Source organism: Dermacoccus sp. UBA1591 (genome assembly GCF_002322065.1).
Taxonomy (GTDB): Bacteria; Actinomycetota; Actinomycetes; order Actinomycetales; family Dermatophilaceae; genus Dermacoccus; species Dermacoccus nishinomiyaensis.
In genome coordinates this window covers 16,802-57,575 of the sequence record NZ_DCNR01000055.1, presented here as the reverse complement: position 1 = coordinate 57,575, position 40,774 = coordinate 16,802, and the positions used below count along the sequence as shown (strand labels likewise).

Sequence of the window (40,774 nt, the reverse complement as noted above, 5' to 3'; positions counted from 1 at the left end):
CCGTCGAGCAGGAAGCCGTTCGCGGCGTCCTTCTCGTCGAGGCGGTTCTTGACGATCTCGTTCGTGATCTCGTCCGTGACGTACCCACCGGAGGCCAGGATGTCCTTGACCTTGAGGCCGAGCTCGGTCTCGTTCTTGATGTTGGCGCGGAAGATATCGCCGGTCGAGATGTGCGGGATGCCCCGGCTTTCGGCCAGACGCTCCGCCTGCGTTCCCTTGCCTGCCCCGGGGGGTCCGAGAATGATGAGTCGCATTACCGCAAGAACCCTTCGTAGTTGTGCTGTTGCAGCTTGGAGTCGACCTGCTTGACGGTCTCCAGACCCACGCCGACGAGGATGAGGATGGACGCGCCACCGAACGGAACGTTCTGGTTCGCGTCGAAGAGCGCCAGCGCGATCAGGGGTAGCAGCGCGAGGAACGCGATGTAGATCGCGCCGACGGTGGTGATGCGCGTCAGGACGTAGTTGAGGTACTTGGCCGTCGCGGAGCCGGCGCGAACGCCCGGAATGAAGCTGCCGGCCTGCTTGAGGTTGTCCGCCACCTCGTCGGGCTGGTAGGTGATCGACACGTAGAAGAACGTGAAGAACAGGATCAGGACCGTGTAGATCGCCATGTAGACGGGGTGGTCGCCGCGCGCCAGGTAGGTGTTGATCCACTGCGCCCACCCGGGCGGATTCGTCTTGTTCGCCGCGAACTGCGAAACCATGACGGGCAGGGAGAGCAACGACGTCGCGAAGATGATCGGGATGACGTTCGCCATGTTGACCTTCAGCGGGATGTACGTCGTCGTCCCGCCGTAAGAACGACGTCCGACCATGCGCTTCGCGTATTGGACGGGGATGCGTCGCTGGCTGTTCTCCACGAAAACGACGGCCGTCGTCACGGCCAAGCACATGATGACCACGGCGATGAAACGCCCCCAGCCCTGGTTGTGGATCGCCCACAGACTCTGGGGCACGCGAGCGGCAACGGCGGTCAGGATGAGCAGCGACATACCGTTGCCGATACCCCGTTCCGTCACCTGCTCACCGAGCCACATGATGAGGCCGGTGCCGGCCGTCAGGGTCAGAATCATGAGCAGGACGGTCAGGATCGAGTCGTCCGTCATGATCGTCGAACACGTGGTCGGGCTACCACCGAGAATCGTCCACGGGCTACGAGCGGCGGTGATGAGCGTCGAACTCTGCAGGAGCGCTAGCGCGATCGCGAGATAGCGGGTGTACTGCGTCATCTTCGCCTGCCCGCTCTGGCCCTCCTTCTTGAGGGTCTCGAAACGCGGGATGACGACCGTCAACAACTGAATGATGATCGACGCGGTGATGTAGGGCATGATGCCGAGCGCGAAGATCGACAGCTGGAGCAGCGCGCCACCTGAGAACAGGTTCGCGAGCCCGAGGAGGCTGTTCGAACCACCGGCCGCGGCCTGACACTTGGCCACGAGATCGAAACTGATCCCCGGCGTCGGAATGTGCGAACCGAGCCGGAACAACGCCATGATGGCCAGCGTGAACAGGATCTTGTTGCGCAGTTCGGGCGTCCGGAAGGCGCGTCCAAAACTGGTCAGCACAAAAACCTCCTGAGCCGTGACGCGTCACGGCTGAATACGTAAAGGGCTTGCCGGGTGGCCCCGACGACGGCGTCGCACCCGACGCGGGCGACCACCGTCAACGAATAGACGATACCCTCCCCCGCGTCCCGACGACGAAAGAACCCCGCCGGGAGCACCACATCGTGGCACCCCGGCGGGGTCCTGTCTCAGACGCGTCACTCAGCGGTGACGGAACCGCCTGCGGCCTCGATCTTGTCCTTGGCCGTGGCCGAGAATTTCTGCGCCGTGACGTTCACCTTGACGGTGATGTCGCCAGTGCCGAGCACCTTGACGGGCTGGCCCTTGCGGACGGCACCCTTCTCCACGAGCGCCGCGACGTCGACGTCGCCGCCCTCGGGGAACAAGGTGGAGATCTTGTCCAGGTTCACGACCTGGTACTCGACCTTGAACGGGTTCTTGAAGCCGCGGAGCTTGGGCAGACGCATGTGCAGCGGCGTCTGACCACCCTCGAAGCGAGCGGGAACCTGGTAGCGAGCCTTCGTACCCTTGGTACCACGACCCGCGGTCTTGCCCTTGGAGCCCTCACCGCGACCCACACGGGTCTTCGCGGTCTTGGCACCCGGGGCGGGACGCAGGTTGTGGATCTTCAGGGCCGACCCGTTGGCCTTGGTGTCAGGCATTTTCAGTCAACCTCCTCGACGGTCACGAGGTGCGCGACCGCGCGGACCATGCCCCGAAACTCGGGGCGGTCCTCCTTGACGACCGTGTGGCCGATGCGCTTGAGGCCCAGCGAACGCAGGGTCTCACGGTGCTGCGGCTTGCCACCGATCTCGGAACGGATCTGGGTCACCTTGAGCTGAGCCATCACGCACCTGCCTTCTCGGCCATCGCGTGCTGCATCGCAGCGGGGACGACGTCGTCGATCGGCAGGCCACGGCGAGCGGCCACGGCCTCCGGACGCTCGAGACCCTGGAGGGCCGCGACCGTCGCGTGGACGATGTTGATCGAGTTGTCGGAGCCCAGGGACTTCGACAGCACGTCGTGGATGCCCGCGCACTCGAGGACGGCGCGCACCGGACCACCGGCGATGACACCGGTACCGGGCGATGCCGGCTTCAGCAGGACGACGCCCGCCGCAGCCTCACCCTGAACGGGGTGCGGGATCGTGCCCTGGATGCGGGGGACGCGGAAGAAGTTCTTCTTCGCCTCCTCGACACCCTTGGCGATGGCCGCGGGAACTTCCTTGGCCTTGCCGTAGCCGACACCGACGGTGCCGTCACCGTCACCGACGACGACGAGGGCGGTGAAGCTGAAGCGACGACCACCCTTGACGACCTTGGCGACACGGTTGATGGTGACGACGTTCTCGACGTACTGGTTGCGCTCTTCCTCGCGACCGCGGCCGCGGCCGCCGTCACGACGACCGCCATCGCGGCGGTTGTCACGCTGGTTGTTGTCGCGCTCGCCGCCCGTCTGGGCGGTACCGGCGCCTCGACGCTGGGGTCCAGCCATCAGACATTCCTCTTCTCGGCGTTGTTCTGGTTGGTCATCACAGGCTCAGGCCACCTTCGCGGGCGCCGTCGGCGATCGCGGCGACGCGGCCGGCGTAGCGGTTGCCGCCACGGTCGAACACGACTGCCTCGATGCCCTGGGCCTTCGCACGCTCGGCCACGAGTTCGCCGACCTTGCGGGCCTTGGCGGACTTGTTACCCTCGAACGTGCGCAGGTCGGCTTCCATGGTGGACGCGGACGCGACGGTCTTGCCGACCGTGTCGTCGACGACCTGGACGAAGACGTGACGGCTGGAACGCGAGACGACCAGGCGCGGGCGAACCGCGGTCCCCGTGACCTTCTTGCGCAGGCGCAGGTGACGACGGCCGCGAGCTGCGGACTTGCTCGTCGAACGCTTGACGATCTTTGCCATGGCTTACTTACCAGCCTTTCCGACCTTGCGGCGGATGTGCTCGCCTTCGTAGCGGACACCCTTCGCCTTGTACGGGTCGGGCTTGCGCAGCTTGCGGATGTTGGCCGAGACCTCACCGACGAGCTGCTTGTCGATACCGGAGACCGAGAAGCGGGTCGGGTTCTCGACGACGAACGTGATGCCCTCGGGGGCCTTCACGAGGATCGGGTGCGAGTAGCCGAGCGCGAACTCGAGGTCGCTGCCCTTCGCCGTGACGCGGTAACCCGTGCCGTGGATCTCGAGCTTCTTGGTGTAGCCGTCGGTGACACCGACGACCATGTTGTTGATCAGGCTCCGCGTCAGTCCGTGACGGGCGCGAGCGTCGCGCTCGTCGTTGGGTCGCGTCACCTCGACGGATCCGTCCTCGCCCTTGGCGACGGTGATCGGCGCGGGAACCGTCAGGTCAAGGCTGCCCTTGGGGCCCTTAACCGTGACGTCCTGGCCGTCGATGGTCACCTCGACACCGGACGGGACAGGAACCGGGAGACGTCCAATACGTGACATCTGTTTCTCCTCCTAATTCCTGATTACCAGACGTAGGCGAGGACTTCCCCGCCAACACCCTTGGCCGCCGCCTGCTTGTCGGTGAGCAGACCGGAGGACGTGGAAAGAATGGCAATGCCGAGGCCACCGAGAACCTTGGGGAGGTTGGTGGACTTGGCGTAGACGCGAAGGCCGGGCTTCGAGACGCGGCGCACTCCGGCGATGGAGCGCTCACGGTTCGGGCCGTACTTCAGGTTGATCGTGAGCGTCTGGCCGACGCGGGCTTCTTCGACGGTCCAGCCGGCGATGTAACCCTCGCGTTCGAGAATCTCAGCGATGTGGGACTTCAGCTTCGAGAACGGCATGGACGTCGAGTCGTGGTGCGCCGAGTTGGCGTTCCGGACTCGCGTCAACATGTCCGCGATCGGGTCGGTCATGGTCATTGGGCTTCTCCGCCCTTCCTCACCGGGGTTTCAACCCGCGTGTGTTGGGTCGACCTACGGTGTAGAACGAACTAATGAAAGTGGTGGGTTCTTACCAGCTGGACTTGGTCACGCCCGGCAGTTCGCCGGCGTGTGCCATCTCGCGCAAGCAGATGCGGCACAGGCCGAACTTGCGGTAGACCGAGTGCGGGCGGCCGCAGCGCTGGCAGCGCGTGTAGCCACGAACCTTGAACTTCGGCTTGGCGTTCGCCTTGTTGATCAGTGCGGTCTTCGCCATCGTCACTTCTCCTTGAACGGGAATCCGAGGGCGCGCAGCAGGGCGCGGCCTTCGTCGTCGTTCGCGGCGGTTGTCACGACGGTGATGTCCATGCCGCGGACGCGGTCGATCTTGTCCTGGTCGATCTCGTGGAACATCGACTGCTCGTTCAGACCGAACGTGTAGTTGCCGTTGCCGTCGAACTGCTTCGGCGACAGGCCGCGGAAGTCGCGGATACGCGGCAGCGCAACCGAAACGAGGCGGTCGAGGAACTCCCACATGCGGTCGCCGCGCAGCGTGACGTGCGCGCCGATCGGCATGCCCTCACGCAGCTTGAACTGGGCGATCGACTTGCGTGCCTTGGTGACAGCCGGCTTCTGGCCGGTGATGGCCTCGAGGTCGCGGATGGCGCCCTCAATCAGCTTGCTGTCCTTCGCGGCGTCGCCGACACCCATGTTGACGACGACCTTGACGACACCCGGAACCTGCATCGCGTTGGCGAAGTTGAACTCGCCCTGCAGCTGGCCCTTGATCTCGTCCTGGTAGCGCGTCTTCAGACGCGGGGTGGTCTTCGTGGTCTCAGACATCACAGGTCCTTACCGGAACGCACGGACACGCGGGTACGCACGGTCTTGGTCTTGCCGTCGCGCTCGACCTGCTCGACGCGGGTGCGCACACGGGTGGGCTTGTTCGTCTCCGGGTCGACGAGGGCCACGTTCGAGACGTGGATCGGCGCCTCGACGACCGTGAGGCCGCCGGTGCCGGCACCGGGCTGACCGGCCTTGACGTGCTTCGTGACGCGGTTGATGCCCTCGACGAGGACGCGCTGCGTCTCCGGGAACACGGCGATGACCTTGCCCTGCTTGCCCTTGTCGCCGCCGTTCTTCTCGGAACGGCCGCTGATGACCTGGACGAGGTCGTTCTTCTTGATCTTCATCTTGGCCACCATGGTTCAGAGCACCTCCGGGGCAAGCGAAATGATCTTCATGAACTTCTTGTCGCGCAGTTCACGGCCGACGGGGCCGAAGATGCGCGTACCACGCGGGTCGCCGTCACCCTTGAGGATGACTGCCGCGTTCTCGTCGAAGCGGATGTAGGAGCCGTCTGCACGACGGCGCTCCTTCTTGGTGCGAACGATGACGGCCTTGACGACGTCACCCTTCTTGACATTGCCACCGGGGATGGCGTCCTTGACGGTGGCCACGATGGTGTCACCGATGCCGGCGTACCGGCGGCCAGAACCGCCGAGCACGCGGATGCACAGGATCTCCTTGGCACCGGTGTTGTCGGCGACACGAAGTCGCGACTCCTGCTGAATCACAGTTTCTACTCCTGTCGTCTCACTGGTTCTCGCCCGATCTGAGCGAGCCTTGCGGAACGTTTAATGGTCTCACACCGATCGGCGCACGCGAAAACCGGGAGAGTCCCCCGCGCCGGTGGGGCGACGACGAGATCGCCGCCCCACCGATGACGGGCGTGGACTTCCCGGCTACGCGCGTGCCTCGCGGCTTACTTGGCGCGCTCGAGGATCTCGACGACGCGCCAACGCTTCGTTGCCGAGAGCGGGCGGGTCTCCATGATGAGAACGCGGTCGCCGATGCCGGCGCTGTTGTTCTCGTCGTGGGCCTTCACCTTGCTGCTGCGGCGCATGACCTTGCCGTACAGGGCATGCTTGACGCGGTCCTCGACCTCGACGACGACGGTCTTGTCCATCTTGTCGCTGACGACGTAACCCTGACGCGTCTTGCGGTAGTTGCGCTCTGCCTGCTCGGTCACAGCGGTCTCCTGCTTGTCAGTCATGGTCAGCCAACCTTCTCATCACGGCCGATGTTGAGCTCGCGCTCACGCATCTCCGTGTAGATGCGCGCGATGTCCGTGCGAACGGAACGCAGACGGGCCGAGCTCTCGAGCTGGCCGGTGGCCGACTGGAAGCGCAGGTTGAAGAGTTCCTTCTTCGCCTCTGCGAGCTTCTGCGTCAGCACCTCGTCCGTCATCTCGCGCAGTGCCTTCGGCTGCAGGTCTTCCGAACCCTTGGCCATCAGATGTCACCACCTTCACGCGCGACGAAGCGGCACTTCATCGGCAGCTTGTGCATCGCGAGACGCATGGCCTCGCGCGCAACCTCTTCGGACACACCGTTGACCTCGAACATGACGCGGCCCGGCTTGACGTTGGCGACCCACCACTCCGGCGAACCCTTACCGGAACCCATGCGGGTCTCGGCGGGCTTCTTCGTCAGCGGACGGTCCGGGTAGATGTTGATCCACACCTTTCCGCCACGCTTCATGTAGCGGGTCATCGCGATACGAGCGGACTCGATCTGACGGTTCGTGACGTAAGCCGGCTCGAGAGCCTGGATGCCGTAGTCACCGAACGTGACCTGCGTGCCGCCCTTGGCGGTGCCGCTGCGCTTCGGGTGGTGCTGCTTGCGGTGCTTCACTCGACGGGGAATGAGCATCAGGCTTCGCCTCCCTCAGTCTTGGCGGGCTCGGTGACCTCGGTCGTCGTCTCGCTGGTGACAGCGGTCTGCTCGGCGCGCTGGCCACGACCGCGCCCGCGCTCACCACGGTCGCCGCGCGGGCCGTCGTTGCGGCGGCCACGGGCCGGACGCTGCGGGGCGGCGGCCTGCTCACGAGCGAGCTCCTTGGCCGTCAGGTCGCCCTTGTAGATCCAGACCTTGACACCGATGCGGCCGAACGTCGTACGCGCCTCGTAGAAGCCGTAGTCGATGTTGGCGCGCAGCGTGTGCAGCGGCACACGACCTTCGCGGTAGAACTCCGAGCGCGACATCTCGGCGCCGCCGAGACGACCGGAGCACTGGACACGGATGCCCTTGGCGCCGGCGCGCTGCGCGGACATGATGCCCTTGCGCATCGCACGACGGAAGGACACGCGCGCCGAGAGCTGCTCGGCGATGCCCTGCGCGACGAGCTGAGCGTCGGCCTCGGGGTTCTTGACCTCGAGGATGTTCAGCTGAACCTGCTTGCCCGTGAGCTTCTCCAGGCGCGAGCGGAGGCGGTCGGCCTCGGCGCCGCGGCGGCCGATGACGATGCCCGGACGCGCCGTGTGGATGTCGACGCGAACACGGTCACGCGTGCGCTCGATGTCGACGCGTGCGATACCGGCGCGCTCCATGCCCTCGGACAGGAGCTTGCGGATCGCGACGTCTTCCTTGACGTAGTCGCTGTAGCGCTGGCCCGGCTTCGTCGAGTCGGCGAACCAGCGGCTCTTGTGCTCGGTCGTGATGCCGAGGCGGAAACCGTTCGGGTTGATCTTCTGACCCATCAGCGGTTACCTCCCTTCGAGTCGCGCTCGCCCACAACGATGGTGATGTGGCTCGTGCGCTTGAGGATGCGGCTCGCGCGGCCCTGGGCACGCGGGCGGAATCGCTTCATGGTCGGACCTTCGTCGACGAACGCGGTCGTGACGACCAGTGCGTTCTCGTCGAAGGGTGCGGAGTTCTTGTCCGCCGTGAAACGCGCGTTCGCAATGGCGCTGTTGAGCGTCTTGAGAACGGGCTCGCTGGCAGTCTGCGGAGCAAACTGCAGCAGAGCGATCGCGTCAGCGGCCTGCTTGCCACGGATCATGTCCACGACGCGGCGGGCCTTCATCGGCGTCACGCGGACGTGCCGCGCCTGCGCCTTGGCTTCCATCGCTGTCCCTTTACTTTCGTTCGTCATGTTGGGTTACCCCGCCGCGTCAGCGACGGCGACCCTTCTTGTCGTCCTTGTCGTGACCCTTGAAGGTACGAGTGGGAGCGAACTCACCCAACTTGTGGCCGACCATGCTCTCGGTCACGAAGACCGGAACGTGCTTGCGACCGTCGTGGACGGCCAGGGTGTGGCCGAGCATGTCCGGGGTGATCATCGAGCGGCGCGACCACGTCTTGATGACGCTCTGCGTGCCGGCTTCGTTCTGGGCATCGACCTTCTTCGCGAGGTGCTCGTCGACGAAGGGGCCCTTCTTGAGGCTACGAGGCATTTCGAAAGGCTCCTATCAGCGCTTCTTGCCAGTACGACGGCGACGCACGATGAGCTTGTCGCTGTCCTTGTTCGGGCGGCGGGTGCGGCCTTCCTTCTGGCCCCACGGGCTCACCGGGTTACGACCACCGGAGGTCTTGCCCTCACCACCACCGTGCGGGTGGTCCACCGGGTTCATCGCGACACCACGGACGGTCGGGCGCTTGCCCTTCCAGCGCATGCGGCCGGCCTTGCCCCAGTTGATGTTGCTCTGCTCGGCGTTGCCCACCTCACCGATCGTCGCGCGGCAGCGGACGTCGACGTTGCGGATCTCACCGGAGGGCATGCGCAGCTGGGCGTAGGGGCCGTCCTTCGCGACGAGCTGTACGCGAACACCCGCGGAACGGGCGATCTTCGCGCCGCCACCGGGGCGCAGCTCGACACAGTGGATGACGGTACCGACGGGGATGTTACGCATCGGCAGGTTGTTGCCGGGCTTGATGTCGGCCTCGGGACCGTTCTCGATGCGGTCGCCCTGCTTCAGCTTGTTCGGCGCGATGATGTAGCGCTTCTCGCCGTCGGCGTAGTGCAGCAGCGCGATGCGGGCGGTGCGGTTGGGGTCGTACTCGATGTGAGCGACCTTGGCCGGGATGCCGTCCTTGTCCGCGCGGCGGAAGTCGATCACACGGTAGGCGCGCTTGTGGCCACCACCGATGTGACGGGTCGTGATACGGCCGGAGGCGTTGCGGCCACCGGTCTTGGTCAGGGGGCGCACCAGCGACTTCTCGGGCGTGGAGCGAGTGATCTCGACGAAGTCGGCCACACTCGAGCCACGACGACCGGGGGTCGTGGGCTTGTACTTGCGAATAGCCATGGGTCTAAGTCGTCCTCAGTCTTGGATTGATTCGGCGATCGTCATCGAGGGTCAGGAGGCCTGACCGAAGATGTCGATGTTGCCTTCCGTGAGCGAGACGATGGCGCGCTTGGTGTCCTTGCGCTTGCCCATGCCGAAACGCGTACGGCGCGTCTTGCCCTTGCGGTTCAGCGTGTGCACCGATGCGACCTTGACGTCGAAGATCTGCTCGATGGCGATCTTGATCTCCGTCTTGTTCGCACGCGGGTCCACGATGAACGTGTACTTGCCCTCGTCGAGGAGTGCGTAGGACTTCTCCGAGACGACGGGCTGGATGATGACGTCGCGGGGGTCCTTGTTCAGGGTGCTCACTTGGTGTCCTCCGACTTCTGGCCGCCGGCGACGAATGCGTCGAACGCAGCCTTCGTGAACGCGATGTCGTCGGCGCACAGCACGTCGTACGTGTTGAGCTGGTCGCTCCAGAGCACGTGGACGTTCGGCAGGTTGCGAACGCTGAGCTCGGAGACCGAGTCCATGCGGTCGATGACGACGAGGAGGTTCTTGCGGTCCGAGAGCGTGCCCAGGAACTTCGCGGCAGCCTTCGTCGACGGCGCCTCACCGGCGACGACGGACTCGAGAACGTGGATGCGCTCGAAACGGGCGCGGTCCGAGAGGGCTCCGCGCAGGGCGGCGGCCTTCATCTTCTTGGGCGTGCGCTGGCTGTAGTCGCGCGGCTGCGGGCCGTGGACGGTGCCACCGCCCGCGAACTGCGGCGCGCGGGTCGAACCCTGACGGGCGCGACCGGTGCCCTTCTGGCGGTACGGCTTGCGCCCACCACCACGGACCTCGCCGCGGGTCTTGGTCTTGTGCGTGCCCTGACGAGCTGCGGCCAGCTGCGCCACCACGACCTGGTGGATCAGCGGGACGTTGGTGGCGACATCGAAGATGTCGGCCGGCAGTTCGACAGAACCGGACGTCTTGCCCTCGGGGCTCAGGATGTCAACGGTAGTCATGCTCAGGCTCCCTTGATGGCCGTGCGCACGAGAACGACAGCGCCCGCGGGGCCGGGAACGGCACCCTTGATGAGCAGCAGGCCCTTCTCAGCGTCCACGGCGTGGATCTGGAGGTTCTGGGTCGTCTGGCGAACGCCACCCATGCGACCGGCCATGCGCATGCCCTTGAAGACTCGACCCGGGGTGGCGCAGCCACCGATCGAACCCGGCTTGCGGTGGTTGCGGTGCGCACCGTGCGAGGCCGAGACACCGGCGAAGCCGTGACGCTTCATGACACCGGCGAAACCCTTGCCCTTGGTGCGGCCGACGACGTCGACCTTCTGGCCGGCCTCGAAAGCCTCTGCCGTCAGCTCCTGGCCGAGCGAGTACTCGCCGGCGTCGGAGGTGCGCAGTTCGGCCAGGTGGCGGCGCGGCGTGACGCCGGCCTTCTCGAAGTGGCCGGTCAGCGGCTTCGTGACCTTGCGCGGGTCGATCTGGCCGTAGCCGATCTGAACCGCGTTGTAGCCGTCGACGCCTTCGCTGCGCAACTGCGTGACGACGCACGGGCCGACGGCGACGACGGTGACGGGGATGAGGCGGTTGTCGGCGTCCCAGACCTGGGTCATGCCGAGCTTCTCGCCGAGGAGGCCCTTCACGGGGCGCTCAGTGGTTGCAGTCATGAGTCAAACCCTCGCTTACAGCTTGATCTCGATGTTGACGTCGGCCGGGAGGTCGAGTCGCATGAGCGAGTCCACCGCCTTCGGCGTCGGGTCAACGATGTCGATGAGGCGCTTGTGCGTACGCATCTCGAAGTGCTCGCGGCTGTCCTTGTACTTGTGCGGCGACCGGATGACGCAGAAGACGTTCTTCTCCGTCGGCAGCGGCACCGGTCCAACGACCGTTGCGCCTGCACGGGTCACCGTGTCGACAATCTTGCGCGCCGAGCTGTCGATGACCTCGTGGTCATACGACTTCAGTCGGATGCGGATCTTCTGTCCCGCCATTCGCGTGAGTCTCTCTTCTCGCCGATCATGTTCGTGTCCGGCTCCCCCACCCACGCGCTCGGGCGTGTCGCGCGCCCTCCGGGCGCGATCTTCCGGCAGGAAGATCTGGAGGCTTTTCAGCCGGTGCTTGCGCTTCCCTGGACGCACGCCGTTCCATGAGAACGTGTGCACTTCGTGAGGGAAGTGCGAACAAGTGCGTTTCAGAGGCGGCAGTGCAGGTACGGACCTTCACCACGCGTCAAGCAACTTGTCCATAGTGCCAGATCGCCCCCGCCGCCTCCAAATCGGGGCGTCGGGGGCGCTGATGGCGAGGGCATAGTGCGGCGGTCGCGGCGTCTCAATCCCGCGCGTGCTCGAGCGCCGCGATGAGGACGCACAGGGCCACGCCCGCCATGGCCTCCTCGACCTCGGCCAGGGGCGGCAGGCTGGGCGCGAGCCGGATGTTCTCGTCCAACGGGTCCTTGCCGTACGGGAACGAGGCGCCTGCCGGTGTCAGGGCGATGCCCGCCTCCTTGGCGAGTTCGACGACGCGGCTCGCGGTGCCGGGCACGACGTCGAGGTTGACGAAGTAGCCGCCCTCCGGCTTGTTCCAGCGTGCGACCCCGTACTCACCCAGCCGCTCGCTGAGGGCTGCGTCGACGGCAGCGAACTTGGGCGCCATGATGGCGGCGTGCTTGCGCATGTGCTCGCGCACCCCCTCTGCGTCGCCGAAGAACTGCGCGTGGGCCAACTGGTTCACCTTGTCCGGGCCGATGGAGCCGTGCCCGAGGTTCGCCAAGTACCAGCCGACCGTCTCGCGCGAGCCGGCCAGGAACGCGACGCCGGCACCGGCGAAGGTGATCTTCGACGTGGAGGCGAACATGATCGGGCGATCGGGATGGCCCGACGCCTGGGCCAGGCTCACGATGTCGGCCGACTTCGCCTCGTTCATGCTGAGATGGTGCACGGCGTACGCGTTGTCCCAAAAAATGCGGAAATCAGGCGCGGCGGCCGGCATCGCCGCCAGCTTCGCCGCGACCTCCTGCGAGCAGATCGCGCCGGTGGGGTTGGCGTATGTCGGCACGATCCACATGCCCTTGATGCTCGGGTCGTGCGCGACGAGGTGGGCGCACTCGTCCGCGTCGGGCCCGTCCTCACGCATCGGCACGTTGATCATCTCGATGCCGAGGCTCTCGAGCAGCCCGAAGTGGCGGTCGTACCCGGGCACGGGTGCGAGGAACTTGACGCTTCCCTCCTGTGACCACGGGCGCGGCGAGCCGAGGCCGCCTCGCAGCAGGTGATAGACGAGAACGTCGTGCATCATCGTCAGGCTCGAGTTGTTGCCCGCAACGATCTGATCGACGTCGACCCCGAGCAGGTCGGCGAAGATGCTTCGGATCTCCACGAGACCGGGCAACCCCCCGTAGTTGCGGACGTCGACCCCTGACTCGTCCTTCGTCCCCTCGGGCAACGACAGTAGCGCGTTCGACAGGTCGAGCTGCGCTGACGACGGCTTGCCGCGCGTGAGATCGAGACTCAGCCCGCGCGCACGTAACTGTTCGTAGTCGGCCTGGACGCGCTTCAACAGCTCATCACGCTCGGCGCGGGTGAGGTCGGCGAGTGACACGATGTCTCCTAGGTGCTGCGGTCGGTCTTGTCATCATCCTTTCACGGCGGGCGCGTCCCCCACGGGGCCGGCGCGCTCTGGTGGTCCACATCGCGGGCTTCGTCGAACGGCCCGCTCATGAGGGCCACGGAACCGCTCGGTCGCCGGTGCCGTCACAGCCATGAACGCGTTCGAGACCACGAACGGACCCGAGGCAGAGGAGAGCACGATGAAGACCCCCCGCATGGCAGCAGCGGCCCTGACGTTCGCCGCCGCGCTGTCCCTCACGGCATGTCAGGACGAGCAGGCCGCGACCACCAAGGGCTCGGCCTCGTCCCCGACGTCGTCTGCGTCCACGGCAACGGAGTCCTCCCCCACATCGTCGTCGTCGAGTGCCGCCGAGACTTCACCCTCTTCGGCACCGCCGTCCGCCTCCGCCGGCAGTGACGCTGCGGCCGCCGGCCCCACCGGCGCCCGTCCCAAGGCACCCGAGAAGGTGACGCCGCCCGCGGGCTCCGTGATGACGAACGCGAGCGTCGTCATGGCGGGCGGATACAAATCCGAACCGAGTTCCCAGTACGCGAAGCTGTACAGCGTCTGGAAGATCGATGGCACCGGCCCCGGCGTCGCCACGATCCAGTACGAGATGCTGGACGGCGACAACAAGGTGCTCGCGACGGCTGAGAGCTCCATCAACGTGGGCAAGGGCCGCCAGATGACCAAGGTCGACAACGGCCTGAGCAAGGCGCCCGCCGGCAGCGTCAAGGTGCGCATGCGCATCACCAAGGTGGAGCCCAACCCGCACGCAGACGACATCGCGGTTTCCGATGTCAAGGTCATTCCGGACGGGTACGAAGGTTTTCGACCCCGCATCACCGGCAAATATGCGGCCGGCCCCGAGTCGCAGGTCTATGGCTTCAGCGCGGTGTGCTACGAGCGCGCGAGCGGACGTGTCGTCGTCGGCAACGGCATGGCCGACGACGGTGGCGCGAAGAGCGGTACCTTCACCCTCGATCTCGGCGCCGCCCCAAGCCACTGGCACCCCACGCAGTGCTTCGTCGGCCAGAGCGGCAGTGGTGCTTGACACCCGTCGCAGCGCACCATCGGGAACGCAGGAGGGCCCGAGCACCTCACGGTGCTCGGGCCCTTCTTCGATGATGTCACTCCCTCACGGGAGCGAGATCACTTGATGATCTTGGTGACGCGACCGGCGCCGACCGTACGACCACCCTCACGGATGGCGAACTTGAGGCCTTCCTCCATGGCGATGGGCTGGATGAGCTCCACCGTCATGTCGGTGTTGTCGCCGGGCATGACCATCTCGGTGCCCTCGGGCAGGTGCACGACACCCGTGACGTCCGTCGTACGGAAGTAGAACTGCGGACGGTAGTTGTCGTAGAACGGCGTGTGACGGCCACCTTCGTCCTTCGACAGGATGTAGACCTGAGCCTCGAAGTCCGTGTGCGGGGTGATCGAACCCGGCTTCACGACGACCTGGCCACGCTCGACGTCCTCGCGCTTGATGCCGCGAAGGAGCAGACCGACGTTCTCACCCGCGCGACCCTCGTCGAGCAGCTTGCGGAACATCTCGATGCCCGTGACGGTCGTCTTGGCAGCCGGACCCTCGTGGATACCGACGATCTCGACGTCCTCGTTGACGTTCAGGACACCGCGCTCGATGCGACCGGTGACGACGGTGCCACGACCGGTGATCGTGAAGACGTCCTCGACGGGCATGAGGAAAGGCTTGTCGATGTCGCGCTCCGGCTCCGGGATCGACTCGTCGACAGCGTTCATGAGGTTCATGAGCTTGTCGCCCCACTCGGCGTCGCCCTCGAGCGCCTTGAGCGCCGAGACCTGGACGACGGGCAGGTCGTCACCCGGGAAGTCGTAGGAGGACAGCAGTTCGCGGACCTCCATCTCGACGAGCTCCATGATCTCTTCGTCGTCGACCATGTCAGCCTTGTTCAGCGCGACGACGATGTAGGGAACGCCGACCTGGCGAGCCAGGAGGACGTGCTCCTTCGTCTGCGGCATCGGACCGTCGGTCGCGGCGACGACGAGGATGGCGCCGTCCATCTGCGCCGCACCCGTGATCATGTTCTTCACGTAGTCAGCGTGACCGGGGCAGTCGACGTGAGCGTAGTGACGCTGCTCCGTCTGGTACTCGATGTGCGCGATCGAGATGGTGATGCCGCGCTGCTTCTCCTCGGGCGCCTTGTCGATCTCGTCGAACGGCGTGAAGGGGTTGAGCTCGGGGTACTTGTCGTGCAGAACCTTGGAGATTGCTGCCGTCAGCGTCGTCTTGCCGTGGTCGATGTGACCAATGGTGCCGATGTTGACGTGCGGCTTGTTCCGCTCGAACTTTGCCTTCGCCACTTGGGTCCTCCTCAGGACTTGTGTTGGTCAAACGCTGTGTCGCCTTCGGGTGAAGGCGCCGGGACGCGTCTGTTGGTTACAGGTGGTGTACGGGTCAATCGACGGGGATGAACCCGTTCACTCGCCCCGGATCTTCTTGATGATCTCGTCCGCGACGCTCCGGGGAACCTCGCTGTACGAGTCGAACTGCATCGTGTAGTTGGCACGACCCTGCGTCTTGGAACGGAGGTCGCCAACGTACCCGAACATCTCCGACAACGGAACCAGGCCGCGAACGACCTTGGCGCCACTGACGTCCTCCATGGCCTGGATCTGGCCACGGCGGGAGTTGATGTCACCGATCACGTCACCCATGTACTCCTCGGGCGTACGGACCTCGACAGCCATCATCGGCTCGAGGAGCACGGGGTCGGCCTTGCGGACGGCCTCCTTGAGCGCCATGGAACCGGCAATCTTGAACGCCATCTCCGAGGAGTCGACGTCGTGGTAGGCACCGTCGACGAGGATCGCCTTGATGCCGACCAGCGGGTAGCCCGCGAGGACACCCTGCTGCATCGCATCCTGGATGCCGTTGTCGACCGACGGGATGTACTCGCGCGGCACGCGACCACCGACGACGGCGTTCTCGAACTCGTAGAGCTCGCCCTCGGCCGTGTCCAGGGGCTCGAAGGTGATCTGGACCTTCGCGAACTGGCCCGAACCACCGGTCTGCTTCTTGTGCGTGTAGTCGTACTTCGGGACGGCCTTGCGGATCGTCTCGCGGTAGGCGACCTGCGGCGCACCGACGTTTGCCTCGACCTTGAACTCGCGCTTCATGCGGTCGACCAGGATGTCGAGGTGGAGCTCGCCCATGCCTCGGATGATGGTCTGACCGGTCTCCTCATCGAGCTCGACCTGGAAGGTCGGGTCTTCCTGAGCCAGCTTCTGGATGGCCGTGGAGAGCTTCTCCTGGTCACCCTTCGTCTTGGGCTCGATGGCCACGGAGATGACGGGCTCCGGGAACGTCATCGACTCGAGAACGATCTGCTCGTTCACGTCGGACAGCGTGTCACCGGTGGTGGTCTCCTTGAGACCGATCGCCGCGTAGATGTGACCGGCCTGTGCTTCCTCGACCGGGTTCTCCTTGTTGGCGTGCATCTGGAAGAGCTTGCCGACGCGCTCCTTCTTGCCCTTCGTCGAGTTGACGACGGCCGAGCCGGCGGAGATCTTGCCCGAGTAGACGCGGATGAAGGTCAGCGAACCGAAGAACGGGTGCGCGGCGACCTTGAACGCCAGGGCCGAGAACGGCTCGTCGAGAGCCGGCTTGCGCGTGATCTCGGTCTCCTCGTCGCCCGGCTTGTGGCCGATCATCGGGGGGACGTCGAGCGGGCTCGGCAGGTAGTCGACGACGGCGTCGAGCATCGGCTGGACACCGCGGTTCTTGAAGGCCGAACCACACATGACCGGGTACAGCTCGGAGTTGACCGTGAGCTTGCGGATGCCGGCCTTGAGCTCAGCCGTCGTGAGCTCCTCGCCACCGAGGTACTTCTCCATGAGGTCGTCGTCCGACTCGGCGACGCGCTCGACGAGCGCGTTGCGGTACTCATCGGCCTTGGCCTGCAGGTCGGCCGGGATCTCCTGGATCTCGTACTTGGCGCCCATGGTGACGTCACCCTTGGCGTCACCGGGCCACACGAGCGCCCGCATCTCGACGAGGTCGACGACACCGATGAAGTCGTTCTCCGCACCGATGGGGAGCTGGAGGACGAGGGGCTCGGCGCCCAGACGGTCCTTGATGGTCTGCACGGTGAAGTAGAAGTCCGCGCCCATCTTGTCCATCTTGTTGACGAAGCACATGCGCGGAACGTCGTACTTGTCCGCCTGACGCCAGACCGTCTCGGACTGGGGCTCGACGCCCTCCTTGCCGTCGAAGACGGCGACGGCGCCGTCGAGCACGCGCAGGGAACGCTCGACCTCGACGGTGAAGTCGACGTGGCCCGGCGTGTCGATGATGTTGATCTGGGTGCCGTTCCAGAACGACGTCACAGCAGCGGACGTGATCGTGATGCCACGCTCCTTCTCCTGCTCCATCCAGTCGGTCGTCGACGCACCGTCGTGCGTCTCACCGATCTTGTGGTTGACGCCGGTGTAGAACAGGATCCGCTCGGTCACCGTCGTCTTGCCGGCGTCGATGTGCGCCATGATGCCGATGTTGCGGACCTTCTTGAGGTCAGTCAGCACGTCCTGTGCCACGGTGTCTCTTCTCGTTCGAAGTTCAGTGTGAGTAGCTGGAGCGAGCCGGGACGGCGGCCCGAACCCATCCTACGGAGAGGACGGGCCGCCGACCCAACCGCGATCACCAGCGGTAGTGCGCGAAGGCCTTGTTCGACTCGGCCATCTTGTGCGTATCCTCGCGGCGCTTGACCGCGGCACCCAGACCGTTGCTGGCGTCCAGGATCTCGTTCATCAGACGCTCGGTCATCGTCTTCTCGCGACGCTGACGCGAGTAGCCGACGAGCCAGCGCAGCGACAGCGTCGTCGCGCGGCCCGGCTTGACCTCGATCGGCACCTGGTAGGTCGCACCACCGACGCGGCGGGACTTGACCTCGAGGGCCGGCTTGATGTTGTCGAGAGCGCGCTTCAGCGTCACGACCGGGTCGGTACCCGTCTTCTCACGGCAACCTTCGAGGGCGTCGTACACGATGCGCTCGGCGATGGACTTCTTGCCGTCGAGCAGGATCTTGTTGACGAGCTGCGTGACGAGCGGCGAACCGTAGACCGGGTCGACGACGAGGGGGCGCTTAGGAGCAGGACCCTTACGAGGCATTACTTCTTCTCCTTCTTGGCGCCGTAGCGGCTACGAGCCTGGTTGCGGCCCTTGACACCCTGGGTGTCGAGCGCGCCGCGGATGATCTTGTAGCGCACACCGGGAAGGTCCTTCACACGGCCACCACGCACGAGCACGATCGAGTGCTCCTGCAGGTTGTGGCCGACGCCCGGGATGTAAGCCGTGACCTCGATGCCAGAGGTGAGCTTCACACGGGCGACCTTGCGCAGAGCCGAGTTCGGCTTCTTCGGGGTCGTGGTGTAGACGCGGGTGCACACACCGCGTCGCTGGGGGCTGCCCTTGAGAGCCGGAGTCGAGGCCTTCGTGGCCTTGTCCTGGCGACCCTTGCGGACGAGCTGGTTGATCGTAGGCAACCTAGTTCTCCGAACGTGTCGTATCTGTTCTGCCTGCAGGATGAATCGCAGGCTCCTTGGTCTCGTCGCGGATCGTGCGCCGAAGGGCGCAACAGGCGCGACCCCTCCCCTGCACTTTCGTCGCGGGGCGCATGCACGACGTTCGAGACGCCGTGCCCGACCCATCGCGGCGACTGCCCGGCGAGGGTGTGATCATGAGTGGAGTCCGGACAGACTCCTGCCATGCACCCGAGTAGTTTACCGACTCTCCCGGGCCCCGGCCAAATCGCGGGAGCATGCACGTTCCGACCGCAACGCGACACGCCGACGAACCTGAGGAGACCGCGAGGGGCACCCCCTGCCTGTGCAGGAGATGCCCCTCGCGGCGTGGATCTGCGTCGATCAGCTGTCGAAGCCGAGCGTCGCGTCGTCCAGTCGGACGGCCTCGCCCGAGCCCGGGCCAAAGACCGGGTAGTCGTACGGCTGGTAGTCCGGCAGCGCGTACATCGCGGCCTTCGCCTCCTCCGTCGGCTCCACCTTGACGTTGCGGTAACGGCTGAGGCCGGTACCCGCCGGGATGAGCTTTCCGAGGATGACGTTCTCCTTGAGGCCGAGCAGCGGGTCGCTCTTCACGTTCATGGCGGCCTCGGTGAGGACGCGCGTCGTTTCCTGGAACGATGCCGCCGACAGCCACGACTCGGTGGCTAGCGAAGCCTTCGTGATGCCCATGAGCTCGCTACGACCCGACGCCGGACGTCCGCCCTCGGCGATCGCCTTGCGCGAGGCGTCCTCGAAGCGCGCGCGGTCGGCCAGCTCACCCGGGAGCAGGTCGGTGTCACCCGCCTCGATGATCGTCACGCGGCGCAGCATCTGACGCACGATGACCTCGATGTGCTTGTCGTGGATCGACACACCCTGCTGGCGGTACACGCCCTGGACCTCGTCGACGAGGTGCTTCTGCACCTCACGCGGGCCGAGGATGCGCAGCACCTGCTTCGGGTCGATCGCACCCTGCACGAGCAGCGTGCCGACCTCGACGCGCTGGCCGTCCTCGACGAGCAGGCGCGCACGCTTGCTCACCGGGTAGGCGTGCGGCTCCGAGCCGTCGTCCGGGATGAGGTTGATGCGACGAGCCTTGTCGGTCTCCTCGATCTCGATCTTTCCGGATGCCTCCGCGATCGGGGCGACACCCTTCGGCGTGCGAGCCTCGAAGAGCTCGACGACTCGGGGCAGACCCTGCGTGATGTCGTCACCCGCGGCACCGCCGGTGTGGAAGGTACGCATCGTCAGCTGCGTGCCCGGCTCACCGATCGACTGCGCCGCGATGATGCCGACAGCCTCGCCGATGTCGACGAGCTTGCCGGTCGCGAGCGAACGGCCGTAGCACTTCGCACACGTCCCGACGCGCGACTCACAGGTGAGGACCGAGCGGACCTTGACCTCTTCGATGCCGGCGTCGATCAGCTTGCTGAGCGCGACGTCACCGAGGTCGTCGCCGGCCTGCAGGAACGTCTCGCCGTCGATCTCGACCGTCTGCGCCACGTTGCGGGCGTAGACCGAGCTCTCGACGTCCTCGTGCTCGACCAGCTGGCCGTCAGAGTTGCGCTGCGCGATCGGCAGGACGAGACCGCGCTTCGTGCCGCAGTCCTCCTCGCGGATGATGACGTCCTGCGAGACGTCGACGAGACGACGCGTCAGGTAACCCGAGTCGGCCGTACGCAGAGCGGTGTCGGCCAGACCCTTTCGTGCACCGTGGGTCGAGATGAAGAACTCCAGCACCGACAGGCCCTCACGGAAGTTGGCCTTGATCGGACGCGGGATGATCTCGCCCTTCGGGTTGGCCATGAGGCCTCGCATACCCGCGAGCTGGCGCAGCTGGAACCAGTTACCACGGGCACCCGAGTTGACCATGCGGTAGATCGGGTTGTCCTTCGGGAAGTTGTTCTCCATCTGCTTGGAGACCTCGTTCGCCGCCTGCGTCCAGATCTCGATGAGCTCCTGACGGCGCTCGTCGTCCGTGATGAGACCACGGTCGAACTGCAGCTGCACCTTCGCGGCCTTGGCGTCGTAGCTCTCGAGGATCTCGTCCTTGTTCGAGGGCATGACGACGTCCGAGATGGCGACGGTCGTGCCCGAGCGCGTGGCCCAGTGGAAACCGGTCTCCTTCAGCGCATCGAGCGACGCCGCGACCTGGACCTTCGAGTAACGCTCCGCAAGGTCGTTGACGATGGCCGAGAGGACCTTCTTGTCGACGGGCTTGTTGATGTACTCGTAGTCCTCCGGCAGCGTGCCGTTGAAGATCGCGCGACCCAGGGTCGTACGGATCCGCAGCTCGGAGACGAAGCCGTTCTGGTCCGCCTCGACGCCGTCGGGCAGCACCGTGCCGGCCGTCGGGACGAAGTCGCGAAGACGCACCGAGATCGGCGTGCCGATCTTGATCTCGCCCGCGTCGAAGGCCATGCGGGCCTCGGCGACGGTCGAGAACGCGCGGATTTCCTCGTCCTTCATCTCGTCGGCGTCGAGCACCTCGGAGGTGAGGTGGAACAGACCGATGATCATGTCCTGCGTCGGCATCGTCACGGGACGACCGTCGGCGGGCTTGAGGATGTTGTTGCTCGAGAGCATGAGGATGCGGGCCTCGGCCTGCGCCTCGGAGCTGAGCGGCACGTGGACGGCCATCTGGTCACCGTCGAAGTCGGCGTTGAACGCCGAGCAGACGAGCGGGTGGATCTGGACGGCCTTGCCCTCGACGAGCTGCGGCTCGAACGCCTGGATGCCCAGACGGTGCAGCGTCGGCGCGCGGTTGAGCAGCACGGGGTGCTCACGGATGACCTCTTCGAGGACGTCCCACACGACCGGGCGGGCACGCTCGACCATGCGCTTCGCCGACTTGATGTTCTGCGCGTGCTCGAGGTCGACGAGGCGCTTCATGACGAACGGCTTGAACAGCTCGAGCGCCATCTGCTTGGGCAGACCGCACTGGTGCAGCTTGAGCGTCGGACCGACGACGATGACCGAACGACCCGAGTAGTCGACTCGCTTGCCGAGCAGGTTCTGACGGAAACGACCCTGCTTGCCCTTGAGCATGTCGGACAGCGACTTGAGCGGGCGGTTGCCCGGACCGGTCACCGGTCGACCACGACGGCCGTTGTCGAACAGCGCGTCGACGGCCTCCTGAAGCATGCGCTTCTCGTTGTTGACGATGATCTCCGGCGCACCGAGGTCGAGCAGACGCTTGAGTCGGTTGTTGCGGTTGATCACACGGCGGTACAGGTCGTTGAGGTCGGACGTCGCGAAACGGCCACCGTCGAGCTGCACCATCGGGCGCAGGTCCGGCGGGATGACCGGGACGCAGTCGAGAACCATGCCGGCCGGCTTGTTCTCGGTCTGCTGGAAGGCCGTGACGACGCGCAGACGCTTGAGCGCACGCGTCTTCTTCTGGCCCTTGCCCGTCGCGATGATCTCGCGCAGCAGCTCCGCCTCGGCGTCGAGGTCGAAGTTCTCGAGACGCTTCTGCAGCGCCGCAGCGCCCATGCCGCCCTCGAAGTACAGACCGAAACGGTCACGCATCTCGCGGTAGAGGATCTCGTCGCCCTCGAGGTCCTGGACCTTGAGGTTCTTGAAACGATCCCAGACCTGCTCGAGGCGCTCGATCTGCTGATCCGCGCGCTTGCGGATCTGCGTCATCTCGCGCTCGGCCGACTCGCGGACCTTGCGGCGGGCGTCAGCCTTGGCGCCCTCCTTCTCGAGCTCGGCGAGGTCGGCCTCGAGCTTCGTCGAACGCGTGTTGATGTCCGCGTCGCGACGGTTCTCGAGTTCCTTCTTCTCGACCTCGATCTGGTTCTCGAGCGACGGCAGGTCGGCGTGACGCTGCTCCTCGTCGACCGAGGTGATCATGTAGGCCGCGAAGTAGATGACCTTCTCGAGGTCCTTCGGCGCGAGGTCCAGCAGGTAGCCCAGACGGCTCGGGACACCCTTGAAGTACCAGATGTGCGTGACCGGCGCGGCGAGCTCGATGTGGCCCATGCGCTCGCGACGAACCGCCGAGCGCGTGACCTCGACGCCGCAGCGCTCACAGATGATGCCCTTGAAACGGACGCGCTTGTACTTGCCGCAGTAGCACTCCCAGTCGCGCGTCGGGCCGAAGATCTTCTCGCAGAAGAGTCCGTCCTTCTCGGGCTTGAGGGTGCGGTAGTTGATGGTTTCGGGCTTCTTGACCTCGCCGTGCGACCACTCGCGGATGTCGTCCGCGGTCGCGAGGCCGATGCGAAGCTCGTCGAAGAAGTTGACGTCCAGCACGTTGCTGATTCCTTCTCTCGCCTAAATCTGAAAAGTCTGATCGTTGCTGTTGTGGTTGTCCGGTCGGCTCGTTCGAGCCGCGGACCTACGTCTGCGCCGGCTGATCCGACACGCGGTGGGCCGGGCGATCATCTCGATCGACCCACCGCGTGTCGGGCGCCGTGATCAGACTTCCTCGACGCTGCTCGGCTCGCGGCGCGACAGGTCGATGCCCAGCTCCTCCGCGGCCCGGAACACTTCCTGCTCCGAGTCGCGCAGGTCGATGGCGGTGCCGTCACTGCTCAGGACCTCGACGTTGAGGCAGAGCGACTGCATCTCCTTGATGAGGACCTTGAACGACTCCGGGATGCCCGGCTCGGGGATGTTCTCGCCCTTGACGATGGCCTCGTACACCTTGACGCGGCCCGTCACGTCGTCCGACTTGATCGTCAGCAACTCCTGCAGGGCGTATGCGGCGCCGTAGGCCTCGAGGGCCCACACCTCCATCTCACCGAAGCGCTGACCACCGAACTGCGCCTTACCACCGAGCGGCTGCTGCGTGATCATCGAGTACGGACCCGTCGAACGCGCGTGGATCTTCTCGTCGACGAGGTGGTGCAGCTTCAGGATGTACATGTACCCGACGGAGACCGGCTCCGGGAACGGCTCACCCGAGCGGCCGTCGAACAGCTGCGCCTTGCCGGAGTCGCCGATGAGGCGCACGCCGTCGCGCGTCGTGTTCGTCGACTCGAGCAGGCCACGGATCTCCGTCTCGCGCGCACCGTCGAACACGGGCGTCGCAATACGGGTGTTCGGGCCAGTCTCACGGGCATCGGCCGGGATCTTGGCCGCCCACTCCGGGTCACCCTCGATCTTCCAACCACGCGAGGCGGCCCAGCCCATGTGCAGCTCGAGCACCTGACCGGGGTTCATTCGCGAGGGAACACCGAGCGGGTTGAGCACGACGTCGACCGGCGTGCCGTCCTCGAGGAACGGCATGTCCTCGACCGGCAGGATCTTCGAGATGACGCCCTTGTTGCCGTGACGGCCGGCGAGCTTGTCACCGTCGGTGATCTTGCGCTTGTTCGCCACGTAGACACGCACGAGCTGGTTGACGCCCGGGGGCAACTCGTCGCCCTCGTCACGGTCGAAGACCTTGACGCCGATGACCGTGCCGGTCTCACCGTGCGGAACCTTCATCGACGTGTCGCGGACCTCGCGGGCCTTCTCACCGAAGATGGCGCGCAGCAGGCGCTCCTCCGGCGTCAGCTCGGTCTCACCCTTGGGCGTGACCTTGCCGACGAGCAGGTCGCCGTCACGAACCTCGGCGCCGACGCGGATGATACCGCGCTCGTCGAGGTCGGCCAGCACCTCGTCGGAGACGTTCGGGATGTCCCGCGTGATCTCCTCCGGGCCCAGCTTCGTGTCGCGGGCGTCGATCTCGTGCTCCTCGATGTGGATCGAGGAGAGCGTGTCGTCCTGCACGAGGCGCTGCGACAGGATGATCGCGTCCTCGTAGTTGTAGCCCTCCCACGGCATGAACGCCACGAGCAGGTTCTTGCCGAGCGACATCTCGCCGCCGTCGGTGGCGGGGCCGTCAGCGATGACGGCGCCCTCCTCGAGGCGCTCACCCTCGTTGACCACGACACGCTGGTTGTAGCAGGTGCCCTGGTTCGAGCGCGTGAACTTCGCGATGCGGTACGTCGAGTACGTCGCGTCGTCGTTGGCGACCGTGACGAGGTCGGCGGAGACCTCCTGCACGACACCCGCCTTCGTGGCTCGCACGACGTCACCCGAGTCGAGTGCCGCACGGTACTCGATGCCGGTACCGACGAGCGGAGCCTCCGAACGAACGAGCGGCACCGCCTGACGCTGCATGTTGGCACCCATGAGGGCGCGGTTGGCGTCGTCGTGCTCGAGGAACGGGATGAGTGCGGTCGCGGCCGACACCATCTGACGCGCCGAGACGTCCATGTAGTCGACGTCCTCGATCGCGACGTCGCTCGCCTCTCCGCCCTTGGTGCGCGCCATGACGCGGTCCTCGGCGAAGTGGTTGTCCGGCGTCAGCGGCGCGTTCGCCTGCGCGATGACGAACGTGTCCTCCTCGTCCGCCGACAAGTAGTCGACGTCGTCGGTGACCTGGCCGTCGACGACCTTGCGGTACGGCGTCTCGACGAAACCGAACGGGTTGATGCGACCGAACGACGCGAGCGAACCGATGAGACCGATGTTCGGGCCTTCCGGCGTCTCGATCGGGCACATGCGGCCGTAGTGCGACGGGTGGACGTCACGGACCTCCATGCCTGCGCGGTCCCGCGAGAGACCACCGGGGCCCAGCGCCGACAGACGACGCTTGTGCGTCAGACCGGCGAGCGGGTTGTTCTGGTCCATGAACTGCGACAGCTGCGACGTTCCGAAGAACTCCTTGATCGACGCCACCACGGGGCGGATGTTGATCAGGGTCTGCGGCGTGATGGCCTCGACGTCCTGCGTCGTCATGCGCTCACGAACCACGCGCTCCATGCGGGACAGGCCCGTGCGAACCTGGTTCTGGATGAGCTCACCGACGTTGCGCAGGCGGCGGTTGCCGAAGTGGTCGATGTCGTCGATCTCGACGCGGACGTCGATCTCTTCGCCGTGACGCGTGCCCTTCATCGTCTCCTCGCCGGCGTGCAGCGCGACGATGTACTTGATGGTGGCGACGATGTCGTCGATGCCGAGCGTCGAGTCTTCGAGCCCGCCGTCGACGCCCAGCTTCTTGTTGACCTTGTAGCGGCCGACCTTCGCGAGATCGTAGCGCTTGCCATTGAAGTACAGGTTGTCGAGCAGCTGCTGGGCAGCCTCACGCGTCGGCGGTTCGCCCGGGCGCAGCTTGCGGTAGATCTCGAGCAGCGCGGCGTCCTGGTCGGCCGTGTGGTCCTTCTCCAGGGTGGCGCGCATCGACTCGTACTGGCCGAACTCCTCGAGGATCTGAGCCTCGGTCCAGCCCAGCGCCTTGAGCAGCACCGTCACGGACTGCTTGCGCTTGCGGTCGACGCGGACACCGACCATGTCGCGCTTGTCGATCTCGAACTCGAGCCACGCACCACGGCTGGGGATGACCTTCGCCGTGTAGATCTCCTTGTCGGAGGTCTTGTCGATGGAGCGCTCGAAGTAGACGCCCGGCGAACGGACGAGCTGCGAGACGACGACGCGCTCGGTGCCGTTGATGACGAACGTGCCGCGGTCCGTCATGAGCGGGAAGTCGCCCATGAAGACCGTCTGGCTCTTGATCTCGCCCGTCTCGGCGTTCATGAACTCAGCCGTGACGAACAGCGGAGCCGCGTACGTCATGTCGCGCTCCTTGCACTCCTCGATGGAGTACTTGACGTCCTCGAATCGGTGGTCGCGGAAGCTCAGCGACATCGAGCCGGAGAAGTCTTCGATCGGCGAGATCTCCTCGAAGATCTCCTCCAGACCGGAGCGCTCGGGCACGTCGACACGGCCCTCCGACTTGGCGGCGGCCACGCGGGCCTGCCACTTCTCGTTGCCGAGAAGCCAGTCGAAGCTCTCGGTCTGCAGCGCGAGCAGATCCGGGATTTCGAGGGGCTCACGAATTTTGGCGAAGGTGAGACGGCCGGAGGCAGTCTTCGCCGAGGACAGAGTCTGGGTCGCGGTGCGCGAGGCAGCCAAGGAGGGTCCCTTCCAGAGGCCTTACAGATCGGCAGTGCGCGCCACCTGCCGTACGGGTCCTCCCCCCTCGACGCTCCTCGGACGGCCGGCGTCATGATGTCGCGACCAAGCAGAGCGGGCAGCTCTTCGTGGTGGCGTCTTGACGCGGAATCCGGATCGGGTGTCGGGGGCAGGCGCAGACAGGGCAGCGCAAAATAGCAGGATAGTACCCAGAGAAGAAGGATGCAAGCCGACGAACTCGGAACCCGAGTCTGTCGCACCGCGCGCCCATCCTGACGAGCCCGGGTGGACCGCATCGACCGCTATGATCCGGCGCCTCCCCCGGCGCCGTCTTGACCCCACGAGAATGACGCAGGGCGGGCGCACAGTCAAGCAGCGACGCGCCGGTCGCCCGTCACCCCGCCAGGTGCGACCAGCGCGTCTCGAGCTCACGCCACGGGCCGGCGTCCGCAACCCTGCCCGCCTCCAGGACGACGACGCGGTCGGCCCGGGCGAGAGCCGAACGCTTCGACGTCGCCCCGACGACGGCGCTGCCACGCGCACGCAACGCGTCCCACAGCTCGAGCTCGGTGCGCGCGTCGAGCGCGCTCGAGACGTCGTCGGCCAGGAGCAGTTCGGCCTCCGTCGACAGGGCTCGCGCGAGCGCCAGCCGCTGAACCTGCCCACCGGACAGGCGCACCCCGCGGTGGCCGACGAGACTGTCCCGGCCGCCCGCGTTGTCGATGTCGGGGGTGAGACGCGCAGCGTCGACGGAAGTGTCGAACTCGCGCTCGTGACCGAGGAGCACGTTCTCGGCGAAGGAGCCGGAGAGCACTCGGGGCGTCTGGGCGACGTAGGCGACCTGGCCGGGGCGGAGGAAGAGCTCTGGCTCGCTCACCTCTCGTCCGTTCCACGTGAGCGAGCCGGTGTGGTGCACGAGCCCCGCGAGTGCCGCCAGCAGGCTCGACTTGCCGGAGCCCACGGCGCCCAGGAGCAGCACGAGCTCGCCCTGCCCGACGGTGAGATCCACGCCTTCGACGCCGACCGTCCCGTCATCGTGCAGGGCGGCGAGGTCGCGCAACGCCAGTTCGCGCAAGGGCTCCCTCGGCGTCTCAGGTACCTGAGGTGCCGCACCGGAGGGCAGGTCGAGGCCAGCCGGGAGGTCGACGAGATCGGCCCCGCCGGCGAGTTCGCTCGTCGCCCTGAGCCAGGCCCGCGTTCCGGGCGCCTCGGTGACGACCGACCCGGCGACCCGGCCGAACCAGTCGAAGTTGGACGCCGCGTTGACGACGAGCAGCGCCGTCGCAAGGCCCCAGGTGCCGTACAGCGCCCCCGCCCAGGCTGCCACGATGCCTGCCTGCACCATGAGCGTCGGGACGCCGTCGAGCACGGCGGCGACTCGGTGCTCGCGCACCGCGGCCTCGACGCGCGTGCGGTCGACGGCGGCGAGGTGTTCGCGGATGCGCCCGGTGCGACCCGCGAGCTTGATGGTGCGCGCTGCTTCGAGCGAGGAGACGAGGGCGCGACCGAACTGGGCACGGGACGCCGACGCCCGCGCGGCGGAGCGGCCCGCCACGCGCCGTCCGAGGGCGGAGGCCAGCGCCGAGCCGACCATGATGACGAGCAGGACGAGACCCGCGAGCCAGGTGCCACCGAGCACAGCGGTGAGAACGACGATGACGAAACCGTTGGTGAAGTCGATCCACCGGTCGGCATAGCGGACGAAGCGATCCGAATCCATCGCGCGCGCGACGACCTCGCCGGGAGGCGTGCGCGGCAGCCGGTGCTGCCCCGTCTGTCCGATGAGCACGCGCATGCGCACCCGCAGGGAGATCTCGATCCACCACCGCGGGTAACGGATGACGGCCACCGCGAGCGAGACCGGGCCGAGCATCACGCACACCGCGACCGCTGCGGCCCAACCCCATGCGGGGGTGCCGTCCGCCAGGGCCTGCACGGTGTGACCCCAAGCCCAGCCCGTGACGCTGCCGATGGCACCGAAGATGGAGAACGCGAGGAACGCGAAGATGGCCACGACGCCCCACTCGGGCCGCACCTTCAGCGCGTTGATGATCGCGCGTGCGAGGGACGAACCCTCGGGGATGTCGCGCGTGACGGGCGCCGCGCCCGTGCGTCGCGCGTGCGCGACGTGCGGGGCCTCGTGGTCCGGGGCGGGGACGGCGGACGCGCCGGCGGCTTCGGTGAGGTCGCGGAAGTAACCGGGTGTCTCGAGCAGTTCGTCACGGCGACCGAACTGCACGAGGCGCCCGCGCTCCATGACGCCGATGAAGTCGGCCCGCTCGATGGTGCCGAGACGATGCGCGATGAGGATGCCGGTGCGCCCCTCGAGCAACCGTGCAGAGGCCGCGACGACGCGGGCCTCCGTCACCGGATCCATGCGGGCGGTCGCCTCGTCGAGCACGATGACGCGCACGTCGCGTGCGAGCAGACGGGCGAACGCCAGCAGCTGCTCCTCGCCGGCCGACAGGCTCACGCCACCCGGGCCGAGCACCGTGTCGAGGCCGTCGGGCAGGGTCGAGACCCACGGGCCGAGACCGAGCGTCTCGACGACGTCCTCGATCTGAGCGCGCGGCAGCGGCTCGAAGACGGTGATGTTCTCCGCCAGCGTGCCGGCGAGGATCTCGGTGCGCTGCGTGACGACACCGACGCCCCCGCGCAGCGCCTCCAGGTCGAGGTCGCGCACGTCGACGCCGCCGAGGAAGAGCGAACCGGGCGGCGGCTCGACGGCGCGCGAGACGAGGGAGGCCAACGTCGACTTGCCGGATCCGGTGCGTCCCACCAGGGCGAGAGTCGACCCGGCCGGCACGTGCAGGTCGACGTCCTGCAGCGCGAACGTGCCGGTGCCGTAGCTGAAGTCGAGGTGACGTACGTCGAGATCCAGCGGGCCCTCCGGCAGCGCTCGTCCGCCCTCGGGTTCGGCCGGAACGGCCAGGAGGGCGCGCAGGCGCACGATGGCGCCGAGGCCCGCCTGCATGTCCGGGAACTGCTCGGCGACCCGGGCCAGCATGCCGACGAACGTGCTCGTGACGAGGAACATCGTGACGAGATCACCGACCGACATCGACGTGCGCGAGGCGAGCGCGACACCGGCGAGCACGACGAGGACGAGCAGCAGGTGCAGCGACAGGCCGGTGCGCAGCAGCAGCTTGACCTCGAGGCGCACGACGGCCAGGAACCGCTCGTGCACGCGCGCCGACAGCTTGGCGAGGCGCGCGACCACGAACGGCTGGCCGAGGCTCGTGCGGATGTCGTCGCGGCCCGCGACGCCCTCCTCGAAGATGGCGGCGTGCTCCGTCCAGGCGGCCTCCTCGAGAACCTTGCCCGCCGCGATCGGGGCGAGCAAGGAACGCATGAGCACCCACGTCAGCGCCGCGAAGAGCGGGAAGAGCACCCAGGCCGGCCACCACGTGATACCTGCGACGATCCACATCGGCACCATGGCGAGCGTCATCCGCAGCACCATCCAGATCTGCTGACGCAGCAGGTTCGAGATCTCGTGGGTGTCGTCGTCGACACGGTCGAGGATCTCACCGCCCGCCTGCTCCGACAGGGCCTCGAGCGGTTGCGCGAGCACCGCGTCGACGAGGTCGCGACGCAGCTGCCCGGCGGCACGATCGACCATACCCGCCCACAGGAAGCGCCCCGCGGTGTCGACGAGCGCCCCACCGAGGACGGTGACGGCCAGCAGCGTCACGAGGCGAGCGCTCGTGTGCTCGGCCAGCCGGCCCGCGATGACGGACGCCGCCGTCGTCGCCAACGCTGTGACGGCCGCGAGGATGACGGCGGCCCACGTACTGGGGACGGCGATGCGTCGCCATCCGATCTGGCGGGATGGCGAGGCGTGCGGCGCGGGTGGTGTCGTCATGGCACGTCACAGGCTACGGGTGAACACCGACAACCGCACTCGAATATCGCGCGCGTCATCGGCGGCACCGGCCTCGGCAGGGTTCCTCTGGCGCGACGCCAGGTCTGCGGGCATGCGAAAGCGGGCCGCACCGTGATGGTGCGACCCGCTTCGACGCGATGTCTCGCGATCAGTGCCCAGGCAGTGCCCGGGCAGAGATCACTTGACCTCGACGGTGGCGCCGGCGCCTTCGAGGGCTTCCTTGGCCTTGTCGGCAGCGTCCTTGGCGACACCTTCGAGAACCGGCTTCGGGGCGCCGTCGACGAGGTCCTTGGCCTCCTTGAGACCGAGGGACGTGAGGGCGCGCACCTCCTTGATGACCTGGATCTTCTTGTCACCGGCCGAGGCCAGGATGACGTCGAACTCGGACTTCTCCTCGGCAGCGCCGGCGTCGCCGCCGCCTGCAGCCGGAGCAGCCGCGGCAGCAACCGGGGCAGCAGCGGTGACGTTGAAGGTGTCTTCGAAGAGCGTCACGAACTCGGAGAGCTCGATGAGCGTCATTTCCTTGAAAGCCTCGAGGAGCTCGTCGTTGGAGAGCTTCGCCATGATGGGCGTCCTTTCTGTTCTGTCGGACCCGGACCGATGTGGTCGTGGGATCCGTGCCGTGAGTGGCGTTGTGGTGGGTTTGCGCTGATGCCGGTCAGGACCGGATCAGGCCTCGTCGCCACCCTCGGCGACGTCTGCGGTGGCCGCTTCGGCAGCCGGGGCTGCGTCGGTGGCCGGTCCCTCGGTCTCGACCTTGGCACGCAGGGCGTCGACGGTGCGAGCAGCCTGCGACAGCGGGGCCGCGAAGAGGTAGACAGCCTGGCTGAGCGAGGCCTGGAGGCCCCCGGCCAGCTTGGCGAGCAGGGTCTCGCGGGACTCGAGGTCCGCGAGCTTGTTGATCTCCTCGGCCGACATGGCCTTGCCATCAAGGACGCCGCCCTTGATGACGAGGAGAGGGTTGGCCTTGGCGAAGTCACGCAGCTTCTTCGCCGTCTCCACCGGGTCACCGGTGACGAAGGCGATAGCGGACGGGCCCTGGAGCTGGCCGTCGAAAGCCGTCACGCCGGCTTCGGCAGCCGCACGGGCGGTCAGCGTGTTCTTCACCACGGCGTAGGTGGCGTGCTCACGAATGGAGTTACGCAGATCGGTGATCTGCGCCACGGTGAGACCGCGGTACTCCGTCAGCACGGCAGCATCCGAGTTGCGGAAGTTGTCCGCAAGCTCGGCAATGGCTGCATCCTTAGCGGCGGTAGCCATGCGCGCCTCCTTCGGTGGTGAGTGCCAGTCGCTCGGGCGACACGAAAAAAGAGCCTCGGCGCAGGCGCGCTGAGGCTCTGAAAACATGCTGACGAACAGCACGATCATCGACTGAAGCTCACCTGCGCCGGACGCTCACAGACGTGAGGCCTTCGGTCACATCCACCCAGAGGCAGAGTGCAACAACCGGCGGTCATTGGTTCTCCCAATCTACCGGGCGGGCGGCGAGCGGCCAAATCGGTGCGATCGACGCCGGTGGGCACTGGTGCACAGGCCGCGGAAACCTGACGAAAAACTTACCGTCGCGATCGGGTGCGACACGCGCCGCGCTGGTGAGACTCGAGAAGTGGCCGGTGACGCACCGGGCGCTGCCTCACCGCCGACCGAAGGACCAAGCATGCCCGACGCACCCACCCCCGCAGCTGCTCTACCCGACGATGGCGCGACCGCACGTCGTGGACTTGCCGGGCGCCATCTCGCGCCACGTGGGGTCGCCGTGATCGCCCTGGCCGCGGCCGTGACGACGGCGGTGAGTGGGTGCGGCGACGACTCGACGGCCGATGCCTCGACGAGCACCATCGCCCCCTCCGACATGAGCCGCATCGCGGCCGGCAACACGCCGCGTTCCAGTTCGACTGACCCTTCTACGTCGTTGCGCAGCGCCGCCTCGTCTGCGCCCGCGACCTCGCGGAGTGCTTCGGTCGCGTCGAGCGCACCCGGGACGACATCCAAGGCCGGCGCCGCCGCAGTCGTCATCCCCGACGCCGCCAAGGCCCACACCAAAGACGGCGCCAAGGCCTTCGTGAAGTTCTACTGGGAAACCCTCGATGTGCTAGCCGCCAAGCCTCAGCCGGATGCGTTGCGTTACCTTTCGCAGCCGAGCTGTGCCACGTGCCAGCTCCAGATCACTGGCCTCTCGGACTTGCTGCGGGAAGGTGCCCACATCGAAACCAATCAGCGTCGCCTTGACCATTGGGCCGTGCGTGCCGACTCGGTGGAAGACTCCGTCGTGGTGACGTTCCGGCAATCCGACCGTGGCAACTTCAAGGTGGGCGCCGACGGCTCCCGAAAGCAGTTCGCACCGAACAACCTCGGCGTCGCAGCCCGGGCCGACTGGACCGCCGGAGGCTGGAGGATCGGAGCTGCTGGTGCTGACAAGTCCTGATGACCGCGCGCAGCACCAGCGAACAACAAGCTCAGCATTATTAGCCGCGTGCCTCGCCGCCACGGCCATCTTGGGTTCCGCGACCACAGCCTCTGCTGATCCGCGCTGCCCGGATCCCACAGCGTGCGTGATTGATGACGGCGTCATCATCCACGTGACGAATCCCGGCGTGCCGACGAAACCGACCCCCGGCCGCCCCGGCGTCGGGTGGACCCCGCCTCCTCCGCGCGACACCACGAACTACCCCGGCACCCAGCCTGGCCGGCCCCACACAGAGAACGGACCCAACACCGGCGACATCGCCGCGTACTACGACGCGGACAGCGCGTCAGTCCACGCACGCCCCGCTGACACGCCGTGCGCGACGGGCGAGGGGCAGACCCCGAAGCTGTCGTGCGTCAACTACACCCCCGCGCCACCTGCACCCACGATGACCACCCCCGCATCAGGAACCGCCACAGCGCCAGCAGCCCCGGCCGCGCCCACCTACACCGCCGAGCAAGCAGCCACCCAGGCCTGGACGACTCAGACCTTCACGAAGGCCACCGTCGCCATCCAGCCCACCGGCAACACCACCCTCACCGGCTTGCCCACCTACTTCCACGCCACCTACGGCCCCGACGGGCTCGCCCCCGGTGAGACGACCACCGTCACCCTGCTCGGACACACCATCACCCTGCGCCCCACCGACGTCACCTACACCTACCACTACGGCGACACCGCCACCTACGGCCCCACCACCGACGCGGGCGGGCCCTACCCCACCGGCAATGTCACTCACACCTACCCCACCAAGGGCACCGTCACCACCCGCATCGACACCACCCTCAGCGGCCAGTACCAGGAGAACAACGGCCCCTGGCGCACCATCCCCGGCGCCACGACGATCACGGGACAGCCTCAACGGCTCACCATCGCCACCCTCCAATCACGCCTCCACCACTGACCACCGCACCCAGGGAACACACCCGCCGCCCGACCGCTCGCACCCACCCGCCAGCTGCACCACGAATGCGCGACTGCGCGCACGTTCCCCGTGTGGGTGCACAAGTCCCCAGCAGAGTCGCTGCACCAACTGTTCACCCACTGGCCACGATGACGCACCCTGCGCGCCGCGGCCCGCCGCCTACTGTCAGCTCGTCCTGTTGCTGAACCAACGAAAGCCCCTCATGCCACTGCTTCCCCAGCGCCCCACCGCCATCGTCACCGTCGCCGCAGCCGTCGCGGGGCTGACGTCGTTCTCGCTGTCCACCGCAGGTTCGGCGCAGGCTGCGTCGACCACCGTCACGATCAGCGAGGTGTTCGGCGGAGGCGGCAACAGCGGCGCACCGCTGCGCAGCGACTTCGTCGAGCTCTACAACACCTCGAGCGCGCCCGTCGACCTCACCGGCTGGAGCGTCCAGTACTGGTCCGCGTCGGGCACGAGCGCCCAGAAGACTCCGCTCAGCGGCCAGGTCGCACCGGGACACCACTTCCTCGTCAAGGAAGCCGACGGCGCGAACGCGTCCGCGCCCGCCCTGGAGAATCCTGACGTGACGGGCACGATCGCGATGTCGGGCACCGCGGGCCGCGTCGCCATCGTCGACCCGAACGGCGCCACCGTCGACCTCGTCGGCTGGGGCGGGGCGAGCGTCGCGGAGGGTTCCCCTGCCCCCGCGACGACGAACTCGACATCCGTCTTCCGCAAGAGCGAGTGCACCGACACCGACGACAACGCTGTCGACTTCACCGTCGGCACCCCGACGCCGACGTCGTCGGCGGCCGGCGCGACGGCCTGCACCCCGCAGGCGCCGCACGAGCCGTCGACGGTGACGATCCAGCAGATCCAGGGTTCCTCGCACCTCTCGCCGCTCAGGGACGAGCGCGTCAGCAAGGTCAGCGGTGTCGTCACCGCCATCAATGCCACCGGGTTCTGGATGCAGGCCCCGAGCGACGACGACGACGCGACGAGCGACGCCGTCTTCGTCTACACCAAGACCGCGCCCACCGCCGTCGTCGGTGACGCCGTCAGCGTCGACGCCACCGTCTCCGAATTCCGACCGGGCGGCGCCTCGGGCAACGACAACCTGACGACGACGCAGCTGACGAGCCCCGTCGTCACCGTCACCGCGTCCGGGCAAGCGCTGCCGGCGCCTGCCGTCCTCGGCAAGGACCGCATCGCCCCACAGCAGAACGTCGAGTCGGGCGACCCGAAGAACGTCGAATCGGCAGCGGCCACCTTCGACCCGACGAAGAACGCGATCGACTTCGACGAGTCGCTCGAAGGCATGCGCGTCGCCCTCGACGATGCGCGCGCCGTCGGCCCGACCAACCCCAAGTACCGCGAGACCCCGGTCGTGCCCGGCCAGAACGTCGACGCGCTGACCACGCCGCGCGGTGGCGTGCTCTACTCCGGCTACGACCACCCGAACGCGATGCGCGTCATCCTCGACGACCAGGCCAAGCCCGCCAACCCGCTGCCCGTCAGCACCGTAGGTGACGTCTACACCGGCCGCACCACCGGCATCATGGACTACTCCTTCGCCATGCCGCACGTGCACGTCACCGACGTCGCGGGGCACCGCAGCGCCGGCCTGAAGCGCGAGACGACGAAGGCCCAGGGCCTGTTCGAGATGGCCGTCGCGACATTCAACGTCGAGAACCTCGCACCCAGCGACCCCCAGACGAAGTACGACCGCCTCGCCGGCCAGATCACGGGCAACCTGCACTCCCCCGATGTCCTCGCGCTCGAAGAGATCCAGGACAACAACGGCGCCCAGAACGACGGCACCGTCGACTCGTCCACGACCGTCAAGAAGCTCGTCGACACCATCAAGGCCGCCGGCGGCCCGACGTACCAGGCGCGCTGGGTCGACCCCGAGAACGGCAAGGACGGAGGCCAGCCCGGAGGCAACATCCGCCAGGTGTTCCTCTACCGCACCGACCGCGGCACGTCGTTCGTCGACAAGGGAACCCCCGGCGCGACGACGGCCACCGGCGTCACCGGGCGTGGCCTGTTCACCGACCTCACCGTCTCGCCCGGCCGCATCGACCCGACGAACACCGCCTTCACCGACTCGCGCAAGCCGCTCGTCGGCGAGTTCAAGTTCCGCGGGACGAAGGTGTACGTCATCGCCAACCACTTCAACAGCAAGGGCGGCGACGACCCGCTCTTCGGCCGCTGGCAGCAGCCCGTGCGCTCGTCCGAGACGCAGCGCCACGCGCAGGCCACCGTCGTGCGCGGATTCATCGACAAGCTGCTCGCCGCCGACCCCAACGCTCGCATCGTGACGCTCGGTGACCTCAACGACTTCGAGTTCAGCCGGACCACCGACATCCTCGCCGGAAACGGCAAGACAGCGATGACGGACCTGCCGCGCACCCTGCCCGCCAACGAGCGGTACTCGTACGTGTACGAGGGCAACAGCCAGATCCTCGACCACATCCTGCTCAGCCCCAAGCTCGCCCAGCCCTGGCTCGGCCTCGGGAAGCCGCCGTTCAACTACGACATCGTCCACACCAACAGCGAGTTCCCCGACCAGGACTCCGACCACGACCCGCAGATCGTCCGCATGACCGTCACCCCGTTCTGACGTCATGCGGCCGGCCACGTGATCTGGACGGCACAACAGGCGAGGCCCGCACCCCGAACGAATCGGGATGCGGGCCTCGCCCGTCGAGAAGCGTCGACCGCTCACGTAGAGCGATCGAGCGAGAAGCCGATCAGGCCTGCTCGGCGCCGTCCTCCATGAGGTTGCGCGTGCGCGACTGGTCGATCAGGATGCCAGGGCCCATCGTCGTGGCCATCGTGGCCTTCGTGATGTAACGACCCTTCGACGCCGACGGCTTCAGCCGCAGGATCTCATCGAGCGCAGCCGCATAGTTCTCGACGAGAGCCTTCTCGTCGAACGAGGACTTGCCGATGATGAAGTGGAGGTTCGCGTGCTTGTCGACCCGGAACTCGATCTTTCCGCCCTTGATGTCTCCGACGGCCTTCGCGACGTCCATCGTCACCGTTCCCGTCTTCGGGTTCGGCATGAGACCACGCGGACCGAGCACCTTACCCAGGCGACCGACCTTGCCCATGAGGTCGGGCGTCGCGACGACGGCGTCGAAGTCCGTCCAGCCACCCTGAACCTTGGCGATCAGGTCATCCGAACCAACGAAGTCGGCGCCGGCAGCCTCGGCCGCCGCAGCCTTGTCACCGTTGGCGAACACGAGGACGCGAGCCGTCTTACCCGTGCCGTTCGGCAGGTTCACCGTGCCACGAACCATCTGGTCCGCCTTGCGCGGGTCGACACCGAGGCGCATCGCAACCTCGACCGTCGAATCGAACTTCGTGCCGGCCGTCTCCTTCGCGAGGCGAACAGCCTCGAGCGGCGAGTACAGCTTGCCTTCTTCGATCTTCTCTTCCGCCGCGCGGTACGTCTTGCTGCGCTTCATCTCAAACTCCTTCAACAGGGAGATCGTGGTTCTACGAGCCAGCGCCGGCCCAACCACTTTCGGGCTCCGCGCCCCCGACACCAGGTCGATCCTGACGCCGCGATGCCACACGGGCAACCGGATGATTGTACGTGACGTGCGGGGGTGGGGTGAAATCGGCGACGGACGCACGAAGCCCCTGACCCAGGTGAGGGCCAGGGGCTTGCGTCGAACCGGCAGAACCGTCAGACAATTTCTTCTGGACTGATCGACCCCGCCGAAACGTCACGGCGGCATGAACATCACCGACCGTACCGAAGGTGCACTCTCAGACACTTTTTCTCGACTGAACGCACCCCGGCCGGAACGTCACGGCAGTACGAACATCACTGCCCGTACCGGCGGTGCAGTTTCAGTCGGTGGTAATCCCCATCGAACGCGCCGTACCCGCAATGATCCGCGACGCCATGTCGAGATCGTTCGCGTTGAGGTCCTGCATCTTCTGCTGCGCGATCTCACGAACCTGATCCGCCGACAGGTGCGCGACCTTCGTCTTGTGCGGCTCGCCGGAACCCTTCTGGACGCCCGCAGCCTTCTTGATGAGCTCAGCAGCCGGCGGCGTCTTCGTGATGAACGTGAACGAACGGTCCTCGTAGACCGTGATCTCGACCGGGATGACGTTGCCGCGCTGGGACTCCGTCGCAGCGTTGTACGCCTTGACGAACTCCATGATGTTCACACCGTGCTGACCCAGCGCCGGACCGACCGGCGGAGCCGGCGTCGCCGCACCGGCCTGGATCTGCAGCTTGATGAAACCGGAAACCTTCTTCTTCGGAGGCATGAAGCCACCTCTTTCCTGTCATGGGCCGACGCCGTGGGCGATGACCCGGTTGCATCCTCACCACCCGGACAGGCGATGAGAGGTTGATGACGACCGCCGCGACGAAACGCGCGGCAGGTCGAAGGATCAGATCTTCGCGACCTGGTTGAAGCCCAGTTCGACCGGCGTCTCGCGACCGAAGATCGACACGAGCACCTTGATCTTCTGCGTGTCCGCGTTGATCTCGGAGATCGTCGCGGGCAACGTCTCGAACGGGCCTTCCATGACGGTGACGGACTCGCCGACGGTGAAGTCGACATCCGCGGACGCCGACGACGCGGAGCCACTCGACGCGGCCGCACCCTCAGCCGAAGCCTCCGGCTCCTCGAACGTCGGGTTCAGCATCGTGACGACCTCGTCGATCGACAACGGGTACGGCTGGTGCGCGTTGCCGACGAAGCCCGTGACACCCGGGGTGTGACGCACTGCGCCCCACGACTCGTCCGTCAGATCCATGCGCACGAGCACGTAACCCGGGATGCGCACGCGCGTACCCGACTTCTTCTGCCCGTTCTTGATCTCGGTGTAGTCCTCCATCGGAACCTCGATCTGGAAGATGTAATCCTCCATGTTGAGGCTCGTGATGCGCTGCTCGAGGTTCGTCTTCACACGCTTCTCGTAGCCCGCGTAGGAGTGGATGACGTACCAGTCACCGAACTGCGACTTGAGCTCCGCGATGAACGCCTCGCGAGGGTCGACCGCGTCAGCCTGCTCGGCCGGGGCGACCTCGGCGTCGACGACGGCCTCCTGCTCCACCTCGCGCTCGGCGTCGTCGGCGTGGGCCTCGGCGGCGCTCGGCAGTTCGCCGACTTCGCCCTGCTCGGGCGCCAGGTCAGCGTCAGGCGTGCGCACAGCGCCCGCCGCGAATTCGGCCTCTTCCGCCGCAGCCGGCGAAAGCTGCTCGGGGTTCTGCTCGGTCATCGACCTGCTTCCTTCACATGTGGGGACGTACGTCGCGTGCTCTCACACGAACGCCGCCCGCGCGGCCCCCGCGGGGGCGCTCAGGCGGCGAATCTTCGAGATGGGCCCGGGACTCAGTTCGAACCGAAGACCCAGGAGACCGCACGCGTGAACAGCCAGTCTAGACCGTTGACGTACGCCATGATGACGGCGAGGAAGACCAGGACCGCGATCGTGTACGTCGTCAACTCGTCACGCGTCGGATAAACGACCTTGCGCATCTCGCCGATGACCTGCCGGATGAACAACAGGATGCGGCCGAAGAAACCGCGGCGCTCAGATTCACCCGCGACGGAAGCCCCCGTCACGACATCGGAATCTGCCACGGCCCCGCCCTCTCGGATCAATACGCTGTGCAGGGCACGAGGGACTTGAACCCCCAACCCCCGGTTTTGGAGACCGGTGCTCTGCCAATTGAGCTAGTGCCCTTCGCGAGCGAACCCGCGCGACGCGGCGGTTGAGTGCCGTGTCGACCCCCAACTGTACGGGACGACGACGCTCGAACGGAAATCTGGCCCTCCCCCGTGCGTGATGCGCGGCAGCCGTCGCGCGAGGGCGGTGACAGGATGAGCGGGTGACGAGTCGCGACACCTCCCCCAGCCGCTCCCGGCGAGACCTCGACGCCCTGCCGAAGGCGCACCTGCACCTGCACTTCACCGGCTCGATGGCGTTCGACACCCTGCTCGACATGAGCGTGACGCACGGCGTCCGGCTGCCGGACAGCCTGAGGCGCAGCTGGCCTCCTCAGCTCGCATCGGCCCGCGACGAGCGGGGTTGGTTCCGCTTCCAACGCCTCTACGACGCCGCCCGCGCCTGCGTGCGTAGCGAGGATGACATGCGCCGCATCGTCGACGAGGCCGCCGCGAGCGATGCGCGTGAGGGCTCACGATGGTTGGAGATCCAGGTCGACCCCACGTCCTACGCACCGTTCGTCGGCGGCATCACACCCGCCTTGGAGATCGTGCTCGACGAAGCTGCGCGGGCCGGTGAGCGTCACGGCATCGGGGTGGGCGTCGTAGTCGCGGCGTCACGGCTACGGCATCCCCTCGACGCGCGGACGTTGGCCCGGCTCGCGGCGAAGAACGCCGGCGGTGTCGTCGGCTTCGGATTGAGCAACGACGAACGCCGCGGCGACACCTCCGCGTTCGCGCCGGCGTTCCGCATCGCGCGCAACGCGGGCCTCGCCTCACTGCCCCACGGGGGCGAACTGCTAGGCGCCGACGCCGTGAGCGAGACGCTCGACGCGCTGCACCCCACGCGGCTCGGGCACGGGGTGCGTTCCGCGGAATCGCCTGAGGTGTTGGCGCGCGTCGTCGATGCCGGCGTCGGGCTCGAGGTGTGCCCCGGCAGCAATGTGGCACTCGGCGTGTACGAGAGCGCCCCGGAGGTGCCCCTGCGTCCCTTGTTCGACGCAGGCGCGCGGATGGCGCTCGGCGCCGACGACCCGCTGCTGTTCGGCTCACGCCTCACGGATCAGTACCGCACCGCGCGCGACGTCCACGGATTCAGCGACGCCGAACTCGCCCAGCTCGCGCGCGACAGTTTCACGATCTCGAACGCGCCGGCGGACGTCGTCGCGGCCGCGGACGCCGACATCGACGCCTGGCTCGCCGCACCGCCTGCTTGAGCGCTCAGCCGGCCTCCCAG

Annotated in this window: 42 protein-coding genes and 1 tRNA gene; 5 read left to right on the top strand and 38 right to left on the bottom strand. The window is 66.7% G+C overall.

What is annotated here, in order from left to right; translation table 11 throughout:
* From B2284_RS06345 to B2284_RS06230, 24 genes are all read right to left on the bottom strand, one after another.
* Positions 1-254 (bottom strand): nucleoside monophosphate kinase (locus B2284_RS06345; RefSeq protein WP_286697304.1); only part of this gene is annotated, 254 nt, incomplete at its 3' end.
* Positions 254-1,567: a preprotein translocase subunit SecY gene (gene secY, locus B2284_RS06340; RefSeq protein WP_136788541.1), complete on the bottom strand. Its 1,314-nt coding sequence runs from the start codon at positions 1,565-1,567 to the stop codon at positions 254-256. The genes B2284_RS06345 and secY, both read right to left, overlap by 1 nt.
* Positions 1,568-1,764: 197 nt before the next feature.
* Positions 1,765-2,229 carry a 50S ribosomal protein L15 gene (gene rplO, locus B2284_RS06335; RefSeq protein ID WP_006946289.1) on the bottom strand — a complete coding sequence of 155 codons (465 nt, stop codon included), beginning with the start codon at positions 2,227-2,229 and terminating at the stop codon, positions 1,765-1,767.
* Between the two features lie 2 nt (positions 2,230-2,231).
* A complete protein-coding gene (gene rpmD, locus B2284_RS06330; protein WP_038567114.1) occupies positions 2,232-2,414 on the bottom strand; it encodes a 50S ribosomal protein L30 in 183 nt (60 codons plus the stop codon).
* Positions 2,414-3,061 (bottom strand): 30S ribosomal protein S5, encoded by a 648-nt coding sequence (gene rpsE, locus B2284_RS06325; protein ID WP_062258619.1) that lies wholly within the window; start codon positions 3,059-3,061, stop codon positions 2,414-2,416. The genes rpmD and rpsE overlap by 1 nt, the downstream gene beginning before the upstream one ends.
* A 37-nt stretch (positions 3,062-3,098) precedes the next feature.
* Positions 3,099-3,473 carry a 50S ribosomal protein L18 gene (rplR, locus tag B2284_RS06320; protein ID WP_136788542.1) on the bottom strand — a complete coding sequence of 125 codons (375 nt, stop codon included), beginning with the start codon at positions 3,471-3,473 and terminating at the stop codon, positions 3,099-3,101.
* Between the two features lie 3 nt (positions 3,474-3,476).
* Positions 3,477-4,016, bottom strand: a complete 540-nt coding sequence (gene rplF / locus B2284_RS06315) for a 50S ribosomal protein L6 (RefSeq protein WP_006946061.1) — start codon at positions 4,014-4,016, stop codon at positions 3,477-3,479.
* Positions 4,017-4,039: 23 nt separating this feature from the next.
* Positions 4,040-4,438, bottom strand: a complete 399-nt coding sequence (gene rpsH, locus B2284_RS06310) for a 30S ribosomal protein S8 (protein WP_006946236.1) — start codon at positions 4,436-4,438, stop codon at positions 4,040-4,042.
* 91 nt (positions 4,439-4,529) lie between these two features.
* Positions 4,530-4,715 (bottom strand): type Z 30S ribosomal protein S14, encoded by a 186-nt coding sequence (locus B2284_RS06305; RefSeq protein ID WP_006946078.1) that lies wholly within the window; start codon positions 4,713-4,715, stop codon positions 4,530-4,532.
* A 2-nt stretch (positions 4,716-4,717) separates the two neighbouring features.
* Positions 4,718-5,281 (bottom strand): 50S ribosomal protein L5, encoded by a 564-nt coding sequence (gene rplE, locus B2284_RS06300; protein WP_006946222.1) that lies wholly within the window; start codon positions 5,279-5,281, stop codon positions 4,718-4,720.
* A complete protein-coding gene (gene rplX, locus B2284_RS06295; protein WP_006946282.1) occupies positions 5,281-5,643 on the bottom strand; it encodes a 50S ribosomal protein L24 in 363 nt (120 codons plus the stop codon). Before rplX ends, rplE begins: the two co-directional genes overlap by 1 nt.
* A gap of 3 nt (positions 5,644-5,646) precedes the next feature.
* The gene (gene rplN, locus B2284_RS06290) at positions 5,647-6,015 is read right to left on the bottom strand and encodes a 50S ribosomal protein L14 (protein WP_006946197.1); all 369 of its coding nucleotides are present in this window, start codon (positions 6,013-6,015) and stop codon (positions 5,647-5,649) included.
* A 188-nt stretch (positions 6,016-6,203) separates the two neighbouring features.
* Positions 6,204-6,494 (bottom strand): 30S ribosomal protein S17, encoded by a 291-nt coding sequence (rpsQ, locus tag B2284_RS06285; protein WP_038567110.1) that lies wholly within the window; start codon positions 6,492-6,494, stop codon positions 6,204-6,206.
* Positions 6,495-6,496: 2 nt separating this feature from the next.
* Positions 6,497-6,733, bottom strand: a complete 237-nt coding sequence (rpmC, locus tag B2284_RS06280) for a 50S ribosomal protein L29 (RefSeq protein WP_006946167.1) — start codon at positions 6,731-6,733, stop codon at positions 6,497-6,499.
* Positions 6,733-7,152 carry a 50S ribosomal protein L16 gene (rplP, locus tag B2284_RS06275; protein WP_006946267.1) on the bottom strand — a complete coding sequence of 140 codons (420 nt, stop codon included), beginning with the start codon at positions 7,150-7,152 and terminating at the stop codon, positions 6,733-6,735. The genes rpmC and rplP overlap by 1 nt, the downstream gene beginning before the upstream one ends.
* On the bottom strand, positions 7,152-7,979 hold the full coding sequence (gene rpsC / locus B2284_RS06270) for a 30S ribosomal protein S3 (protein WP_006946142.1): 828 nt from the start codon (positions 7,977-7,979) through the stop codon (positions 7,152-7,154). The genes rplP and rpsC overlap by 1 nt, the downstream gene beginning before the upstream one ends.
* Positions 7,979-8,347, bottom strand: a complete 369-nt coding sequence (gene rplV / locus B2284_RS06265) for a 50S ribosomal protein L22 (protein ID WP_006946292.1) — start codon at positions 8,345-8,347, stop codon at positions 7,979-7,981. Before rplV ends, rpsC begins: the two co-directional genes overlap by 1 nt.
* Before the next feature lie 46 nt (positions 8,348-8,393).
* A complete protein-coding gene (rpsS, locus tag B2284_RS06260; protein ID WP_115296517.1) occupies positions 8,394-8,675 on the bottom strand; it encodes a 30S ribosomal protein S19 in 282 nt (93 codons plus the stop codon).
* A 15-nt stretch (positions 8,676-8,690) separates the two neighbouring features.
* Positions 8,691-9,527: a 50S ribosomal protein L2 gene (gene rplB / locus B2284_RS06255; RefSeq protein WP_006946059.1), complete on the bottom strand. Its 837-nt coding sequence runs from the start codon at positions 9,525-9,527 to the stop codon at positions 8,691-8,693.
* Between the two features lie 51 nt (positions 9,528-9,578).
* Positions 9,579-9,878: a 50S ribosomal protein L23 gene (gene rplW, locus B2284_RS06250; protein ID WP_006946188.1), complete on the bottom strand. Its 300-nt coding sequence runs from the start codon at positions 9,876-9,878 to the stop codon at positions 9,579-9,581.
* On the bottom strand, positions 9,875-10,519 hold the full coding sequence (gene rplD, locus B2284_RS06245; protein WP_006946139.1) for a 50S ribosomal protein L4: 645 nt from the start codon (positions 10,517-10,519) through the stop codon (positions 9,875-9,877). Before rplD ends, rplW begins: the two co-directional genes overlap by 4 nt.
* 2 nt (positions 10,520-10,521) lie before the next feature.
* Positions 10,522-11,178 (bottom strand): 50S ribosomal protein L3, encoded by a 657-nt coding sequence (gene rplC, locus B2284_RS06240; protein ID WP_038567101.1) that lies wholly within the window; start codon positions 11,176-11,178, stop codon positions 10,522-10,524.
* A 15-nt stretch (positions 11,179-11,193) separates the two neighbouring features.
* Positions 11,194-11,502, bottom strand: a complete 309-nt coding sequence (gene rpsJ, locus B2284_RS06235) for a 30S ribosomal protein S10 (RefSeq protein WP_006946210.1) — start codon at positions 11,500-11,502, stop codon at positions 11,194-11,196.
* A gap of 337 nt (positions 11,503-11,839) precedes the next feature.
* Positions 11,840-13,108, bottom strand: a complete 1,269-nt coding sequence (locus B2284_RS06230; RefSeq protein WP_062258617.1) for an aspartate aminotransferase type Ic — start codon at positions 13,106-13,108, stop codon at positions 11,840-11,842.
* 208 nt (positions 13,109-13,316) lie between these two features.
* Here B2284_RS06230 and B2284_RS06225 point away from each other — a divergent pair, with 208 nt between their 5' ends.
* Positions 13,317-14,171, top strand: a complete 855-nt coding sequence (locus B2284_RS06225; protein ID WP_131940629.1) for a hypothetical protein — start codon at positions 13,317-13,319, stop codon at positions 14,169-14,171.
* A gap of 98 nt (positions 14,172-14,269) precedes the next feature.
* Here B2284_RS06225 and tuf read toward each other — a convergent pair whose 3' ends face one another.
* From tuf to rplJ, 9 genes are all read right to left on the bottom strand, one after another.
* Positions 14,270-15,466, bottom strand: coding sequence for an elongation factor Tu (gene tuf / locus B2284_RS06220; protein ID WP_006946303.1), 1,197 nt, complete (start codon positions 15,464-15,466; stop codon positions 14,270-14,272).
* 117 nt (positions 15,467-15,583) lie between these two features.
* Positions 15,584-17,698, bottom strand: coding sequence for an elongation factor G (gene fusA, locus B2284_RS06215; RefSeq protein ID WP_006946174.1), 2,115 nt, complete (start codon positions 17,696-17,698; stop codon positions 15,584-15,586).
* A gap of 103 nt (positions 17,699-17,801) precedes the next feature.
* The gene (gene rpsG, locus B2284_RS06210) at positions 17,802-18,272 is read right to left on the bottom strand and encodes a 30S ribosomal protein S7 (protein ID WP_006946238.1); all 471 of its coding nucleotides are present in this window, start codon (positions 18,270-18,272) and stop codon (positions 17,802-17,804) included.
* Positions 18,272-18,646: a 30S ribosomal protein S12 gene (gene rpsL / locus B2284_RS06205; protein ID WP_006946105.1), complete on the bottom strand. Its 375-nt coding sequence runs from the start codon at positions 18,644-18,646 to the stop codon at positions 18,272-18,274. Before rpsL ends, rpsG begins: the two co-directional genes overlap by 1 nt.
* A gap of 381 nt (positions 18,647-19,027) precedes the next feature.
* Positions 19,028-22,924 (bottom strand): DNA-directed RNA polymerase subunit beta', encoded by a 3,897-nt coding sequence (locus B2284_RS06200; RefSeq protein ID WP_074045777.1) that lies wholly within the window; start codon positions 22,922-22,924, stop codon positions 19,028-19,030.
* A gap of 165 nt (positions 22,925-23,089) precedes the next feature.
* A complete protein-coding gene (gene rpoB, locus B2284_RS06195; RefSeq protein WP_006946069.1) occupies positions 23,090-26,575 on the bottom strand; it encodes a DNA-directed RNA polymerase subunit beta in 3,486 nt (1,161 codons plus the stop codon).
* Between the two features lie 394 nt (positions 26,576-26,969).
* Positions 26,970-30,440 (bottom strand): ATP-binding cassette domain-containing protein, encoded by a 3,471-nt coding sequence (locus B2284_RS06190; protein ID WP_006946251.1) that lies wholly within the window; start codon positions 30,438-30,440, stop codon positions 26,970-26,972.
* A gap of 198 nt (positions 30,441-30,638) precedes the next feature.
* A complete protein-coding gene (gene rplL / locus B2284_RS06185) occupies positions 30,639-31,025 on the bottom strand; it encodes a 50S ribosomal protein L7/L12 (RefSeq protein ID WP_006946083.1) in 387 nt (128 codons plus the stop codon).
* 105 nt (positions 31,026-31,130) lie between these two features.
* Positions 31,131-31,721: a 50S ribosomal protein L10 gene (gene rplJ / locus B2284_RS06180; protein ID WP_040014839.1), complete on the bottom strand. Its 591-nt coding sequence runs from the start codon at positions 31,719-31,721 to the stop codon at positions 31,131-31,133.
* A gap of 397 nt (positions 31,722-32,118) precedes the next feature.
* Between rplJ and B2284_RS06175 the strand changes: the two genes are divergently transcribed.
* From B2284_RS06175 to B2284_RS06165, 3 genes are all read left to right on the top strand, one after another.
* Positions 32,119-32,886, top strand: coding sequence for a DUF6318 family protein (locus B2284_RS06175; protein WP_131940623.1), 768 nt, complete (start codon positions 32,119-32,121; stop codon positions 32,884-32,886).
* A gap of 127 nt (positions 32,887-33,013) precedes the next feature.
* Complete coding sequence (locus B2284_RS06170; protein ID WP_074045779.1) at positions 33,014-33,832, top strand: hypothetical protein; 819 nt, start codon at positions 33,014-33,016, stop codon at positions 33,830-33,832.
* A 223-nt stretch (positions 33,833-34,055) separates the two neighbouring features.
* A complete protein-coding gene (locus B2284_RS06165; RefSeq protein WP_074045780.1) occupies positions 34,056-36,458 on the top strand; it encodes a lamin tail domain-containing protein in 2,403 nt (800 codons plus the stop codon).
* A gap of 130 nt (positions 36,459-36,588) precedes the next feature.
* Here B2284_RS06165 and rplA read toward each other — a convergent pair whose 3' ends face one another.
* The 5 genes from rplA to B2284_RS06140 form a co-directional block, all read right to left on the bottom strand.
* Positions 36,589-37,308 carry a 50S ribosomal protein L1 gene (gene rplA / locus B2284_RS06160; protein WP_006946194.1) on the bottom strand — a complete coding sequence of 240 codons (720 nt, stop codon included), beginning with the start codon at positions 37,306-37,308 and terminating at the stop codon, positions 36,589-36,591.
* Positions 37,309-37,699: 391 nt separating this feature from the next.
* Positions 37,700-38,128: a 50S ribosomal protein L11 gene (rplK, locus tag B2284_RS06155; protein WP_006946271.1), complete on the bottom strand. Its 429-nt coding sequence runs from the start codon at positions 38,126-38,128 to the stop codon at positions 37,700-37,702.
* 126 nt (positions 38,129-38,254) lie between these two features.
* Positions 38,255-39,088 carry a transcription termination/antitermination protein NusG gene (nusG, locus tag B2284_RS06150; RefSeq protein ID WP_006946230.1) on the bottom strand — a complete coding sequence of 278 codons (834 nt, stop codon included), beginning with the start codon at positions 39,086-39,088 and terminating at the stop codon, positions 38,255-38,257.
* A 113-nt stretch (positions 39,089-39,201) separates the two neighbouring features.
* The gene (gene secE, locus B2284_RS06145; protein ID WP_006946054.1) at positions 39,202-39,453 is read right to left on the bottom strand and encodes a preprotein translocase subunit SecE; all 252 of its coding nucleotides are present in this window, start codon (positions 39,451-39,453) and stop codon (positions 39,202-39,204) included.
* Between the two features lie 30 nt (positions 39,454-39,483).
* A tRNA-Trp gene (locus B2284_RS06140) sits at positions 39,484-39,556 on the bottom strand.
* A gap of 145 nt (positions 39,557-39,701) precedes the next feature.
* On the opposite strand from B2284_RS06140, the gene B2284_RS06135 reads away from it, so the two are divergent.
* Positions 39,702-40,754, top strand: a complete 1,053-nt coding sequence (locus B2284_RS06135; RefSeq protein WP_006946103.1) for an adenosine deaminase — start codon at positions 39,702-39,704, stop codon at positions 40,752-40,754.
* The last annotated feature ends 20 nt before the right edge of the window (positions 40,755-40,774 follow it).

What these genes read in the sequence shown, in the direction of transcription:
- rplO (WP_006946289.1), bottom strand. Translation starts at nt 2,229, where the DNA reads ATGCCTGACACCAAGGCCAACGGGTCGGCCCTGAAGATCCACAACCTG.
- rpmD (WP_038567114.1), bottom strand. Translation starts at nt 2,414, where the DNA reads ATGGCTCAGCTCAAGGTGACCCAGATCCGTTCCGAGATCGGTGGCAAG.
- rpsE (WP_062258619.1), bottom strand. Translation starts at nt 3,061, where the DNA reads ATGGCTGGACCCCAGCGTCGAGGCGCCGGTACCGCCCAGACGGGCGGC.
- rplR (WP_136788542.1), bottom strand. Translation starts at nt 3,473, where the DNA reads ATGGCAAAGATCGTCAAGCGTTCGACGAGCAAGTCCGCAGCTCGCGGC.
- rplF (WP_006946061.1), bottom strand. Translation starts at nt 4,016, where the DNA reads ATGTCACGTATTGGACGTCTCCCGGTTCCTGTCCCGTCCGGTGTCGAG.
- rpsH (WP_006946236.1), bottom strand. Translation starts at nt 4,438, where the DNA reads ATGACCATGACCGACCCGATCGCGGACATGTTGACGCGAGTCCGGAAC.
- B2284_RS06305 (WP_006946078.1), bottom strand. Translation starts at nt 4,715, where the DNA reads ATGGCGAAGACCGCACTGATCAACAAGGCGAACGCCAAGCCGAAGTTC.
- rplE (WP_006946222.1), bottom strand. Translation starts at nt 5,281, where the DNA reads ATGTCTGAGACCACGAAGACCACCCCGCGTCTGAAGACGCGCTACCAG.
- rplX (WP_006946282.1), bottom strand. Translation starts at nt 5,643, where the DNA reads ATGGTGGCCAAGATGAAGATCAAGAAGAACGACCTCGTCCAGGTCATC.
- rpsQ (WP_038567110.1), bottom strand. Translation starts at nt 6,494, where the DNA reads ATGACTGACAAGCAGGAGACCGCTGTGACCGAGCAGGCAGAGCGCAAC.
- rpmC (WP_006946167.1), bottom strand. Translation starts at nt 6,733, where the DNA reads ATGGCCAAGGGTTCGGAAGACCTGCAGCCGAAGGCACTGCGCGAGATG.
- rplP (WP_006946267.1), bottom strand. Translation starts at nt 7,152, where the DNA reads ATGCTCATTCCCCGTCGAGTGAAGCACCGCAAGCAGCACCACCCGAAG.
- rpsC (WP_006946142.1), bottom strand. Translation starts at nt 7,979, where the DNA reads ATGGGTCAGAAGATCAACCCGAACGGTTTCCGCCTCGGCATCACGACC.
- rplV (WP_006946292.1), bottom strand. Translation starts at nt 8,347, where the DNA reads ATGGAAGCCAAGGCGCAGGCGCGGCACGTCCGCGTGACGCCGATGAAG.
- rpsS (WP_115296517.1), bottom strand. Translation starts at nt 8,675, where the DNA reads ATGCCTCGTAGCCTCAAGAAGGGCCCCTTCGTCGACGAGCACCTCGCG.
- rplB (WP_006946059.1), bottom strand. Translation starts at nt 9,527, where the DNA reads ATGGCTATTCGCAAGTACAAGCCCACGACCCCCGGTCGTCGTGGCTCG.
- rplD (WP_006946139.1), bottom strand. Translation starts at nt 10,519, where the DNA reads ATGACTACCGTTGACATCCTGAGCCCCGAGGGCAAGACGTCCGGTTCT.
- rplC (WP_038567101.1), bottom strand. Translation starts at nt 11,178, where the DNA reads ATGACTGCAACCACTGAGCGCCCCGTGAAGGGCCTCCTCGGCGAGAAG.
- rpsJ (WP_006946210.1), bottom strand. Translation starts at nt 11,502, where the DNA reads ATGGCGGGACAGAAGATCCGCATCCGACTGAAGTCGTATGACCACGAG.
- B2284_RS06225 (WP_131940629.1), top strand. Translation starts at nt 13,317, where the DNA reads ATGAAGACCCCCCGCATGGCAGCAGCGGCCCTGACGTTCGCCGCCGCG.
- rpsG (WP_006946238.1), bottom strand. Translation starts at nt 18,272, where the DNA reads ATGCCTCGTAAGGGTCCTGCTCCTAAGCGCCCCCTCGTCGTCGACCCG.
- B2284_RS06190 (WP_006946251.1), bottom strand. Translation starts at nt 30,440, where the DNA reads ATGACGACACCACCCGCGCCGCACGCCTCGCCATCCCGCCAGATCGGA.
- rplL (WP_006946083.1), bottom strand. Translation starts at nt 31,025, where the DNA reads ATGGCGAAGCTCTCCAACGACGAGCTCCTCGAGGCTTTCAAGGAAATG.
- rplJ (WP_040014839.1), bottom strand. Translation starts at nt 31,721, where the DNA reads ATGGCTACCGCCGCTAAGGATGCAGCCATTGCCGAGCTTGCGGACAAC.
- B2284_RS06175 (WP_131940623.1), top strand. Translation starts at nt 32,119, where the DNA reads ATGCCCGACGCACCCACCCCCGCAGCTGCTCTACCCGACGATGGCGCG.
- B2284_RS06165 (WP_074045780.1), top strand. Translation starts at nt 34,056, where the DNA reads ATGCCACTGCTTCCCCAGCGCCCCACCGCCATCGTCACCGTCGCCGCA.
- rplA (WP_006946194.1), bottom strand. Translation starts at nt 37,308, where the DNA reads ATGAAGCGCAGCAAGACGTACCGCGCGGCGGAAGAGAAGATCGAAGAA.
- rplK (WP_006946271.1), bottom strand. Translation starts at nt 38,128, where the DNA reads ATGCCTCCGAAGAAGAAGGTTTCCGGTTTCATCAAGCTGCAGATCCAG.
- nusG (WP_006946230.1), bottom strand. Translation starts at nt 39,088, where the DNA reads ATGACCGAGCAGAACCCCGAGCAGCTTTCGCCGGCTGCGGCGGAAGAG.